Source organism: Clostridium psychrophilum (assembly GCF_018861705.1).
In the GTDB taxonomy this organism is placed as follows: Bacteria; Bacillota; Clostridia; order Clostridiales; family Clostridiaceae; genus Clostridium_AD; species Clostridium_AD psychrophilum.
Window position 1 is genome coordinate 1 of the sequence record NZ_JAHLEC010000020.1, and the last position, 50067, is coordinate 50067.

Genomic DNA, 50067 nt, shown 5'->3' on the forward strand with positions numbered 1-50067 from the left:
TTGTTCTATGCCCAGAATGTGATGCAAATATGATAATCAAAGGACGATGAGATTATCATATTTGCTTGGCATAAGGGTTTTTACTCGACCGTAGGGAGATTTTGTTCTTAAATATATTGAAAAAGAATTTGAGTCTGGGATGTTTTTTTGATTATGTAAGAAAATATATGACTCACTATAACAAAATAAAACATATTTGCATTTAATTATTAAATATGGTAATAATATATAGTAACAAGTGTTATAGTAGATTAAAAGAAGGAGGGGTGGATGTTATGGGGTTACCCGCAATTATAGGTTTATTAATTGTTATAGGAAGTTTAGTATGTATATTTTATGCTGTGCCAGAAGAAAAATAACTCGTATGAATATGTTAGAATATATAAAAATCATAAGAATATATCATTTATAAAAAAAGAGTCAACGTAAAAATAAAATTTTACGTTGGCTCTTCTTAGGTTATTGTAATAGGCTCATTATGGAAGCACATTGCCAGCAACCGTGTATAGAAATGTGGTTTGAAAGGCAGATGTATTATGTTATTACTAATAATGTTTATAGCTAACTAAATTATTAATTGTAGTGCTAATTTAGTTTTATCTTCTAGTAACCAAGAGTTAACTAATCAGTTATTCTTCATCATTTGTATCTTTGTATACAAAGTTACAAGGGCTTCCTTCACAATTTAGGACCTCTTCATCATTTTCACCAGTATAAATTTTATTATTATCTACATCTTCTAATTTAGTTTTATCTTCAATCTTATTATTTATTGTTTCAGCTTTTGACATAAAATCACTCCTTAAATGTATTTATTATATAATACGTTATTTTATTGGAAATGATACTAGAAATTGAAAATAAGAATAGTATGTTAATATATTTTTAAAAAAGTAAAAATCGTTTTGAATTCATTATTATAAATTTCCTATACTTGGCATAATTCCTCTTGGACCCAGAATATATTAGAAATATATATAAATTAAATTGTAGAAATTGTTTGACAATTGTGCGAATTTAGAATACTATGTGTAATAAGAATTAAATTTATAAAGCTATGAAGGAGACAAAAATATCACATTTAAGACAACAGAGAGTCAACGTTTGCTGAGAGTTGGTGTTGATATGGATATGTAATAATCACTCCTGAGCTGCTTAGTTGAAATTGAGCTAGTGTGAAAAAACACAGTTTTGCAATGAGTAAACTAAGACGGATGCCTCCGATATAGGGCTATGGTTAAGGAAATGCATTTAATTATTTCTTATGACCAAAAATAATGAGGTAATTTATAATAGTAAATTACGAACTAGGGTGGTACCGCGAATCTTTCGTCCCTATAAGCATAGATATCTATGCTTATAGGGACGAAAGATTTTTTTATTTTCTAAAAAAAGGAGGAATTGTAATGTATAAAACTATAAGTGCAAAGGTGGAACATGGTATAGAGGCTTTAGTGAGAGTTACAAATACCTTAAGAAGAAAAGAATTTAAAATAACAGGACTTGTTATGGAAGAGTGTGAAATCGGTGGGTATTCTGATTTAAAAATAACAATAGAAGAATGTTCCAATTTAGGTATAGAACAAGCGATGATGCAGCTTAGAAAGATTATAAATGTATATGAAATAAAAGAATTTAAGGATGAAAATCAAATAAAAGAAGTGGAACCGTCATTAGATTTAGTTGCTTCGGTATCAGCTTGTAAATAGAAAAAAATGTATGAACGATATAAATGTTAATAAAAAATATATTAGAAGAGGGTGAGACAATGATGCTAAGTGGAGCTCAAATATTACTTAAGTGCCTAAAAGAGCAGGAAGCGAATATTGTTTTTGGATATCCAGGTGGAGCTGTAATTCCATTATATGATGCACTTTATGATGAATTGGACTATTTCACTCATATTAGAACAGCTCATGAACAAGCGGCAGTTCATGCGGCAGATGGTTATGCGAGGGCAACAGGAAAGGTTGGAGTTTGTTTTGTAACTTCAGGACCAGGAGCTACGAATACCGTTACGGGAATTGCAACTGCATATATGGATTCAATTCCAATGGTTGTAATTACAGGTCAGGTAGCGCGGTCTTTGCTTGGACGTGATTCTTTTCAGGAAATAGACATAATGGGAATTACTTTATCTGTAACAAAGCATAGTTGTATTATAAAGGATGAAAAGGATTTGGCAGGTGAAATAAGAAAAGCTTTCGAAATAGCACGTAGTGGTAGACCAGGGCCGGTACTTATAGACATTCCAAAGGATATTTTTTTAAGTAAAACAGAATATACAAGGGTAAAAAGAGAAGATAAAAAACACGATAGCACTTCTATGATAGATTTAGGAAAAATGCAAGAAGCAGTTAAAATGATTCAGTCTGCGAAAAAGCCTATAATCTATGCTGGTGGTGGAATAAAAACAGCCAATGCTTCAATGAAATTATGTAAGTTTGCACAAATAGGGGATATCCCAGTGGCAAATACATTGATGGGACTTGGCACTATACCAAGAGATAATAATTTATCACTTGGTATGGTAGGAATGCATGGTTTTCGCGAAACAAATTTAGCAGTTACTAATAGTGATTTAGTTATAGCTATTGGTGCTCGATTTAGTGATAGAGTAATTGGGAATGCAGATGAATTTGCGCCAAAGGCAAAAATCATTCAAATAGATATTGACGAAACTGAGATAGATAAAAATAAAAAAGTAGATTTATCTTTAGTTGGAGATATGAATGCTATTTTAGAAATGTTACTTTCTTATATGAAGCAGAAAAGCAGAAAATCTTGGCATAAGGAAATAGAGAGCTGGAAGGTAGCACCGCATGTAGATGTTAAGAATGAGTGTAAGAGCCCTAATAATTTAACTCATAATAATGTGCTTAAGTGTTTAAATGAAGCGCTAGAAGAAGATACAATTGTCACGACAGATGTAGGACAACACCAGATGTGGACAGCTCAACAATGGAAATTTAATAAGCCAAGAACATTTGTTACGTCAGGAGGCCTTGGAACCATGGGATTTGGACTTGGTGCTGCAATTGGAGCTCAAATGGGAAAACTAGATAAAAGGGTGCTTTTGGTAACTGGTGATGGAAGCTTTAGAATGAGTTGTAATGAACTTCAGACAATTTCGAAGTATAAGCTTCCTATAGTTACAGTTATTATGGATAACCACACTTTGGGAATGGTAAGACAGTGGCAGAGAATGTTTAGTAATGAAAGATATTCTGAAACTGATATAGGTAATGAAGTAAATTATGTAATGCTAGCTCAAGCTTATGGTATTGAAGCATACAAGGTCACTAGTGTTTTGGAATTAATAAGTGTTCTTGAAACTGTAAAAAAAGCAAGAAAGCCTATTCTTATAGATTGTCTAATAGATAAGGATGAAGGAGTATATCCAATTGTACCACCAGGAAAATCAATTCAAGAATTAGTTTTAGAATAAAATACAAAAACAAAAACAAATAAAAGTTGAGAAATAATGAAAAAAGCCTGAGAGAAAAGATCATCTCACAGGTTTTTTCAATTATTTTGCTTTAACAAAAGTATATTTAATCGCAGCTATAAATTCCTTCCCAAAATTTCTAAAACTATAGTTTTTTATACCACAAATCATATAATGCATAAATATGCCTTTTCGACCTCTTACATTTCTGCCTAGAGATACACCAACACTTGTAATATAAATGGGTATAATCCAGCCTAAGTCAACAGGTGTAAATGATTCCATTTCTTTGCCTTCTATATGAAGGGCTATATTTTTACCTGCATTTTTCCCGGATAATTCGGCGAAATTAACAGCACGTCGAAGCATATGATCATTCTTATCTTTTATGGCGGCTGCATCGCCAGCAACATAAACCTGAGGATATTTAGGAATCGATAAAAATTTATTTACGATTATTCGTCCATCAGAAAGAGTATCATAAAGACCAACTGGTTTCAAAGAAGTCTTAACTCCACTACACCAGCAAAAGAAAACATCTTTAATAACTTCACCGTTTTTAAGAACTATGTTTTTACCATCAAAAATTTTAATCTCATTTTCTAAACTTATATTAAATTTTAACTTATCAAATTTTTTCAATACATGAGTTCGTGATTTTTCAGAAAGCATAGGTAATAGTTTTTTACCTAGTTCAACTATGGTAACATTTATTTTCTTGCCTCTCTTTTTACATAATTCATATAAATTACAAGCAAGTTCAATTCCAGTAAAACCTGCTCCGGATATTACTAAATTGACTTCTTCTTTTTCTTTTACATGGTCTAAAAATCTTTTTCTTACGTTTTCAGCAGAGGCTAAGGAATCTAAAACATTGACTTTCTCTAAATTTTGGTTAAAATTTAAGAAATTGGTTCTAGAACCTAAAGCTAGAACTAAGTAATCATACATATATTTATTATCTTTTGTATGAATTATTTTCTCATCTAGATCCACTGATGTTATGTCTTCTTTTAGAAACTTTACTGATGGTGGTATTAAATTAGTTATATTTTCTGTTATATCATTTTCGGTAAGCCTATCACTAACTATTTCAGGTAAATTAGGTAACATAGTAGTATATCCATGTTTATTAATTAAAAATATTTCATGCGAGTTAGAAAGCCTTTTTGAAAGTTCCTTAGCTGCGTTTATTCCTGCAAATCCACCACCAACAATAAAAATCTTCATACATAATCATCCTCTCATATTTTATTACTCCCTAAATTAATTGTTTATATATTCAAAGATCGTTTTTGAATATTTCATAAATCATAGTATTAAAAGTATTTTTATAAGTAGAAGCAAATACATTCTATATGTCCCTGATATGTAAGTTTCTTATTTCATAATATATCTTGTAATTATTTTATGCTTTAGGTTTTTCGCTTTATGACTATTACTGTTTATAATTAAAAATATTTTACCATTATTATAAGTATTATTAAATCTATATATAATAAGAGACATTTAATTAATAAATTAATATTAGAGTATTATAATTATCCGTGAAAATTTCACATTTATCGCCGGGAAAAATTATGTTGCTAGTAATTGTTTTAAATATAGGCATGAGTCGTAAGAAAATAAATTCCTGATTATATTTAACTATACATATAATTGTAAGGAGTGTTTTTTTCGTATTTATTGTATTATCAAACAAAAGCCCTATTATTTAATAAAATAATAGGGCTTTTGTTTGATAGATTTTATTGTTATTTAATAGTATTTATTTTAATATTGTGTTTTAATCCTTTTGTTTTAGTTAGTGATTCAATTGGATAACCTAATGCAATACCGGAAATAGGTGTAAAACCTTCAGGTAAATCGAGCTTTTTTAATAATTCTTTATCAGCAGAAAATGATGATATGAAAGCCCATAGGTAAACACTACCTATATTGATATCAGTAGCTGCGAGAGCCATGTTTTCAATAATGCAACCTGTGTTAGCTACCTCAATATTAGGAGCTTTTTCGTTTGCTTTACCTGAAACAATTATTAATGTAGGTGCACCATAAAATGGTTTCATTTTTGGATTGCCAAATGTATTTGCAGTAACTTTTGTGATTTTGTCTAATAAATCGGAATTCTGAATGACTGTTATATGTACTGAATCATATGCACCCATGCCTACGGGTGCAGCACAACCAGCATTAAGGATTACATTTAAGGACTCATCCTTAATTTGTTCAGTTTTATAACCTCGAGTGGATTTACGCATTTCTATTGTTTTTATCATTTCCATAGTTTAGATCTCCTTTTAATAATATTTTTAAAGCTATTACTTATATTATATACTTTATAAGTTAGTTACTATAACGATAGCAATTAATAAAGTGTTTAACAACATTTTGGAAGCTTCAAGTCTGCCATCTTCTATAAGTGGCAGTTGTCTAGCCTAGGAAAATTACTTTGGTGGCAGTCTAAATCTGCTTCCAAAGTTGTTAATATTGCAGCTCCGCAGGAGATGATTTAATACTATTATTATTTTTATTTTAAATGCATTTATGTATCAGGAACAAAGGTTTTACTGAACTAAATTAGGGATAATGATATAAAAGATATTGGGAATATACAACAATATGCTGTATAATTTATACAGATGCTAAGTTTATAAATGAAGGTATTAATTTAATAACCAAATGGAGGGTTTAATATGGACATAATTGATAAAACATTAGCGCAAAGTATGCTTGACGAACATAATAAGTTTTTTCATACAGATGAAACAAGAAACATGGATTATAGAATTTCTGCGCTTAAAAAGTTGAAGAGTGTAATTAAAAAATATGAAAAAGAGATAATAAATGCTTTGTACAGGGATTTAGGTAAAAGTGAATTTGAAGCTTACGGTACAGAGATTGGCTTTGTTTTAGACAGCATAGGTAATTTTATTAAGCATTTAAAGAATTGGGCTAAGACTAAAAAGGTGACAACACCGTTGCATCAATTTTCGTCTAAGGGATATATTATGTATGAGCCATATGGAACTGTACTTATTATAGGTCCTTTTAATTACCCATTTCAGCTTTTAATTGAACCTTTGGTAGGGGCTATCGCTGCTGGTAATTGTGCTATATTAAAACCTTCTGAAAGTACACCGACTGTTTCAAGTTTAGTAAAAAAAATTATTGAAGAAACATTTGAAAAAAAATATATACAAGTTGTTGAAGGGGAAAGAGAGACCACATCGGTTTTTATTAACCTAGATTTTGATTATATATTTTTCACAGGTAGTGTACCAGTTGGAAAAATAATTATGAAGGCAGCAGCCGAAAACCTAGTACCTGTAACTCTTGAACTTGGTGGAAAGAGCCCAGTAATAGTGGATAAAACTGCAAACTTAGAAATAGCTGCTAAAAGAATATTATGGGGTAAACTTGTAAATGCAGGACAAACCTGTATAGCTCCTGATTATATACTCGTGCACAAAGATGTAAAAGAAGATTTTATAGAAAAATTAAAAAGCACAGTGGTAAGCTTTTATGGTGAAGATGCTTCTAAGAGTATTGATTATGGAAGAATCGTTAATAGCAGGCAATTTGAAAGATTATCTGCAATACTTGATAAGGATGAAAACAAAATTATTTATGGTGGACATTCAAATGCAGGTGCTTTGTACATTGAACCAACAATTATTGATAAAGTAAATTGGAAGGATGCAGTTATGCAAGATGAGATATTCGGGCCAATTATGCCAATACTTGAATATGAAGATTTAGAAAAAGTTATTGCAATGGTAAATGATAGACCAAAGCCTTTATCACTATATGTTTTTACTGAAGATAAAAATGTTGAAGCGGCAGTTCTTAATAGGGTTTCTTTTGGGGGAGGTTGCGTTAATGATACTATATTCCATGTAGCAAGTTCCAACATGCCATTTGGTGGAGTTGGAAATTCTGGTATGGGCTCTTATCATGGTAAAGATAGTTTTGAAACATTCTCTCACAGAAAAAGTATATTAAAGAAAAATACTTCTATAGATATAAAACTTATTTTTCCGCCTTATGGAAATAGAGCTAAACTTATTAGAAAAATACTAAAATAAAATTGTTTTTAATAATATTGGTATTAGTTGAACATATAATTAATAATAGCAGCAAAGTTACAACAAAGAGGGCAATTTTAGTTAAATGCCTTCTTTTGTTATATTCATTCTATTGTAAAACAGCAGTGAATGTAACACAATTATAATTGTCTTATAAAATATATTATTAAAGTTTGGGGGAGTGATTTACTCTGGGTTATTTAAAAGGATATGCTCATAAGTATGGTTTGAAATTTTGCATAGCAGTATTTTTTGTAATATTTGAAGCCTTTTGTGATTTAATGCAACCGACCATAATGTCCAAAATAGTGGATGTGGGTGTTGCAAATAAAAATTTAAATTATGTAATTCAAATGGGAGTAATTATGCTCATAATTGCTGGAGTAGGAGCAATATCTGCATGTATTCGTAATGTTATTTCAAGTAATGTTTCACAAAAGTTAGGAACAGATTTAAGATATGATTTATTTAAAAAGATTCAAGAATTTTCTTTTGAGAATATTGATAAATTTGAAGGGGCCACTTTAGTTACAAGACTTACAAATGATGTAACGCAGGTTCAAAATTTTGTTAATGGACTTATGAGGATATTTGTTAAAGCACCAATTGTAGGTATTGGTAGTATTATAATGGCTGCAAGACTAAACTTGCATCTATCCATAATTTTATTTGCGATTGTACCAGTAGTAGCTATTCTTATATATTTCAATATGAAGATCGGATTCCCATATTTTATTAAGGTACAGAAGTCACTTGATAGTGTAAATGGAGTTATGAGGGAGTATTTATCAGGAGTAAGGGTAGTTAAAGCTTTTAATCGATTTAAATATGAAACTGAAAGGTTTGAAAATAAGAACACTTTGCTTACACATAATTCGGCTACAGCTATGAAAATAACATCTATTTTTACTCCAATAATTGGATTTATAGTTAATATTGGTATTATTTTAGTGATATGGATAGGTGGGATATATGTAAACATAGGTAGTATGCATGTAGGACAAATAATTGCATTTACAAATTATATGACACAAATATTGTTCTCACTTATGATGGTAACTAATGTTTTTACAATGTTTGTACGTGCGAGAGCATCTTCAGAGCGTATTAGTGAAGTGTTTTCAGAAAAAAATAGCATGATCAATGGAAATAGAATTGTAGATAATTCTAAATATAGAGGAAGAGTAGATTTTAAACACGTGTCTTTTTCATATAATAAGGATAAGGAGCCAATATTAAAGGATATATCATTTACTTGCAAGCCAGGAGAAACTGTTGGAATAATAGGCTCTACAGGTTCAGGTAAAAGTACTCTTGTGAATTTAATTCCTAGGTTCTATGATGTCTTGAGTGGAGAAATAAAAGTTAATGGTGTAAATATTAAAGAGCTAGATATAAAGTCATTAAGAGAGAAGATTGCAATAGTGCCACAAAAGGCTCTGTTATTTTCTGGAACTATATTAGAAAATATGAAATGGGGAAGTGATAAAGCAAGTTTTAAGGAAATTAAAGAAGCTTTAAAAGTAGCTGAGGCGAGTGATTTTATTGATAAACTCCCAGAAGGTTATAATGAAAAGATTGGACAAGGTGGTGTTAATTTCTCAGGCGGACAAAAGCAACGTATATCTATAGCAAGAGCATTAGTAAAAAAAGCTGAAATTCTAATAATTGACGATGCAACCAGTGCAGTCGACACAGATACAGAAGTTAAAATAAGGGCAAGCTTAAAAAAATATGCTAAGGATTTAACTTGCATATTAATATCACATAGAATAACCTCTGTAATGAGAGCTGATAAAATAATAGTAATAGATAATGGGGAAATAAAAGGTATTGGAAGTCATACAGAACTTTTAAAGAGTTGTGAAATATACAATGATATCTTCCTTTCTCAAATTGGAAAGGAAATGATGTAGATGTCTGATAATAAATATAAAGATGACAATAAAAGCGTCAATATGCTTTTTAATGGTAGAAGGGGTGGGAGAAGAAGTAATGCACCTGTAGTGAAACCGAAAAATTTTAAAAAGACTTTAAGAAGATTATGGGGTTATTTTGGAGCTGAAAGGAAAACATTAATAACAATATTTATATTTATAATAATTGATTCCGCCGTAGTGCTTTTAGGGCCATATCTTATAGGATTAGCTGTCAATGCTATGTCATCTAATAATGGAAAAGTGGATTTTAATCTTCTAAGTATAATAGTAATTGTATTATTAATATCCTATTTATCAGATGCAGCGATAACCTTATTTCAAGGGTTTGCCATGGCAAGCTCTAGTCAAAGAATAGTTATGACTATGAGAAATAATTTGTTCTTAAAACTACAAAAACTTCCGATGTCTTTTTTTGATTCAAACAGCCATGGAGATATTATGAGTAGACTATCAAATGATATTGATAATGTTAGTTCGACGATATCACAATCTGCAATTGCACTTATGGCGGGAGTTATAACTATAATAGGATCATTTATTATGATGATAATTCTAAGCCCTATATTAACTTTGGCAAGCTTAATTACAGTACCTTTAGTATTTCTATTAACTAAAGCTATTACAAAAAGGACCGGCAAGCTTTTTAAATCTCAACAAATGGAACTTGGGAAACTAAATGGACAAATAGAAGAAACTATATCTGGAATTTATATAGTAAAAGCTTTTAATCATGAAGATAAAACTGTTAAGGAATTTGATGAAATAAATCAAAGATTGTGCAAGGTTGGACTAAAGGCTCAAATATATTCTGGATTCTTAATGCCAATTATGAATGTTATAAATAATATTGGATTTGCAGCAGTGGCTGGGGTGGGCGGAGTTCTAGCAGTAGAAGGCATGATCACAGTAGGTGTAATTGCCAGCTTTTTAAGTTATTCAAGGCAATTTGTAAGACCACTTAATAACTTAGCAAACATATTTAATACACTTCAATCCGCGGTAGCTGGAGCTGAAAGGGTGTTTGAAATACTTGATGCAGGAGAAGAAACAGAAGATGTAAAAGATTCAAAGGAGCTGAATGAATCCAAGGGACATGTTCAATTTAATAATGTGTATTTTGGGTATAGAGAAGATGTAAATATTCTTAAAAATATTAATTTTGAGGCCAAAAGCGGTGAAAGCATAGCACTTGTAGGACCAACAGGGGCAGGGAAGACTACAATTGTAAACTTACTTACTAGATTTTACGATGTTACAAGTGGTGAAATATATATTGATGGTGTTGACGTAAGAAAATATACAAGAGATAGTCTTAGAAGATGTTTTGGTATAGTCCTTCAAGATACCTATCTTTTTAGCGAAAGTATAAAAGAAAATATAAAATATGGAAATCTACAGGCAACAGATTTAGAAGTACAAAATGCAGCTAAAATGGCAAATGCACATGAATTTATAAAAAGACTTCCAAGTGGCTATGAAACATTACTTTCGGAGAGTGGAAGTAATCTTAGTCAAGGACAAAGACAACTTTTAGCTATTGCCAGGGCAATATTAACAAATCCATCTATATTAATATTAGATGAAGCTACTAGTAGTGTTGATACTAGAACTGAACTTAGAATACAGGAAGCTATGCTTAAATTAATGAAGGGGAGAACTAGCTTTATTATAGCTCACAGGCTAAGCACTATAAGAGATGCAAATAAAATAATGGTTATTGATGATGGTAAAATTATAGAGATGGGAAACCATGCGGAACTTATAAATAAAAAAGGCAAATACTATAACATGTATTTTAATCAATATAATAATAGTGAAGAGGAATAAGCTAATTAGTGCAAACAAAGAATCTAATTCTTAGTAATTTTCTTTATGAATATTACTGAGAATTATAAATATGGGGTTATTTTAGTTTATTATTTAAACTTAGAAGGAAAATGATAGAAGATGTAGAAAGATTGTAAGTATTATAAATAGATATAAGTTGCCTTAATAGTAATTTTGCATAATGTATAATATGATGATTTAGTTTTTTTAAGGAGGATGTATTTATGAAACGAGAATATTTAGAATTAAAAACATGTCGCACTGAAAAAGCTGAATTTACAAAAGGAAAAGAATATATTGTACTTGATACAACAACTGAGTATACATACGAATATGATTTCAATGTATTGCCTTGTTATAGGGTTGTAAATGAGAAAGGTGGTGTTGAAATAGTTGAGCCTGATCAAATTTTCTTCCCAACACATAGATTACTACAATCCATAAAAGACGTAGTATATTTAGGCATTTTTAATTTAGACAGTTTAAAGGAGGGCGAAACATATTCTGTTTTTAAAATGGGTGAAGAAAAAGGGCAACTTGTTTATACAATATTTGATGATTCAAATAAACTAATAATATATCCCACATCTTTGTTTGCGTCGCAGGATCAATATGTTAAAATGACTAAAGAAGAACTTTTCGATTTTAAGAATGTAAAAAAAGAAGAAATATTAAAATTTGAAGATTTAAGAAAAAAAGAAACTCAAAGGGCCTTATATGAAAAATTAGAATTTGAAAATACTAAAAAAAAGGAAGTTCAAAAATCTTTAGATGAAAAAGTGAGACAACAAAACATAAAGAATTTAAATAATCTAGAAATAGAAAAATTTAAACAATTTATAAAAATTTTAAGACCAAATATAGTAAAAAATAGCACTAATCCATTGACTAATAAAATGCATAAAATCACCAATTTAATAAGTAATCTTTCAATATTTTTTATTGTTGGGTGTCTTGCTACAATTATTTCTTTATTATTTGGTAAGGTCTTAATAAGTTTAATAATTAATATAATATGTTTAGGCTCAGGTTTATTAGTTTTCATATATTCAAAAAATAAATTATCTGGAAGTTTAATTAAAGATATTCCTACAAGTAAAAAAATTGATAAAGAATCACTAAATTTAATGGTTTCATTTAGTGATGATATATTGTTAAAATTAAAAAAAATTGAATTGAATTTATTAATATTAGAAAATGGAACTACTATAAGTAGTGGAAATGTTTCATTAATCAGAGAATCTGTCTCTTTTTGTTTAGATAGTTATAAAACCAAAGATGCTAATTTACTAAAAGATATATATGTATTTTTAGATAAAACACTTGAATATATATATAGCTTGATAGATGGTGATAATTCAGCAGAATTATATATAGAAAAGCAGGTTTATGAAAATGTATCTTCCATTATAAAAAGAAATACCGATGTTTTCGACTTTATGATTTCGGATAATAAGGAAATTAAAGAAATATTAAAGAAAGTGGATTAATTTTATATAGTAAACAATTATTATAAATGTGTATTTTATAAAGGTATATAAAATTAATAAGGTTTATAAGCCAATTCATAAATGAAGTGGCTTATATTTTTTGATTTAAACTGCAGATTTTTATCAAAGTAGATTCCAATTTTAACTTCATTAATAATTAGATATAATAGAAAATTATGTCTATAAAAAAACTTTATGGTGATAATAAATAATAAGTTATTATTTGTGAAGGAGTAGTATGATATGAAAAAAAAAGTGATTATTGTAGGTGCTGGAGTTGGTGGGTTGGCCACAGCGTTAAGACTTTTAAGCAATGGATATGAGGTTGAAATTTATGAAAAAGAAGAAACCATAGGTGGAACAGTTAACTTTATTCAAACTGAAGGATTTCGTTTTGATTTATCAGCTTCTATTTTGATGATGCCTAATTCTTATAAAGAAATATTTTCATATGTTAATAAAAACTATGCTGATTATTTAGAATTTATAGAAATAGATCCTATTTATAGGCTTTTTTCTTCGGATGGAACTGCTATTGATTTTAATACCGATATGTCTTCTTTAACAAAAACATTAGAGGGCATTTCAAAAGAAGATTCATTAGGATATTTTAAATTTATATCTGATGTTTATGAAAAGTATTTAATTGCCAATAAATATTTTTTACAAAAATCTCAAGATACGCCAAAAGATTCTTTTAATTTAAAATCTATACAAGAAGCTTTCAAAGTTCATACTCTTTCAAATGCTTATGAGTATATATCTAAATATATAAAAGACGAGAAACTACGCAATTTTTTAGCATTTCAATGTATGTATATTGGTATATCCCCATTCAATGGGCCTAATATCTATACTCTTATACCAGTTGTTTCTCAGCTATATGGATTGTGGTACATAAAAGGGGGCATGTATTCATTTATTAATGCCTTATCAAAGTTAATATATGAATTTGGTGGAATCATAAAGACTGGAGTAACTGTGGAGGAAATTTTATTTTTAAAGGACAAAGCTATTGGTGTAAAAACATCTCAAAAAACAGAAAAAGCAGATTTAGTTGTATGTAACGCAGACTTTTCTTATGCTATGAAGAACTTAGTAAAGGATGAGTATTACAAAGATAAATACAATGATAAAAAATTATCTGAAATGAAATACTCTTGTTCTACCTTCATTATTCATTTGGGACTTAGAAAAGAATATCCAAAGTTAGCAGTTCATAATATATACTTGGGTAAGAACTTCAAAGAAAACATTGAGTCAGCATTCAAAGGTATGTTGCCTAATAACCCTTCTCTATATATTTATTGTCCAAGTAGAATAGATAAAAGCATGGCTAAAATGAAAGGCGATTGCTTAAATATTATGCTTCGTGTACCTAACCTCTTTTTTAAAGAAGTTAAATGGGATAAACAAACCAGTAAGTTATTGACTAATATAATTCTAAATGAATTGAAAAACATTAAAGGACTTGAGGATATAGAAGAAAATATTCAATACGAAGATTGTTTCACTCCGCTAGATATGGAAAGTAAATTTAACACTTATGGTGGTACATCTTTTGGCCTTAGTCCAACTCTAAAACAAATGAACTATTTTAGACCACATTTTAAATCAAGTAAAGTTAATAATTTATTTTTCGTCGGTAGTTCACTGCATCCTGGTCCTGGAATATCTTTAGTTTTAAATTCAAGTACTTTAGTAACAGAAGAAATCTTAAAAATGGATATATATGAGTGAAGTTATTATAAGATAGGGAGATAATAAAAAACATATATGAAAGAAACGTATTTGAAATGTAACGTAAAATACCGTAAAATTCAGAAGTCCTGAATTTTACGGTATTTTATTAAATAATTAGTTGGTGCATTAATAGTTAGTTTATTGAAAACTCCGAACATTAATTACCAGAAGATCCAAAACCACTATCATTGCGGATAGTATCATTTAATTTTTTTGCTTTTGCAATATTAACTCGCATTACAGGACTGATTACCATCTGTGCTATTTTCATTCCTTCTGTTATCTCAAAGACATTTTGACCATGGTTAATTAGAATTACTCCAACCTCACCTCTATAGCCTTCATCAATTGTCCCAGGGGTATTTAAAACAGTTATTTGATGTTTTAATGCCAATCCACTCCTAGGGCGGACTTGCGCCTCTGTATTTTCTGGCAATTCTATACTAATACCTGTATTTATTAATTTGCTTTCACCTGGTTTTAGTATTACTTTTTCAATTGAAAATATATCCAAACCAGCATCACCAGGATGTGCATATTCAGGTAGTCTAGAGTTGTCATAAAGCAATTTTACTTTTAAAATTTTCATAAATAACCTCCATTCAAGTTTCTTATTCAAAAAAACCGATTATATTATTAAAAAAAGCAAGCACAAATGAAATAGTAGTTATAATAATAATTTCATATTCATAGATTGTGCAAGTACAATATTAACTTTAACTAATATAAAGTATAATATCACATTTACTAAAATTATAGCAAAATATTTAACGACATTTCGATATATTCTTTAATTTATAATTATTCTGGATCTAACTCATATCCAAATTTTAAAGTCCATTTTCCACATAAGCATATACTAAACAAAACTAACATAGAATATTGTCGTATGGAATTTTAGAATTTTAATTAGAGTCTGCCTTATGTTTTCTCTGAATATTTGTTTGGGGAAACTTTTTTCATAAGTGGGGGGGTGGATTAACATTTATGTAATGCATCTAATATAGATATGGTTGAAAGTTATAAATAGGGGGAAAATAGAATGTATTGCTCAGAGTGTGGAAACAAAAATATAGAAGGAGCTAAATATTGTTTCAAATGTGGAATTATATTAGAAAATAAGAAAGCAGTAAATGATGAGAATGATAATGTAGGAGTGGAAGAAGTAGTTGCGAACTTTAAAGCAACAAATAGTAGCAATAAGAAAATTGGGGCAAAGGGTTTGAAACACAAGCCCATAATTTCACAAAAAAAACAAATTACAATTAGTATATTTGTTTTTTCAATAATTGTAGTTATAATTGCATCTGTTGTAGGAGTTTTTATATATGAAAATACACATTAAATATATATCAAAAACAGTAAGTGTAAATAATAAGGGTATAAATAGTTAAAGTATAACAGTTATTGATTATAATTTTGCGTGTTCTATGGCAAACGCAAGATTGGCGGTTTTAAGAAACTTGATAGAGAAGACACCTATCAAATTTATAAACTGGCGAATCGTTAACAAGTCACAATAATTGATTTTATGATTAGAAGACTTTACATAGAATTATTCTAGCCGTATAATCAATGCAATGATAATTAAATAAAATAAGCAAGGGGAGCTCGTACTAATGAGCTGAGAAAGAGATGTTGTCTCTGACCCTCATAACCTGATTTGGGTAATTCCAACGTAGGGAGTTTTTCTAACAACGTTTTTTGTTGCAAGCTCTTTTGGAGCTTGCATTTTTTGTTCCCGATAACATTTATAGGGTGAAAATATTTGAAATATCTTATGATAGAACTGCTTAAGAGGGTAAACAGGTAAACATATAAATCAATATTTAAGGGAGGTTTTATAAATGATTTTTCTTATAACTAATAGAAAGCTTGCTTGCGATAAAAATTTTTATGAGGTCATTCAAGAAGCTATAAAAGCGGGTATTTATGCAGTTATTTTAAGAGAAAAGAATTTATCATATGAACTACTGTTACCTATAGCGGTTAGGATTAAAAAAATTATAGGTAATACAGGTGTAAAACTTATAATAAATAATAATATAGAGGTGGCTAAAGCCGTAGAGGCGGATGGTTATCACACTAATTTTGAGAGCTTTATTAATGAAAACCTCCCTTTTGATGGAACTAGAGGTGTATCTGTCCATAGCCTTGAAGAGGCAGTAGAGGTTGAAAAACATGGTGCAAATTATATATTATTAGGACACATTTTTAAAACAGATTGTAAGAAAGGGGTTCCTCCTAGAGGCACAGAACTTATTAGAACAATAAAAAAACATATTAACATTCCAATTATATCATTAGGAGGTATCCATCCATCTAATACACATTTAGTTATGGATGCTGGGAGTAATGGGATAGCTGTTATGTCATCTATTATGAAAGCTAAAGACCCATATTCTTTAACATGCGAATATATTTTAAGCATAAGCAAGTTCAAGCATTAATGCATAAACAAAAAAATCTACGAAGTGTGTTTATAGTAGAGCATAGGAATAGTTGAAGCTTTTCTGTGGAGGGGTTCAATTAATGTTTGATATTGAAGAAGAAACAATAAAATTATTAAAATGGTTAGGGGGGTTCGGAAAAGATTCTGCGGGTGGAGTTACAAGATTACTATACACTCAGCAGTGGATAGAAGCTCAAGATGCACTTAAAAAAACAATGGAAGATGAAGGATTTTCAGCTTACTATGATGAAGTAGGAAATCTTTTTGGAACGTTAAAAGGGAAATCATTTAAAGATGAAACCATTATGACAGGATCTCATGTTGATACTGTAAAAAATGGTGGTATATATGATGGACAATTCGGTATAGTTGCAGGAATAGTTGCTGTAAAGTATTTAAAAGAAAAATATGGAAAACCACTTCGAAATATTGAAATAGTTTCAATCGCAGAGGAAGAAGGAAGCCGATTTCCGTATACTTTCTGGGGATCAAAAAACATTTTCGGTATTGCAAAAACAGAGGATGTTGAAAATATAAAAGATGAAAATGGTATTTCCTTTGTGGATGATATGAGAAAATGTGGGTTTGATTTTAAAAATGAACATAACAAAATCCGAGATGACTTAAAAGTATTCCTCGAAGTACATATTGAACAAGGCGGAGTTCTAGAAATAGAAAAAAAGTCTGTAGGTATTGTAACAAATATTGTAGGGCAAAGAAGATTTAACATTAATATTAAAGGGCAGGCAAACCATGCTGGAACAACCCCAATGAGATACAGAAAAGATGCATTAGTTATATCAAGTTCAATTATAAATTTAATTATGGATTTAGCTAAAAAATATGGAGATCCACTTGTTGCAACAGTAGGGAAAATAGAAGTGATGCCAAACATTGTGAATGTTGTTCCAGGCAACTCTCTATTTACATTGGATATAAGGCATACGGATAAGAATATTTTAGTTAAGTTTACTGATGACATAATTTTAAAAATTAAAAAAATAGCTTCGAAAGAGAAAGTAGAAATTAATATTGATATGTGGATGGATGTAGATCCAGTGCCGATGAATAAAGACATTGTTAAAGTAGTGAAAAATCAATGTGATAAGTTTGGAGTGAATTACAAAATTATGTATAGTGGGGCAGGACATGATTCTCAAATAGTAGCTAAATTTGTTCCAACAGCAATGTTGTTTGTGCCTAGTCATAATGGAATTAGTCATTCACCAGAAGAATATACATTAGCAAAGGATTTAGCAGAGGGTGTTAAGATACTAATTCATTCGATTTATGAATTAGCTTATAAATAAAATTTAATATTGTGCACAGGGGAGTTGGATATACCAGCTGAGAGTAAAGATAGATTTCTTTTGACCCTAAACTTGATCTGGGTAATGCCAGCGTAGGAAGTTGCTTGTTTAAATGCCATTATAAACACAAGTCTACGGATTTGTGCTTTTATTTTTTTGTATATACCTTTTGTTTTTCTAGGCGCACAAAAGTGTTACCAATAAATGCACTTGCATTGCGTATCTAAAGATAAATATTTTACAAAATAAACATAATGGAGGAATATAAGTGAAAAAAGTTATGAGCATATTTACTAATGAATTAATTAATCCAAGCAGAAATTTATATAATAAAGATTTAGCTCCTGCAAAAGAACGTAAATGGGGAACATATAGTATTGTTGCAATGTGGATGTCTGATGTTCATAGTGTTGGGGGTTATACATTTGCAGCCGGATTGTTCTTTATGGGACTAAAAGCATGGCAGGTTTTATTAGCTGAACTTATTGGGGTATATATTGTAATGTGTCTTGCTAACCTTACTAGTAAAGTTGGTACGAAGCTGGGGGTACCATATCCGGTAATAAGTCGTATATCATTTGGTGTATTTGGTGGTAATATACCTGCACTTATAAGAGGAGTTGTTGCCGTATTTTGGTATGGAATACAAACTTATTTGGCATCTTTATCTATAGTAGGAATTATATTAATCTTTAATCCAGCTGCTAAATCTCTTATGACAGGCTCTTTTCTAGGTCTTAATTACCTTAATTGGATTGGATTTTTGATTATGTGGGTTATTGAATTGATAATAATTGTATTTGGTATGGAGATAGTTAGAAAATTTGATAACTTTGCGGGGCCATTAGTCTATATTTTAATGTCCTTTCTAATTATATATGTTATACAGGCATCTGGTGGCCATATTAATTTAAATGTTGGATTAGCAGATAAAAAAGTAGTTGGTCTAAATGCTGTTTATACATTTATGGTAGCTATTGCATTGGTAGTAGCATATTTTAGCACAATTATCCTTAATGTTTGTGACTTTACTAGATTTTCACCTAATAATAAAGTGGTTAGGCGAGCTAATTTTTGGGGATTACCTGTTAACTTTACTCTATTTTCTATAGCTAGTGTAATTACTACCGCAGGAACTATAGTTATTTTTGGATCGGCAATCTATGATCCTATACTACTTGTACAAAAGATTCCGAGTAATTCAGTTCAAGTTATTGGAGCTTTGGGATTTATGGTAGCAACACTTGGGATAAATGTTGTTGCAAACTTGGTTTCACCAGCTTATGACCTTTCTAACTTATTTCCGAGGCATATTGATTTTAAACGTGGTGCAATAATTGCTGCCATAGTTTCTATAATAATATTACCTTGGAAAATATTTGAGAGCCCAGATGTTATAAATTATTTTTTAGGTGGATTGGCCGCTTTCTTAGGTCCAATTTTCTCAATAATTGTAGTTGATTACTATCTAATTAAAAAAGAAAAAGTAGCTGTACAAATGTTGTTTCAATTAAATGGTCCATATTGGTATCAAAATGGGTTTAACAAAAATGCTATATGGGCGTTACTCATTGGTATATTTATATCAGTACCAGTAGCCATGATATCTGAATTTAAAGTTTTAGCTCCATTCTCTTGGTTTGTAGGAGTAATTGTAAGTGGAATTACTTATTGGTTATTAATGAAGGAAAATATAATTCCAGAAAACAATAATAATATAAAGAAAGGAATAGGGTTATGAGTAAGTATGATGTAATCATAAGAAATGGAAATATTGTATTTGAACATTCTATTAAAAAAGGTGATATTGGAATATTAAACGGTAAAATAGTTGAAGTAAGTTCAAAAATAGATGAATTAGCAACTGCAAGTGAAGTTATAAATGCAGAGAAACTTTATGTTTTACCTGGATTAATAGATATACATGTTCATTTTAATGAACCTGGTAGAACTGAATGGGAGGGGCTTTATACAGGTAGTCGTAGCCTAGCGGCAGGTGGAGTTACAACATTTTTCGATATGCCTTTAAACAGTGATCCGCCTTTAATTTATCCTAGTTTATTTAAAGTTAAAAAGAATTTAGCACTGGAAAAATCCATGATAGATTTTGGTATTTTAGGAGGGGTAGTCCCAGAGAACCTTAATTATTTAGAAGAACTTAAAAAGTGTGGAGTTATAGGCTTCAAAGGATTCATGTCAAACAGTGGTATTAAAGAGTTTAATTACTTAGATGATGACAGTTTATTTGAGGGGTTAAAAATAATATCGAGGCTTGACTCGGTTGCAATGATTCATGCTGAAAGCGAAGTTATAACTAAACATTTATCAACAGATGCAATATTAGATAAAAGGCTTACAGCTAAGGATTATGTTGAATCAAGACCTATTGTTTCAGAGATTGAAGCAGTGGACAGAGCTATTTGCATGGCAGAGGCTACAAATTGTAAAATTCATATAGTACATGCGAGTAATAGTGAGGTAGTTGAAAGAGTTAAAATTGGAAAGCGTAGAGGTGTTGATGTCACTGTTGAGACATGTCCTCATTATCTAAGTTTAACTGTTGAAAATTTAAAAAAGCAGGGTGCAATTGCTAAGTGTTCTCCTCCACTTAGAAAAAAAGAGGATGTAGATAAATTATGGAAATCATTAGTTGATGGGGATATAGATATTATATCTTCTGACCATTCGCCTTGTTTGCCTGAGTTAAAGGATAGAAGCGAGAAAAAAAATATTTTTGATGTATGGGGAGGCATATCTTCAGCTCAAAGCACATTAAATGTTTTGCTAGAAGAAGGATATTGGAAAAGGGGAGTTAAATTAGAGTTAATATCTAAACTAACCTCTGCAAATCCAGCTAAAAGATTTGGAATTTACCCATCAAAAGGTAAAATTTCACTAGGAAGTGATGCAGATTTGGCAATAATTGATATAAACAAATCGTTTATCCTTAAAAAGGAAGACTTGTTATATAAGCATCAAGTTAGCCCGTTTGTTGGTAGAAAATTTAGAGGAAAAGTGATTTATACTATTGCGGGAGGTCATAAAATTTTTGAAAATGGAAATATTGTGGATGAGGGTTATCGTGGTAAATTAGTAAGAAAAAAAGTATAGCAAGCATTCCAATACATATGATTATCCTTACACTTATATCATGGATTTTAGTATTTGCAGTTATATCAGCTGGGTTAAAAGAAATTTCATCATTAAAAAATACTTAGTAAAAGAAAAATAAATGAAAAGTAGAAAAGCACCTAAGAATTTAGGTGCTTTTCTACTTTGTTGTGGATTATGAACATTAGGATTATTGATATAAGATATTTATATATTAAATTTAATTATCAAACATCCAAATCTACTTTAGATGGTTTTATATCGCTGTGTGCGTCCTTATCATCATGATTCATGAAAGCATTAAGGAGTACTGCAACTACTGAAGCGGAAACTATTCCACTACTAAATATAGATTTGAAAATTGTTGGCGTTTGATTAAATATTGTAGGTACAGCAGTAATCCCGAGACCTATACCAATAGAACAAGCAACAACTAGCATATTAGAATTTCTATTGAAATCTACTTTTGCAAGCATTTGTATACCGGCTACTGCAACCATTGCAAACATTATAGTTGTAGCTCCACCAATAACTGGTTGAGGGACAATTGTAGCGAGTGCTGCGAATTTAGGAATTAATCCAAGTGCAATAAGAATGATTCCTTATGCGATAACAACAAAACGGCTTACAACTTTGCTAAGTGCTAATAGTCCTAGATTTTGATTAAATGTAGTATAAGGAAAAGAATTAAATATGCCACCTATAAGTGTTGCAATTCCTTCTGCACGAAGTCCACGTACAATATCTTTTTGTGTAATATCTTTACCACAGACTTTACCTATGCCAAGGTATGTTCCAGTTGATTCAATCATTACAGTTAACATAACAAAAGTCATCATAATTATTGAACCTAAATCAAATTTTGGCATACCGAAGTTAAAGGGACGAACTAAACTTATCCAATTTGCATTTGTGACTTGAGAAAAATCAACCATTCCCATAAATGATGCAACTATAGTTCCTAAAACTATGCCATTTAAAACAGAGATTGCTTGAAAAAATCCTTTAAAGTACTTATTGGAAAGTAGAACTATGATCATTACAAAGGCAGCGAGTAGAAGATTATGTACACTTCCAAAATCTTTTGCTCCTGCACCTCCTCCAATGCTAGTTACACCAACATTTATTAAAGAGAGACCGATCATTGTTACTACAGTACCTGTTACTATAGTGGGAAAAAATCTTAATATTTTACCATACAATGGTGCAATAAGTATAACAATAATTGCTGAAACCATAATTGAACCATAAGCTGTTTGCATTCCTAAACTTTTACCGATGATAATTATCGGGCCAACTGCTGCAAAGGTGCATCCTAAAATTGCGGGCAACTTAATTCCAACATGAGAACCTATCCCGACTGCTTGTATTAAAGTGGCAATTCCGCAAGTAAATAAGTCGGCAGCTACTAATAGTGATAGTTGGGCTGGCGACAAACCAACAGCAGCACCAATAATTAGAGGTACAGCAACTGCACCTGCATACATTGCCAGGACATGTTGAAGTCCTAAAGTCGCAAGTTGAGCAATTGGAAGCATTTCATTTACTTTATCTACTTTTTGTTCTTTTAACATGATAATAACCTCCTAATAAAATATTACTTTTTAATTTAATAAGCCAATATTTTAAAGTAATTAGGTTTATTCTATTATAGAAAAGTGACAGAGTCAATAGTGAAATATTATCAAATATTTAAAAATTCTGCATTATTAGTTATGCTAAACTCATAATTTCTTAATTTAATGCAAGATGCTATGAAGCAATATGCATTTAAATATATATACAATTAGTGAAAAATAAATTTCGATTAAATCTACCAAGGTTAATAACATTAAAAAAATCTCTGAAAATAAACTCAGAGATTTATTAAGGCTAGTGTGAAGAGTATTAATTTTATTATCTTAGGTATCTAAATTAATGTATTTAAATTTGTAATTATACATTCAAATTTGTTTCAGAAACTTTTATATCTGTGTGAGCATTTTTATCATCGTGATTCATGAAAGCATTAAGTAGGACTGCAACTACGGAGGCAGAAACTATGCCACTACTAAATATAGATCTGAAAATTATAGGTGTTTTATCAAATAATGTAGGCACAGCAGTTATTCCAAGTCCTACGCCAATAGAACAGGCAACGACTAACATATTTGAGTTTCTATTAAAATCTACTTTCGCAAGCATTTGTATACCGGCGACTGCAACCATTGCAAACATTATAGTTGTGGCTCCACCAATAACAGGTTGGGGAACAATTGTAGCGAGCGCTGCAAATTTTGGAACCAATCCAAGCGCAATAAGAATGATACCAGAAGCAATAACAACAAAACGACTCACTACTTTGCTAAGTGCCAAAAGTCCTAGATTTTGATTGAATGTAGTATAGGGAAAGGAATTAAATATGCCACCTAAAAATGTTGCAATTCCTTCTGCACGAAGTCCACGTACAATATCCTTTTGTGTAATATCTTTGCCACAGACTTTACCAATGCCAAGGTATGTTCCTGTTGATTCAATCATTACCACAAGCATTACAAAAGTCATCATAATTATTGAACCTAAATCAAATTTTGGCATACCAAAGTTAAAAGGATGTACAAAACTGATCCACTTTGCGTTTGTGACTTGTGAAAAATCAACCATTCCCATAAATGATGCAGCTACAGTTCCTAAAACTATTCCATTTAAGACGGAAATTGCCTGAAAAAAACCCTTAAAAAATTTATTGGAAAGTAGTACTATGATCATTACAAAGCCTCCAAGTAGAAGGTTACGTATACTTCCAAAATCTTTTGCTCCAGAACCTCCACCGATGCTAGTTACACCAACATTGATTAAGGAAAGACCAATCATAGTAACAACAGTACCTGTTACTATAGTAGGAAAAAATTTTAATATTTTGCCGTATAACGGTGCAACAAGTACAACTATAATTGCGGCAACCATTATTGAACCATATGCAGTCTGCATTCCGAAGCTTTTTCCAATGATGATTAGCGGACCAACAGCTGCAAAGGTGCATCCTAAAATAGCTGGAAGTTTAATACCTACATAAGATCCTATACCAATTGCTTGTATCAAAGTTGCAATACCACAAGTAAATAAGTCAGCGGCTATTAAAAGTGAAAGTTGTGCTGGGGTTAAACCCACAGCACCACCAATAATTAAAGGTACAGCAACCGCACCTGCATACATTGCCAATACATGTTGAAGGCCTAAAGTAGCAAGTTGACCAATTGGAAGCATTTCATTTACTTTGTCTGTTTTTACAATGTCTACATTTTTTGATCTTGACATGGATATAACCTCCTAGTAAGATATGAATTAACTACAAGACAATAACAAAAACGTTTACATATTTACTTTTATTATAATTATTTAAACTAAAATTATTATGATAAAGGGACATAATAAGTCTGAATATTCTGTGCTATCTAAACGCCAAATTACAATTTATTGTACAAACTAAGTTTAAAAATTAAAATTGAACATGACAAGGTTAATAAGTTCTTAAAAGCGAATGCTAATTTAGAAAATGATAATACAAGTTTTTATTTTAAAATGAGTTGTTTAAGAATATTTTAATATAGAATGTTAGATAAATTGGATACCATAATTTGAATCATTATGGCGTGTAGAAATTATGATACTAGGGACAAAAGTGAGAGTTACAAAAATTAGTATACTTTGTCCCTAGATTCACAAATGTTAATATTAAGCCTTTTTGTTATAAGTTTATATTAAGTCAATTAGATAACTAATTGTAGGTTAATTAAATCCCATTGCTTTCAAGAAAGTCGCGAAGTAAATTCATGCATACAGTTTTTCTGTATTCAGCAGAAATCCTGCCTCTGATAGGAACAATTTCATGATCATACTTTTTAAGATAATCTTCTTTTATAATCTTAGCTTCTTCAATTGTTTTGCCAATAAGCATAACATCAATATCAGCTCTTCTTATTATAACGTCACTAACAGCACCAAATGCAGTAGAGCAGTTAGCAATCTTACCGTCTTCTACATTAAAAAACCCGGCAAAGGATACTCTTGCAATTGCTAAAGCGTTTCTTGCACCAACTTTTTTATAATAGTAATTATTTAGACCTGTTTTACAAATGAGAATTTCAACTAATAGTTCATTAGATTGGAGGCAAGTCTTTTTTCTACCAAGGTAGAATTCAGTAATAGGAATTACCCGTTCTCCATTTTTACTTACAATACGCAATTTAGCATTCGCCGCGAAAAAAATTAGTGCACTGTCAGCCTTAGCAGACCCATTACAGATATTACCACCAACAGTGCCTAAGTTACGGATTGCTGGTGCTGCAATCTCTGATGATGCTTCCTTTAGAATGCTAGGTATAAGTTTGTTTTCAATAACATCAGTAAAGCTGCAGGCAGCACCAATACGAATATACTTATCATCTTCTACGATATTTTTCATTTCGGTTACTTTATTAAGAAACAAATATGTTGCATCTTTATCTGGCTTAATCATTAAATCTGTACCTCCAGCGTAAGGAGTTACTACCTCAGTTGCAAGGATCTCCAATGCTTTTGAAAGAGATGTTGGTAGATATCTGTTTACCATAATCCTTTCCCCTCCTTTGAAGCAATAGCAATTGCATTAACTATTGCATTATATCCGGTGCATCTACAAAGATTTCCAGAAATTCCATCACGGATATCTGCTTCAGTCGGATTTGGATTTTTAACAAGTATACATTCAGAAGCAAGTATCATACCAGGAATACAAAATCCGCATTGAACTGCACTAACAGAGGAATATGCGCTACTAAGAACATTAAACCGCTTTGTTTCTCGATAACCTTCAATGGTAACAATAGTACCTCCTTGTATGCTACCCATAGCTACCATACAAGAGTTAACCAATTTGCCATCAAGAATGACAGAGCAAGCACCACATTCGCCTTCTTTACAACCGCATTTTACTCCAGTTATGTGAAATTCACTACGAAGCACATCTAGTAATCTTTGATTTGCATTGGCAACGGATGTAACATCTTTACCGTTTAGAATAAATTTCATCATTATTTAATCCCCCTTTGCAATACTTTCATTGCATCCTCAGTTGTAAATGGAGCTTTATATAAGTTTTCACAAAGCGCGTTCTCCATTGCTTCAACGTAAGCTGGAGGTACGCCAACTAGAGGAAGTTCTCCTGCACCCTTTGCTCCATATGGACCGTGGGTATATGGATTATTAATTATTTTAGTAACAAGATTTGGAACATCAACGGCTGTTGGTATTGAATAATCACTAAAGTTGTTATTACGAATTATACCTTTCTCGTTGTAATCCATCTGTTCCATAGAGGAATAACCAATACCTTGAAGAAATCCACCTTGCATTTGTCCAAGTATTATATTCATATCTATAGGAACACCAACATCGAATATTCCCCATGCTCCAAGAATTTTTGTGGTTGCTGTAAGTGTGTCTACTTCAACTTCAATAGCATTAACAGACCATGAGTAGGTTGGATAAGCATCTCCATTAAATTTTTCCATGCTAAAAGGAATTACAAAATCAGGTTCAATAAAATGTTCTTCTATAATTTGTTCTTGCCCAGTTTTCCATTCTTTGCGAAGTTTTTCAGAGGCTCTCTTAAGCAAATCACCAACTATCATAAGTGAACGACTTGCAACAGTAGGACCTGAATCTGGTACAAGATCTGTATCTGGATTAATGTTTAATATCCTATCATAAGATATGCCAAGAGTATCTGAAACAATTTTACAGAAGGTAGTTTTTAGTCCTTGACCGATATCCGCATTACTAGCGAGAATGTCTACCGTATCATCTTTATTTTTTCTGATTTTTACAACAGCCTTAATTAAATCTCTCTCTCCACTTCCGGTAAAACCACAGCCATGATATATTAACGATAGGCCAATTCCTTTTCGGTATCTACCAGTCTGATTTTTGTATAATAGCCGTTTTGCACGATAATCAGTAAGTTCATCAATTTGCTGGATCATTTCAGGGAGAGGCACATGAAAGTGAAACTTGCCACTTGTAGATGTAGCATCATCTTGTTTGACCATATATTTTTCTTTGAGCTCTAATGAATCAATTCCCATTTTTTTTGCAATATGATCCATAATCATTTCAACTGCAAAGAAAGTCTGAGGTGCCCCGAAACCGCGGTACGCTCCACAAGGCACAGTATTTGTTTTGACTGCTCGTCCATTAACACGTAGATTATCAGTGCGATATACACCATTTGCACAAATCATTCCACGCTGCAGCACTACTGCTGAAAGTGTTGTGAATGCTCCACCATTAAAAATAACATCAACATCCATACCAGTAATTTCATTGTCTTTAATGGCTACCTTATATGTGCTAATAGATGGATGACGTTTTGAGGTGAATTCCATATCTTCTCGTCTATCAAAAATTATTTTAACGGGTTTGTTTGCTTTTATTGCTGCTACTGCGACCTGACAAGCTAGAATAGATGGAAAATCTTCTTTGCCACCGAATCCACCACCAGTAACATCTTGAATAATTTGGACATCTTTGTCTTCATATCCCAATGCTTTGGAAACTGCACCTTTTATATAGTATGGACACTGCATAGAACCACGTATAGTAATTCGCCCATCATGCGGATAAGCAATCATACCTTGAGGCTCAAGGTATGCCTGCTCCTGGTAACCAGTTTGAAAAGTTTCTATAAAAACCTGATCAGCTTCTTCTAATGTTTTATCTATATCGCCTTTTTCAAAGTTGTAATTAAAAAAAACAGTATCGGATTTAAGCATGTCAAGAATAGGTACTAGTTCTTCATATACAACAATAATTTCATTTAAAATTCTCTCGACTTCTTTAAAATCTGGACCAACAACCATTAAAATTGGATCACCAACATACTCTACTGTGTCATTGGCAAAAACAGGAGTATCATCAAGAACAATATGAACAAGGTTTATACCTGTTACGTCGCTTTTGTCAACAACACAATATCCTTTTGGCAATTTAGGAAGAATTATATTCGTGATACGTGCTTTTGCTTTTTCAGAGTGTAATAGTTTGCCATAATTCATATCCTTCATAACTTGATCATCTACATAAAGTGCATGACCGCTTATTTTTGAATCGTGGTCTTTTTTCTTTACAGAATTACTAATAGTTTCCATTTAGTTCCTCCTATACATTTAATTAAGAGGCATTTGTATAAATGCCTCAAATTTAATAATTACTCTTACCTTTCATGTAGTTTACCATCTTATCATAATCGGCTTTTGTGTCTGCATCGATTGTGCAACCATAATCATCAACAGAAACAGTTTCTATTTGATTTTCAAAATGCTTCCATACCTCCCGCAGACCACCTTCATTCTCAAACTGAAGGATATAATTTATACACTTATATGAAATTAATGGTGGATGCTGACGGTGTCCATCAATAGTAGGAAATACTACCATAGCATTACTTTTTAACATGGCTTCTTTCACGTCAAGAAAAGTTTTAATATCAATGGCTGGCATATCTCCTGGAAGAAGATAAAATGCATCACATGTATTAAGAGCCGTGATTCCGATTTTTGCAGATACTAACATATCTGTTTCTGAATATTTTAGGTTATGTGTAAATACTAATTGAGAGTTATCATATTTGTTTCTAAGTAGAACTTCAACTTCTTCTCCTCGATATCCCAATACTATAATAACTTCATTTACACCGGCATGAAGCATACTATCAACGCTGTTCTCAATCATAGTTTTACCATTCAATTTTAAAAGTGGTTTAAATTCTCCCATACGACTAGACAAGCCAGCAACTAGTATTATACCATGAGTTTCCAATTTAACACCTCACTTTCTAAATAGACAAGTACTATGGTAATTCTTATATCATATTACTTATTTTTTGATTTTTTATAAAATGTATCTTTTAATGGTAGTTGTGTACGAAATTTGCCATCTAATCTGTAATAAGCATGTGAACAAGCTGGAGCTGTTGGAATCAAACATAATTCTCCAACGCCTTTTGCTCCGTAAGCTTCAGAAATTTTTCCTTTAGCTTGTACAAGAATAGTTTCAAGCTTTGGAGCAGCATTTGCTCTCATAAGTCCTAAGGTACCTAATTTAGTTTTTGGGTAACCTCCTTCAACCTTAAAATCTTCAGTCAGTGCGTAGCCAAGTCCCATAATAATACCACCTTCAATCTGTCCTTCAACAGACTGTATATTAATAGGAGTTCCAACATCATAGGCTGCGACTACTTCCTCAATTTTTCCTTTTTTGTTAAGAACAACAACTTGAGCTCCATAACTATAACTTACATGACTTACTGGATTTTTTTTGGCATCTCCTAGAGGATCAGTTTTTACAGAAAATTCTCCATAAAATTCACGACCTTCTAAATCAGCAAGAGTTAATCCCTTATCTAATTCAACTTTCAATTTTTGAGATACTCTTCTTATAGCTTCACCAGTTACTACGGTTTGCCTGGAAGCTGTACTAGTTCCTGAATCAGGTGTACGAACAGTATCTGGTTTTTCATGAACAATACAATCTGGATTTAAACCTGTTGTCTCACATAATATAGTAGCACACATTATTCCAATTCCTTGACCCATGCATGCTGCAGAAGTTCTAATATGCACTTTCCTATCCTCAATGGATAAAATGCAACGTCCAATATCCTTCTTTCCCATACCAGTTCCACTATTTTTGAATGCAATAGCAATACCTGCATATGGATTTGACTCATACACATCCTTAACAGCATTTAAGCATTCTACCATGGCAACGCTTTCATCTGCTATTTGACCATTAGGCAATATTTGACCAGGACGAATTGCGTTGCGATATCGTATTTCCCAAGGCGTTATGCCAACCATTTCTGAGAGTAGGTTAATGTTATTTTCAGTAGCAAAGCAACTTTGTGTTACCCCAAAACCTCTAAAGGCTCCACCAACAACATTATTGGTGTAAACTGACATTCCAAAAATATCAATGTTGTTATAATTATAAGGTCCTGCTGCATGAGTACATGCTCTGTGAAGTACTGGCCCACCAAGTGATGCATATGCGCCTGTATCAGCAATAATAATGCCTTTCATACCTGTTAAATAGCCATTTTCATCACAAGCTGTTGTAAATTCTAATTCCATTGCATGACGTTTAGTATGATAATTTAAACTTTCTTGTCTTGAGAATTTTACTTTGACTGGTTTCTTTGTATACCAAGCCATTAACGCTGCAAGATGTTGAACACTCATATCTTCCTTACCACCAAATCCACCGCCCACAAGCTGTGATTGGCAATGTACTTTATCTATTGGAATACATAACATTGTGGAGATTTCACGCTGTTCATCATAGATGGATTGAGAACCAGAATATAAAAATATACCATCTTTTCCTTCAGGTTTTGCTATTGCACATTCAGGTTCCATAAATCCATGTTCCTGAAAAGGAGTTTTATATTTTCTTGTTACACTGTATTTAGAATTTTTAATTGCCTCATCTGCATTACCACGTTTAAGCATAGCACGACTCATAACATTTCCATCTTCATGTAATAATGGTGCATCACCTTTTAAAGCATCTGTTGGACAAGTAATAGGCTCAAGCTCTGTGTATTCTACCTCAACTAAGCTACATACTTCATCAAGTTTGTCTTTATGATAAGTTGCTACAAGTGCTAAAGAATCTCCTACATATCTAGTGGTTCCACCCTCTGCAATCATTACATCCCAATCTTTTTTTATATGACCAACAAGATTATTTGGAACATCCTTTGCAAGTAGAATTCTAACACAGTCTGGATGAGCTAGAGCTTTGCTTATATCAATTTTATCAACAATAGCTCTAGGATATTTTGAACGAACTGTTTTTGAATAAATCATTCCTGGCAATACAATATCATCTACGAAAATGCCTGTTCCGTTTACTTTTTCTATTGCATCAAATCTTTTAGATCTTTGTGCAACACCTAGCTTGCTAGGGGAAACTGGAATTTGAAGATTTTCTCTTATATATTCTGCAGCCATTAAAATAGCTTCTTCAATTTTTTTATAACCTGTGCAACGACAAATATTACCGTTAATTGCTTTTTTTACATCAGTTCTTGTTGGATTTAAATTAACATCAAGTAACGCTTTCGCGCAAATTATCATTCCTGGAATGCAAAAGCCACACTGAACTGCACCAGCCTCTGCAAAACAATGTTCATAAACTTCTTTTTCCCTATTACTTAATCCTTCAACAGTTAGAATATGTTTTCCTACAAATCTCGAAACCTTTTGTATACATGCTTTTACGGCTTTCCCATCTATTAAAATAGTACATGTTCCACAGACTCCTTCACTGCATCCATCTTTTGCAGAAGTAATTCTCAAATCATCTCTTAAATAAGACAATAAAGGTTTGTCCGTATTGGAAACTGAATTTTTACCATTGACATTTAAGGTAAACATAAATGACCTCCCATTTACAATAAATTACTAATTTATTCTTAGATTTATTATAAAGCAGAGGCCATTTTTTATCAAATTGTTTGTCAAAAGAACTTGGTTTTTATAAAATTCTGAAATCTAGAATAATCTGATAAATTCATCTTTTGCGTACTCACGTACATTGTGTTCAAATTGTTGATATTTTTTTAAAAATTCACTACCTTCTTTTGTTAAATAGGTTTTTCCACCATTCTTACCACCATGTTTTCTTTCAACCACGGTATAACCTAATTCATGTTCAAGTTCGTTTAGCATATTCCATGCTTTACTATATGACAATGCAATATGGTTGCAGGCACTTCGTACAGATTGTGTATCTTCTATTAAAATCAAGAGCAATTTTGTTTTAGAATTAAAAAACATAGATTCTTTTTCAATACTTACTCTAACAAAAGGATGCAGAATATGTTGATTATGTTTTTCTAAAAGTTGATTTGATCGATCAATATCATCCCCATCATTAAGAACACCTTCATCTTCTATATCTATCCATTGCCTTTTTACTCCAATATCACGAATGGCTCCTCGCATTCCCATATTTCCATTGTATTCTAAAACTTTTGGAATTAATTCAGAAGATATTAAAAGAGGATGGCCAGTTTTTCCATGAAAAGATGGTGAAAGCAATTTTTTACCAGACTCCATCATCTTTTGAATTGTATTTGGTGAAAACATAAGAATGTTTACTGGATTGAATATTACTTGATCACATTTATTTAGTAAATAAGATAGCCCTATTTTTGCAGAATCAAACATTTGCGAGTTTTCATACTGCTCATTATGCAAAAATATAACACCATAATCAGCTAGATCATGTTCAATTTTATCAGCCTCATATCCAATAATAACTACAATTGGAGAAATCCCGACCTGTTGAAAGGTGAGAACAATTCTTTTTACTGCAGTAATTGAACCCATTTTTAATAATGGATGTGGCTTATTTTCTCCTGACGTCCAACCTGTTGCAACAATTATGCCGCCTGTTGTTTTCAGTTTTTGTTTTTCATGTTCATTATGCTGTATATGCATTGTCAAAATCGGCACCTCCTTATTTTAAATTTCAATACAAATCTTTCAATATTTCTATAAAAACATTTAATTTTAGTTATAATCTAAGTCAGCAATATTTTTATATTGTACTAGAGTTTTTTCTTTGTCATTTCATTTTACAACATATTATTTATAGTTGAAAGGAAAAACAATTATACTTTAGTAGATGGCAAAATAAAAGATAGTTAAGGCTACATCAAAAATCTGAAAGTTCTTAAAAAGCCATTAAAGGATTAATAACCGTAAAAGTAGTGATTAAGTTTGATTAGCACAAAAATTCATAATATATAGTCAATTGAATATTGACAAGGGGGTATTGTTATAATAAAATTAGATCAACTAGTCAGTTAGTTTTAAATTACTTTTATTTATTAATAATAAGGAGTGGATATTTATGGTAGACATTAAAAAATTAATGCAAAGTTTAGAAAAATTAAATTATCAAAGCATGTACAATAATGATTTTTTATTGACTTGGGAAAAAACAGATGATGAGATTAAAGCAGTATTTACGGTGGCTGATATACTACGAGAAATGAGGGAAGAAAACATATCATCAAGAATTTTTGATAGTGGATTAGGAATTTCATTATTTCGTGATAATTCTACCCGTACAAGATTTAGTTTTGCTTCGGCTTGTAATCTTCTTGGTCTTGAAGTTCAAGATCTTGATGAAGGAAAATCTCAAGTTGCTCACGGGGAAACTGTAAGAGAAACTGCTAATATGATTTCTTTTATGGCTGATGTTATAGGTATCCGTGATGATATGTATATTGGAAAAGGTAATGCGTATATGCGTGAAGTGTCAAAGGCTGTACAACAAGGTCATAAAGATGGAATTTTAGAACAACGCCCAACACTTGTTAGTTTACAATGTGATATAGATCATCCTACTCAATGCATGGCTGATGCTCTTCATATTATTAATAAATTTGGTGGTATTGAAAATTTGAAAGGCAAAAAAATAGCTATGTCTTGGGCATATTCTCCATCTTATGGTAAGCCACTCTCAGTTCCTCAAGGAGTAATCGGCTTATTAACTCGGTTTGGTATGAATGTTGTTCTTGCACATCCAGAAGGTTATGAAGTTATGAGTGAAGTCGAAGAAATTGCAATGAAAAATGCGGCAAAATCTGGTGGCTCATTTACAAAGACAAATTCTATGGAAGAAGCATTTAAAGATGCTGACATAGTTTATCCTAAGAGCTGGGCTCCGTTTATAGCTATGGAAAAGCGTACAGATTTATACGCGAAGGGTGATAATGTGGGTATAGATTTACTTGAAAAAGAACTTCTTGCGCAAAATGCTAAGCACAGTGATTGGCAATGTACGGAGGAGCTTATGAGCACAACAAAAGATGGGGAAGCACTTTATCTTCACTGTCTACCAGCAGATATCTCTGGAGTTAGTTGTGAGGTTGGAGAGGTTGATGCTTCCGTGTTTGATCGTTACCGCACACCACTTTATAAAGAGGCTAGTTATAAACCTTATATAATAGCTGCTATGATATTTTTAAGCAAGGTTAAAAATCCACAAAAAACATTAGACACACTTATTAATTCAAAAAATGGAAGATTCTTAGGGTAAAATAAATAATTAATAAGATTAATTTATTTTAAGTAGTCAGATTTATAAGAGATGACTACAGCTCTATAAGAGATGACTACAGCTCTATAAGAGATGACTAATAAATGTATACGAGGGGGTGCTTTTATGAGTGATAAGATGAGATTAATTCCTTTTGAAAAGATGCTAATTTGGCTTACCAAAGAGTTAAATACAAAGGAATCTATTTTTGGTGTGCATAAAGATAAATTTTATTATAACAAAACTGAAAATTCAATTACCTTATTTAATGAAAAACTTACCTCACCACTTGGCCCTGCAGCAGGCCCAAATTCCCAATTAGCACAAAATATTGTATGTGCTTATTTAACTGGAAGTCGTTTTATAGAATTAAAAACGGTACAGGTTATTGATGGAGAAGATATAACCGTCACTAAACCATGCATAAATGTTAAGGATGAGGGTTACAACGTAGAGTGGTCAACAGAACTCAAAGTAACAGAAGCATATAATGAATATGTAAAAGCGTGGTTTTTACTTCATGTTTTGATGAAAGAACTTAAATTTTCAAGCGAAAGAGACTTTATGTTCAACATGAGTGTAGGATATAATTTGAGTGGTATAAAATCGCCTAAAATAGATGCTTATATTGAAGGAATGCGTGATGCATCGTCTACAAAAATTTGGAAAGAATGCGAAGAAACACTTCTTTCTCATATGGACATGTTCTCTGAATTTAAAAAAGAAGATTTGGAGAAAATTTCACCAATTATATGTAAATCGATTTCAATATCTACAATGCATGGATGCCCTGCGAGTGAAATTGAAGGAATTGCTAGTTATTTTCTTGAAGAAAAAGGTTTGCATACTTATATAAAAATGAATCCAACACTTCTTGGTGAAAAGTTTGTTCGTGAGACCTTAAATACTATGGGTTATGGTTATATATCTCTTAAGGGAGAACACTTTACAAATGATTTACAGTATTTAGATAGCGTTACAATGTTAAGACGTTTGAAAACGCTCGCAAAGAAACTAAATTTAGAAATAGGAGTTAAACTAACAAACACACTTCCGGCTGATATTAATAATAATGAATTACCAGGGGAAGAAATGTATATGTCAGGGCGTGCATTATTTCCATTAGCTATTTCTTTAGCAAGTAAATTGGCTAGAGAGTTTGATGGCGATTTGCAAATTTCTTATTCAGGTGGAGCAGATTTTTTTAATGTTGATAAAATTTTATCTACAGGGATTAGGCCAATAACATTTGCAACTACAATTTTGAAACCAGGTGGTTATGAGAAAATAACGCAAATGGCTAAAAAAGTAGAAAATTACTTTGATGGTGAAGTTTGTGGAATTAATATAAAAAGGCTTGATGATTTAGCTGAGCAAGCTATTAACGATAAATATTATTGTAAAAAAATACAAGCTATCAATGGTAAAAAAGAGGCGAGCAAATGTTTGGCTTGTAACAATATTTGTGAATTGTGCGTAGGCGTTTGTCCTAACAGAGCAAATATGGTTATTAAGGTCGAAGATGATTCGGTTTATAAACATGAGGTTATACATTTAGATGGTATGTGTAATGAGTGTGGTAATTGTAGCATATTTTGTCCTAATAAAAGAAAACCATATAAGGATAAAATAACAGTTTTCTCCAGCAAAGAAGACTTTGAAAATAGTGATAACAAAGGTTTCTTTATTGAAAACATCGAAAAAGGTATTTGCCTAGTTAGAACTAAAGAAGACAATATTATAAGCTACACTATAGGACAGGAAACATCTATTTCTAAAGAAATGGCAAGTATTATTAAAACTTGTATAAATAACTATGAGTATATACTTTAGTATTAGATTTTATACATTAGGGGTGGGAAAGCATGTTATTAATTGGAAATGGAAAGGTTATAACAAGGGATAATGCTAGACCAATTATTGATGATGGTTGTATTGCTGTTGATGAAAATAAAATTGTAGAGATTGGTTTAACTAAGGATTTTAAAAGCAAATATAGTAATGCAAAGTTTATTGATGCCAAGGGTAAAATTATTATGCCGGGGTTTATAAACACTCATATGCATTATTACAGTACTTTTGCTAGGGGAATGGCAAATGACAGTCCTCCAGCAACAAAATTATCTGAGATACTTAAAGGTTTATGGTGGAGACTTGATAAAACATTGACTTTAGAGGATGTTTATTATAGTGCACTTGTACCTATGATTGATCAAGTTAGAAATGGAGTTACCACTGTTTTTGACCATCATGCAAGTCCGAATGCAGTTACTGGAAGTCTATTTAAAATTGCAGACGCAGCAAAAGAGATAGGAATTCGAAGCAATTTATGTTATGAAACCTCAGATAGGGATGGAGAAAAAAAATGTGATGAAGGTATTTCAGAAAATGTAGAGTTCATTAAATATTGTAACAATAAAAAGGATGATATGCTAAAAGGCATGTTTGGACTTCATGCCTCAATGACTATATCAGACAAAACTTTATATAAATGTTTAGATGCAATAGCAAATTTAAATACTGGCTTTCATGTTCATACTGGAGAAGGTGCTGAAGATGCACAAGATGCCATGAAAAAATATGGCAAAGGGATTGTAGAGAGATGGTATGATGCTGGTGTTCTTTGTGATAAGACAATAGCAGTACATTGTATTCACATTAAAGAAAAAGAAATGGATTTGTTAAAAGAAACAAATACAATAGTTGTTCATAATCCAGAATCTAACATGGGAAATGCAGTTGGTGTTGCTCCAATTCTTGAAATGTATAAGAAGGGAATATTATTAGGGCTTGGGACAGATGGTTATACAGCAGATATGATGGAATCTTATAAAGTAGCGAATATTATTCACAAGCACGTAAATGGTGACTCTACAGTTGCCTTTAGCGAAATCCCGGATATGTTATTTAATAATAATAGAATAATTACTGAGAGGTTTATTGATGGTAAAGTTGGTATTTTAAAAGAAGGAGCATTGGCCGATATCATAGTAGTAGATTACAATTCCCCAACACCAATTAATGAAAATAATATTAACAGTCATTTGTTGTTTGGTATTAATGGACGCTTCGTAGATACAACAATAATTAACGGCAGGGTAGTTATGGAAAATAGAAAACTAGTTAATATCGATGAAGATAGAATTATGGCAAGAAGCAGAGAACTTGCAAGTGATGTTTGGAAGCGTTTTTAAAGGATACTATATAATTATTAACAATATTAACATTTTGTGATATTTTGTTTAGAAAAATCATTAAAAAATTGATTTTATATGTTACAAATATTAAAATATGGGAGGGCAAAATGGGAATAAATATAAATAAAGCAGAAATTTTAAAGGTATCAGAAAGAAACAAACTAGACATGTTTAAGTTTTTAAGAGATATGATAGCAATTCCAAGTGAAAGCTGCAATGAAAAAAAAGTAATTGAAAGAATAAAAGAAGAAATGGTAAAGGTTGGATTTGACAAGGTGGATATAGATCCTATGGGAAATATATTAGGTTATATAGGACATGGGGAACATATTATTGCTATGGATGCACATATTGATACAGTTGCAATAGGCGATATAAATTTATGGAAAGAGGATCCTTATAAAGGATATGAAGACGATGAAGTAATATATGGCAGAGGTGGATCTGACCAAGAAGGTGGAATGGCCTCCATGGTTTATGCAGGTAAAATTATTAAGGAACTCCATCTTGAAGATGATTATACATTAATTGTTACGGGAACTGTTCAAGAGGAAGATTGCGACGGACTCTCATGGCAGTATATAATAAATGAGAGTAAAATAAAACCTGAATTCGTAGTAATTACTGAGCCAACTTCTTCTAATATATATAGAGGTCATAGAGGAAGAATGGAAATAAAAGTTACAACTCATGGTATAAGTTGTCATGGATCTGCACCTGAGAGGGGCGATAATGCTATATTTAAAATGGCACCAATACTCAATGAATTAAAAGATCTAAACGAGAGACTAATTGATAATGATTTCCTTGGAAAAGGAACGTTAACCGTATCAGAAATTTTCTTTTCATCGCCTTCAAGATGTGCTGTGGCAGATGGATGTTCAATATCAATTGATAGAAGACTTACTGATAAAGAAACTTGGAAATATGCAATCAAGCAGATAGAGGGTTTGCCTTCTGTAATAAAGGCAAAGGCAGAAGTAGAAATGTACACTTACGAGCGTCCATCATATACTGGGCTCAAATATCCAACGGAGTGTTATTTCCCAACATGGGTTTTGCCAGAAGAGCATATAGCTTGTCAAACACTTGTAGAATGTTATAAGGGTCTTTTTAATAAGAAGCCATTAGTTGATAAATGGACGTTTTCTACAAATGCAGTTTCTATAATGGGTAGATACAATATACCATGTATTGGTTTTGGTCCAGGACATGAAGATCAGGCTCATGCTCCAAATGAAAAAACTTGGAAAGATGAATTGGTTAATTGCGCAGCAATGTATGCATTAATACCGTTAACCTATATAAACAATATTATTAAAAAATAATTTTTGGAGGAATATAAAATGGAACCAACTCTATTAGTTGTTGCTTTAGGTGGAAATGCACTTCAAAAAGTAGGAACCCCTGCAACGTCCGAGGCTCAGTTAAAAGTAATTAAGAAAACTTGTGAATATATAGCTCAGTTAAAATGCAGAGGGTATAAACTTGTAATAGTTCATGGAAATGGACCTCAAGTGGGAAGAATAGTAATGGCACTTGAATCATCCGCAAATGTCACACCACCTATGCCTCTTGATGTTTGTGGTGCCATGAGTCAGAGTTATATAGGATACCATATTCAACAATCATTAAGAAATGCTTTATTAAAAGTAAACAAGCAAATACCTGTGGTAACTATAGTAACTCAGGTAATTGTTGATAAGGACGACATAGCTTTTAATAATCCAACAAAGCCAATAGGTCCTTTTTATACAAAAGAAGAGGCAGAAAATTTTGAGATTGAAAAAGGGTATATAATGAAGGAGGATTCAGGCAGAGGTTTTAGAAGAGTGGTAGCATCTCCTGTTCCAAAGAAAATAGTTGAATTTTCAACAATAGAAAGGTTACTCGACACAACTATTTGTATAACTGCAGGGGGAGGCGGTATTCCTGTAACACTTGCAAAAGATGGCTCACTTAAGGGCATTGAGGCAGTTATTGACAAGGATCTCGCAGCTGAAAAGCTTGCTGAGGATATAAATGCAAATATTTTATTAATACTTACAGAAGTTGAAAAGGTCTCAATCAACTATAACAAATCTAATCAAGAAGATCTTAATCACATTACTGTACTTGAGGCGCAGAAGTATATGAAAGAAGGTCACTTTGCACCAGGTTCAATGCTTCCAAAGATAATAGCAGCTATCTCGTTTGCAAAATCAAATCCATCACATAAAGCGATAATTACCTCGCTTTATAGTGCAATTGATGCATTGGACGGCAAAACAGGAACAGTTATAACATTAAATAAATAGTAAAAGAAGTTATATTGTTAGCTATAATTACAATCACTATATTAAGAAGGGAGTCTTATCTTTGGGTATTTTACTTAAAGGAGGTAAAGTCGTAACTGCAGTTGATAATTATTATGCAGATGTGCGTTTAGAAGGAGAAAAAATTGTTTCAATTGGTACTAACATAGGTGAAACAGATGATGATATAATAGATGTTCATGATTGTTTTATTATACCTGGTGGGATAGATACTCATACACATTTTGATTTGAAAGTGGGAGCCACGACAACAGCAGATGATTTTGAAAGTGGAACAAAAGCAGCTATTGTTGGTGGAACTACTACAATACTTGATCATCCAACTCAAAACAAGGGGGAATCTTTAAAGGAAACTTTGCGAGCGGAGCATAAAAGATCTGATGGTGTTAGCTACTGTGATTACGGATTTCATATGGGCATTACTGATTGGAGTGATGAAACTTCAAATGAGATGAAAGATATGATTAAAGAGGGAATAACTTCGTTTAAAATGTATATGGCTTATAAAGGAAATCTTCAAGTAGATGATGGCGTAATATTTAAAGCATTGAAAAGAAGCAAAAAACTTAATGCCTTGATTTGTTTTCATTGTGAAAATGGAGATCTAATTGACGAACTTATAGCAGAAGCAGAATTTAGTGGAAATAAATCTCCATACTATCATGCTATGGCTAGACCGGTTGAAGTTGAGAAGGAAGCTATTACTAGGTTACTTATTATTGCAGAAATTGCGGATGCCCCAGTATATATTGTGCATTTAAGTTCAAAAGAAGGATTAATAAGTATCCTAGATGCTAAAAAAAGAGGAGTAAAAGTGTTCGTTGAAACTTGTCCTCAATATTTATTGCTAGATGATTCATATTATGGAGAAAAAGAAAGCAAAAGTTTTGAGGGAGCAAAATATGTGATTTCACCTCCGCTTCGGAAGAAATATGATCAGGATGCATTATGGGAAGGGATAAGTTCGGGTGAAATAACTACTATTGGATCAGACCATTGTTCTTTTAATTACAAAGGGCAAAAGGAGATTGGATTTTATGATTTCACCAAAATTCCGAATGGAGCACCAGGTGTGGAAAACAGAATGGGATTAATTTATACTTATGGAGTAGTAAGTGGTAAGATAAGCTTAAATGAAATGGTTGCAATAACGTCAACTAATGCAGCAAAAACATTTGGAATTTTTCCGAAAAAGGGAACGATAGCTGTTGGAAGCGATGCGGATATTGTAGTTTGGGATCCTAATTTTAAATCTTACATTATTGCAAAAGAGCAAACTCAAAACGTAGATTATAATCCTTTTGAAGGATTTGAACAGCAAGGCAGAGTCAAATATGAATTTTTAAGGGGGAATAAAGTTATATCAAATGCAGAACTGATTGAAAAAAAACCTATTGGAAAGTATGTATTTAGAAAGATAAATAAGTAGGTAGGTATTACATGGTTATAAATAAATTTTAAGTGCAATACGAAATTAATGTAATAGTTAAAGTAGGGGGCTTTTAACGACATTTCATAAGGAAAGTCTCCCTCTTTAATAAATGGGGGGATAACAATTAATAATTGTTATCTACTCCAGAGGACTACAAAGGCGTCATACCCTAACAAATAGAAAGCTTCAGCGGGAGTATAAATTTCCTTCTGAAGTCGTTAATATTGCAGCGACCCAGGAGATGATTTGATGCGTATTGATTATGCAGTTAAAGGAAATATAATTTTTACTAAAGAATTTGGTAAGTATGAAGTAATTAAAGATGGATATATAGTAGTTCAAGGTAAGCTTGTCAAAGGTGTCTATAAAAAACTTAGTGGTGAATTTATTAATTTGAAAGTAATAGATTATGGAAATGCAATGATAATACCTGGATTTGTTGATATACATTTGCATGCATCACAATTTGCAAATTTAGGACTGGGACTTGACAAGGAACTTATGCCATGGCTTGAGGAGTATACTTTTCCTGAGGAAGCTAAATATGCAGATGTTAGTTATGCTAAAAAAGTATACTCGTCATTAATAAGAGAACTATGGAAATTTGGAATTACAAGATCATGCGTTTTTGCTACAATTCATAAGGGTTCGACTAAATTATTAATGGATATGTTTGCAAAATCAGGTTTATCAGCATATGTAGGAAAGGTTAATATGGACAGGAACTCTCCTGATGATTTAACAGAGAAAACAGAGGATTCAATTCGTGATACAGAGGAAATACTTAAAGAATACTCTAATAAATATGAGTTAGTTAAGCCTATTGTTACACCGAGATTTGTTCCAAGTTGTAGCACTGATCTTTTAAAAAATCTTGGAAGGCTCGCAAAACAATATAATGTTCCTGTACAGTCACATTTGTGTGAAAACTATGGGGAAATTAATTTTGTTAAAAAACTACATCCAGATTGCAAAAATTATACTAGTGTTTATAGTAAGGCAGGATTACTTGGAGAAGTACCTACCATAATGGCTCATTGTGTTTTGGTGGACGAAGATGAAATAGAACTATTAGTAGAGAAAAAGGTTTTTGTAGCGCATTGTCCTAGTTCAAATTGTAATTTGGCAAGTGGTAATGCGCCTATTAGAAAATTGATTACTAAAGGTGTTAAAGTAGGCCTTGCAAGTGATATTTCAGCAGGAAATACATTGTCAATGATGGATATAATTGTAAATGCTGCTCAGGTTTCAAATATAAAATGGATTGAAAGCGGTAGAGTAGATAAACCCTTAAAGCTTACAGAATTGTTTTATCTTGCAACAAAAGGTGGAGGAGAATTTTTTGGAAAAGTGGGTAGTTTTGAAGAAAAATACGAATTTGATGCTCTAGTTATTGATGACAGTAGTATGCCAGCTTTTAAAACATTTTCAATAGAAGAAAGACTTCAAAGGTTTATTTATACTGGGGATGATAGAAATATTAAAGTAAGATATGTAGCTGGTAAAAAAATAGAAGAACCAAAAAGTTATTTTTAAAAATAGATAATAGTTATAAATCTAAGGAGACATTTTATGAAAATACAGGAAATAAAAGAAATAAAGGAAAAGCCTTCATTTTTGGAATCTTATTTTCATTTGAAAGAAAACAATTCAAATGTAAAGACAGAAATACTTGCAGGAATCACGACTTTTGTTACAATGGCATACATTATATTTGTTAATCCAAATATACTAAAACTAGCTGGTATGAATTCAGCAAATGCGGTAGGTGATGCGGCAACAAAGTTTAGCGTAGGTACTGATCCAATAGTATCATCTGTTTTTGTTGCTACTTGTCTTGCGGCGGCTATTGGTACATTTATAATGGGGTTTTATGCCAACCTACCTTTTGCTCAGGCACCAGGAATGGGTCTTAATGCATTTTTCACGTATACAGTATGTTTAACATTAGGATTTACTTGGCATCAAGCTCTATCATGTGTGTTAATGTCAGGAATATTATTTATAATAATTACAGTAACTTCGATACGAGAAAAGATAGTTGATGCAATACCTCAAAATCTAAAGTATGCAATTTCCGGAGGTATTGGACTCTATATTGCTCTTATTGGACTTAAATCTGGTGGCGTAATAGTTGCAAATCAAGCAACCCTTGTTGGGTTTGGAAACTTTGCAAAGCCAGGGACGCTACTTACTATATTGGGAATTACAATAACTGGTGTCTTGATGGCTAGAGGCGTTAAGGGGTCGATTCTTATTGGAATAATATCTACCACAATAATAGGTATTCCATTAGGAATAACATCTCTTTCAAATATACATGTGTTCAGTGCCCCTCCATCACTTGCTCCTACATTTGCTGCATTTGATTTTAGTGGTCTCTTATCAAAAGGAGGTACTTCAGTAGGCGGTGCCGTCCTTAGTGTTTTTATGGTTGTTATAACAATTTGTTTAGTTGATCTTTTTGATACTATCGGAACACTTGTTGGGACTGCAACAAAAGCCGGAATGCTTGATAAAAATGGCAAGGTTCTAAGAATGAGAAAAGCACTTTTGTGTGATGCAATAGCAACAACTGCGGGTTCATTTTTAGGAACAAGTACGGTATCAACATATGTTGAATCTACAGCTGGTGTTTCAGAAGGTGGAAGAACTGGACTTACTTCGGTTACAGTAGGGATATTGTTTGTTTTATCACTATTTTTCTCAGATCTTGTTGGATTAGTTCCTGGGCAGGCAACAGCACCAGCACTTGTAATAGTAGGTGTTTTGATGATGTCAACAATTAAAAATATAGATTTCGACGATTTTACCGAAGCACTTCCAGCATTTTTTACTATAGCGTTAATGCCATTTACTTATAGTATAGCTAATGGAATTGCAGCAGCTATGATTTTCTATCCTATAATGAAAATAGCCACAGGGAGGCAAAAGGAACTTAGTCCAATTGTATATATACTTGCTGTATTGTTCCTTCTAAGATATATTTTACTTCCTTTTGTATAAAATCATAAAATCGTACATTAGCGGGGGAAATTATTAAATGTTTAAAATAAAAGATAATATTAATGTTGCCATGGAAAGGCAAAAGGCAGACATTGTCTTAAAAAATGCTTCAATAATTAATGTATTTACTCAAGAAATTGAAAAAAATGATATTGCTGTTAATAATGACATTCTCTAAAGACTCATTGGCGCCTGAGCGTTCATGGTCCGTACTAATACCAGAGCATATGTATGTATTAAGCTCTTTAGTACCAACATTAGGACAGTGCCCATCAATATTTTTATGACTCTTACTGACATCCAGAGGTTTATTTGACTGTAGCAGTTTTAGATTTATAGACTTATTTACCATATAAAATAAAACAATGGAGAGAGATGAAATTATTTTATGTCTAATGATGTTAAACAAAAGATACTTGATGCTGCAATGGAAATAGTGTCAAAAGAGAAAATAAGTGGTACACGTATGCGTATGATAGCAGAGCAAGCTAATATGAGTCAATCAAATTTACATTATCATTTCACATCAAAAAATGATTTATTGATTTCTCTTTTAGATAAAATGCAAGAAGAATTTTCTAATGATAGAAAAAAATATATCAGTCTTGAAAATAAAACTGTGGCTCAAAATATCAGAGGTTTTTTTGATCAGAAAAAAAATGATATTATTAACAAAAAAAAATTCGATTACACACAAATTGATTATTGGGTTCAAGGAACAGTGAATGAAGAGATAAGATTAAAGTTTCAAAATACATTTGAAATTTGGCGTGAGAGTATTCGTGAAGTTTTAAGCAAAGGCGAGCAAATAGAAGAAAAAGATCAGAAGTATTTGGATATGCTTCCATATTTAACTGTGTCTTTAATGCTGGGGGCCTCTTTGCAATACCTCATTGATGAAGGTAAATTTGATCTAGATGAATATTTTAATTTAGCAGAGAAAATGATATTTGGTAAAAATATAAAAAAATAAAACATTATACAGGAGATGTTAGTGTGAGAGATATAGAGGCAATAAAATATATTACTAATGAAGATGCGAGAAAAGTAGATTCGATAAAATCATCTGTAGAATTTATTGATAAAAAAGTTGTTAAAAAGGTTAGAAATTTTCATAAAAGTTTTGCAGAATATAAGGTAACACCACTTCATAGTTTAAATGAACTTTCTAAAGAACTAGGGGTTGGTAAAATATGGGTAAAAGATGAATCTTATAGGTTTGGATTAAATGCTTTTAAGGTTCTAGGTGGTTCATATGCTGTTGGAAAATACTTGGCAGACAAATTAAATATGGATATATCGGAGCTTTCTTTTGAAAAATTAAGATCTAAAGAAATCAAAGAAAAACTTGGAGATATTACGTTTGTTACGGCAACTGATGGTAATCATGGAAGAGGAATTGCTTGGGCTTCAAAACAACTAGGACAAAAATCAGTAGTATTTATGCCAAAAGGATCGTCGGAGGTAAGATTAAATAATATAAGAAAAGAGGGGGCAGAGGCTTCTATAACAGACTTGAATTATGATGATGCTGTGAGGCTTGCGAATAAGTATGCCAATGAGCATAATGGAGTAATGGTGCAAGATAGTGCATGGGAAGGTTATACGGATATTCCAACTTGGATTATGCAGGGATATGCTACACTTATTGATGAAGCTATAGAACAAATAAAGGAAGAGGGAGAAGAAATCCCTACGCATGTATTTCTTCAAGCAGGTGTTGGTTCTTTTGCTGGAAGTATACAAGGATATTTAGCATCTGAATACGGCGCGAACAGACCAATAACCACTATAGTTGAACCAAATGAAGCAGCATGTATATTTAATTCTGTTAATCAAAAAGATGGAAAACCTCATGCAGTAACTGGATATATGCCAACCATAATGGCTGGACTTGCTTGTGGAGAACCTAATATTGTTAGCTGGGGTATTTTAAGAGATTATGCTGATATGTATATATCTTGTCCTGATTATGTAACAGCAAGAGGAATGAGAATACTTGGAAATCCATTGAAGGGTGATCCAAAAGTTATTTCTGGAGAATCTGGTGCAGTATGTTTAGGAATGATGAGTTTAATTTTACAAGATAATAATTTAAAGGAAATATCTCAAAAATTAAATATAAATAAGAATTCAAAAATACTTATTATAAGTACAGAGGGAGATACTGATCCTGTTAGTTATAGAAAAATAGTATGGGATGGAGCATATGCAAGTATATAACTATAAAATAAATATAATAAATTGCAACACTTATTTTTGAAAATATGATACTATTTAGTATGTTAGAATATTTTTACCATCAGAGAAATCTGATGGATTTTAACTTTGAACAATAAAAATTTTTATGGCTTTGCAAGAGTATGTCATAGAATATATAGGAGGAGAACAAATATGAAGACAGTTTCGGTTTATGATTCTGTAGGCATGGTTTTAGTACATGATATGACACAGATTATTCCTGGGAAATATAAGGGAAGCCGATTTAAAAAAGGATATGTGGTTCAAGAAAAAGATATTCCGGTACTACTTGAAATGGGCAAAGAGAATTTGTTCGTTGTTAACTTAGAAGATGGTGGGGTACATGAAGATGATGCGGCAATTAGAATAGCAAAAGCAGCGGCAGGTATAGGCATTGAACTTAAAGTTAAAGGTGAGGGTAAAATCGAGCTAGTAGCATTGTATGATGGTCTGCTTCAAATTGATGTGGACAAGCTTATGGAACTTATTGATCAAGAGGAGGTTGTGTTTGCAACACTTCACAAAAATCAAATGGTAAAACAAGGTCAGGTAGTGGCAGGTACAAGGGTTATACCATTGTTTGTGTCAGAAAAAATTGTAAGGAGAGCAGAAACTGTATGTATGGATAATACAATTATTAAAGTTACATCATTAAAATCATTTAAAGTGGGGCTCGTAACTACAGGAAGCGAAATTTATCATGGAAGAATAAAAGACGCTTTCGGTCCTATTTTAAATAAAAAGTTTAGCTTATTGGGAAGCAAAGTTGTACATCAAATAATATCTGATGATAACGATGATATGATTTCAAATTCAATTAAACAGTTACTGGATGAAGGAGTAGACATGGTAGCAGTTACAGGGGGTATGTCTGTTGATCCTGATGATAGAACGCCATCTGGTATTCGCAAAGCAGGAGGAAAAATTGTAACCTATGGTGCATCTGTTCTTCCAGGTGCTATGTTTTTGCTTGCATATATTGGTGATATTCCTGTTGTTGGTTTGCCAGGATGTGTTATGTATCATAAAATTAGTATATTTGATTTGATTATACCAAGAATTATGGCAGGGGATAAGCCGACCCGAACTGATATTAAGAAATTGTCTCATGGGGGTCTATGTAGAAATTGTGAAGTCTGCACATATCCAAACTGTGGTTTTGGAAAAGCATTCTAAAATCTAAAATCTAAAATCTAAAGAAAAATAGAGATTTAAAATTAATATAGTTAATAAATAAAATTAATTTAATACTTAGCAGAATTTTAGTAAACATACGTTTAACTTTAGAATATATTTACAAACCTTATAAAGGAACTGTCTCAAAATAGATAGAAGTGTATATTTTGAGATAATTCCTTTATTATTGTCTAGAGTGATTGTGTTAATGATTTCCATCTGTGATAGAGTTATTGTCAAGTGTAACAGCACCATTTCGTGCTAGCAACTGACCTCTCACATTTGCACCAGTATTTACTGTGATGGATGTCAATGCAAAGATACGTCCTACAAAATGAGAATATGTTTCTAATGTTGCAGAGCTTCCAACTTTCCAAATTACATTATTTGGATTTGCTCCATTAATAAGCTTAACATTACTTCCTGTTGCCGTAATGAGCGTGGATGCAGTTTTAAATATAAAGTGAGCATTTGGATTTCCTTTAGCATCAAGTGTAAGAGTGCCTGTTATTCCAAATGTTCCAGAGCCTGAATCATAATTGCCATGAGTTAAAGTTTTTCCACCGAGCTGTGTAGGTATACGAGTTATAGGCATAACTGTGTTATCACTGTCATATGAACGTGTAAGGTCTGACTTAGCTACATTTGCAACAGAATCAGAAAGATGTGTATCTCCATTTAATGATAAACTCGCCTGTCCAGTGAGTGCAGTACCAGGGAATAATCCAACATCTCCGTTAATTACGGTATTTCCTGTATTAGTTATTGTTGTTCCTGCTAAAACTGCAAATCTATGGTTGGCAATTGCATTTGGCTGACTAGCAAAGCATGCATTGGGTACTGCTGATATTGCTAATATTAATAGTGTTGTTTGTAATGATATAAATCTCTTCTTATTAAGTATTTTCATAAATAAACCAATCCTTTCTTATTAAGTATTTTGATAAATTTAATCAATCGTCTTTATTCAAAGTTATATCTTAATTCTATTATTAATAAATGCAACCACCTCTTTTCGTTAATCATTGTATATTTCAAGGATTTTGAACTTTAATTAAGAAAATAGACTATATTATGGTAAAATTAGATTATATCGTAAAATAAAATTTATCTAACACTTAATCATATAAATATTTGTATGAATGTATAACGTTAGTGTAGAGTGGAAACGATATTATTTAGGTAGGTATTTTTATAAGCAAGGCTAAATATTTTTTCGTATGAGAGTTTAAATTGAAGATACAAATATATATGAAATTAGTACTTGTAACTTATAACCTTATACTACATCTTTTATTAGAATATTGCAACAAATGATTGTTAAGATTGTTGCATGTATGTAAAAATTCATTTAACATTGATTGGAGCTGAATAATGAAGTTTTTAACTAGTTCAGAAAAACTCAAAGCTACAAGAAAATATTTGAAAATGAAGCAAAAAGATTTAGTAGATGAAAATCTAACTAGAGGGCTCATTAGCATGATTGAAATAGGAAAAAGAGAAATAAGTAACAATGTTGCTATAAAAATTTACGCAAAATTTGAACAAAAGGCAAAAGAGCTTAATATTGAATTAAAGATAGATAGCGCTTATTTATTACGTTCTCCAAGTGAAGATGCAGAGTTATATTGTTTAAAAAAACTTAAGAAAATAAATAAGGATAAAGAAATTAAAGAAATTATTGAAATTGCTGATAAGTTTAATTTATTAAAGACCAAGGCTATGGGATATGGTAAATTGGGTGAGTATTATTTTAAAAAAAAGCAATATAATGAAGCTTTTATTAATTATAATTATGCTATAGAATTATTTGAAAGCATCAAATAAAATAAACTAAATAATAGTTAAATCATCTCCTGGGTCGCTGCAATATTAACAACTTTGGAAGCAAATTTAGACTGCTACCAAAGCAATTCTTCTAGGCTAGACAACTGGCATTTATAGAAGATGGCAGACTCGAAGCTTCCAAAATGTTGTTAAAAGTTCTAAGGGATACCTTGGAGCTTTTTTTAGTCTAAGAAAGAAAAAACAGATGCACAATAAACGTATAATATGATTAAGCCACAAAAAGCTATATTTTCTCCGGTAGGAGTTAAGCTATTTCAAATTTTAGGCTATGCCTCTTGAAAATATTGTAAATTAATATGAAAATTTCAA

The 50067-nt window shown here is 31.7% G+C and carries 36 protein-coding genes, 2 pseudogenes, 2 riboswitches and 1 other annotated feature; of the genes and pseudogenes, 25 read left to right on the forward strand and 13 right to left on the reverse strand.

The window, feature by feature from the left end:
- Positions 1-629 precede the first annotated feature (629 nt).
- Entirely contained in the window at positions 630-791 is a 162-nt protein-coding gene (locus tag KPL38_RS06570; RefSeq protein WP_216288352.1) for a hypothetical protein, read from the reverse strand.
- A gap of 257 nt (positions 792-1048) precedes the next feature.
- Positions 1049-1340, forward strand: a binding site (T-box leader).
- 66 nt (positions 1341-1406) lie between these two features.
- On the opposite strand from KPL38_RS06570, the gene KPL38_RS06575 reads away from it, so the two are divergent.
- On the forward strand, positions 1407-1709 hold the full coding sequence (locus tag KPL38_RS06575) for an ACT domain-containing protein (protein WP_216288353.1): 303 nt from the start codon (positions 1407-1409) through the stop codon (positions 1707-1709).
- Positions 1710-1732: 23 nt separating this feature from the next.
- Complete coding sequence (ilvB, locus tag KPL38_RS06580) at positions 1733-3448, forward strand: biosynthetic-type acetolactate synthase large subunit (protein ID WP_246577844.1); 1716 nt, start codon at positions 1733-1735, stop codon at positions 3446-3448.
- An 81-nt stretch (positions 3449-3529) separates the two neighbouring features.
- Here ilvB and KPL38_RS06585 read toward each other — a convergent pair whose 3' ends face one another.
- Entirely contained in the window at positions 3530-4678 is a 1149-nt protein-coding gene (locus KPL38_RS06585) for an NAD(P)/FAD-dependent oxidoreductase (RefSeq protein WP_216288354.1), read from the reverse strand.
- Between the two features lie 524 nt (positions 4679-5202).
- Positions 5203-5733 (reverse strand): nitroreductase family protein, encoded by a 531-nt coding sequence (locus KPL38_RS06590; RefSeq protein WP_216288355.1) that lies wholly within the window; start codon positions 5731-5733, stop codon positions 5203-5205.
- 411 nt (positions 5734-6144) lie between these two features.
- Between KPL38_RS06590 and KPL38_RS06595 the strand changes: the two genes are divergently transcribed.
- The 5 genes from KPL38_RS06595 to KPL38_RS06615 all read left to right on the forward strand — a co-directional run bounded on the left by KPL38_RS06595 (position 6145) and on the right by KPL38_RS06615 (position 14533).
- Positions 6145-7536 (forward strand): aldehyde dehydrogenase, encoded by a 1392-nt coding sequence (locus KPL38_RS06595; RefSeq protein ID WP_216288356.1) that lies wholly within the window; start codon positions 6145-6147, stop codon positions 7534-7536.
- A 227-nt stretch (positions 7537-7763) separates the two neighbouring features.
- On the forward strand, positions 7764-9452 hold the full coding sequence (locus KPL38_RS06600) for an ABC transporter ATP-binding protein (protein ID WP_281419329.1): 1689 nt from the start codon (positions 7764-7766) through the stop codon (positions 9450-9452).
- Entirely contained in the window at positions 9453-11303 is a 1851-nt protein-coding gene (locus KPL38_RS06605; RefSeq protein ID WP_216288357.1) for an ABC transporter ATP-binding protein, read from the forward strand. It begins immediately after the preceding gene.
- A gap of 224 nt (positions 11304-11527) precedes the next feature.
- Positions 11528-12793: a hypothetical protein gene (locus KPL38_RS06610; protein WP_216288358.1), complete on the forward strand. Its 1266-nt coding sequence runs from the start codon at positions 11528-11530 to the stop codon at positions 12791-12793.
- A gap of 243 nt (positions 12794-13036) precedes the next feature.
- Positions 13037-14533, forward strand: coding sequence for a phytoene desaturase family protein (locus KPL38_RS06615; protein WP_216288359.1), 1497 nt, complete (start codon positions 13037-13039; stop codon positions 14531-14533).
- Positions 14534-14693: 160 nt separating this feature from the next.
- Here KPL38_RS06615 and dut read toward each other — a convergent pair whose 3' ends face one another.
- Positions 14694-15125, reverse strand: a complete 432-nt coding sequence (gene dut / locus KPL38_RS06620; protein WP_216288360.1) for a dUTP diphosphatase — start codon at positions 15123-15125, stop codon at positions 14694-14696.
- Positions 15126-15578: 453 nt separating this feature from the next.
- Here dut and KPL38_RS06625 point away from each other — a divergent pair, with 453 nt between their 5' ends.
- From KPL38_RS06625 to allB, 5 genes are all read left to right on the forward strand, one after another.
- Complete coding sequence (locus KPL38_RS06625) at positions 15579-15881, forward strand: zinc-ribbon domain-containing protein (RefSeq protein ID WP_216288361.1); 303 nt, start codon at positions 15579-15581, stop codon at positions 15879-15881.
- A gap of 248 nt (positions 15882-16129) precedes the next feature.
- A riboswitch (TPP riboswitch) is annotated at positions 16130-16239 on the forward strand.
- 144 nt (positions 16240-16383) lie between these two features.
- Positions 16384-16986, forward strand: coding sequence for a thiamine phosphate synthase (locus KPL38_RS06630; RefSeq protein ID WP_216288362.1), 603 nt, complete (start codon positions 16384-16386; stop codon positions 16984-16986).
- A gap of 82 nt (positions 16987-17068) precedes the next feature.
- Complete coding sequence (gene allC / locus KPL38_RS06635) at positions 17069-18298, forward strand: allantoate deiminase (protein WP_216288363.1); 1230 nt, start codon at positions 17069-17071, stop codon at positions 18296-18298.
- A 7-nt stretch (positions 18299-18305) separates the two neighbouring features.
- A riboswitch (TPP riboswitch) is annotated at positions 18306-18415 on the forward strand.
- Between the two features lie 151 nt (positions 18416-18566).
- Positions 18567-20039: an NCS1 family nucleobase:cation symporter-1 gene (locus tag KPL38_RS06640; protein WP_216288364.1), complete on the forward strand. Its 1473-nt coding sequence runs from the start codon at positions 18567-18569 to the stop codon at positions 20037-20039.
- A complete protein-coding gene (gene allB, locus KPL38_RS06645) occupies positions 20036-21409 on the forward strand; it encodes an allantoinase AllB (protein WP_216288365.1) in 1374 nt (457 codons plus the stop codon). The genes KPL38_RS06640 and allB overlap by 4 nt, the downstream gene beginning before the upstream one ends.
- A 227-nt stretch (positions 21410-21636) precedes the next feature.
- Here allB and KPL38_RS06650 read toward each other — a convergent pair.
- The 8 genes and pseudogenes from KPL38_RS06650 to KPL38_RS06685 all read right to left on the reverse strand — a co-directional run bounded on the left by KPL38_RS06650 (position 21637) and on the right by KPL38_RS06685 (position 32934).
- Positions 21637-22983: pseudogene (locus KPL38_RS06650) on the reverse strand (nucleobase:cation symporter-2 family protein).
- A 361-nt stretch (positions 22984-23344) separates the two neighbouring features.
- On the reverse strand, positions 23345-24706 hold the full coding sequence (locus KPL38_RS06655; RefSeq protein WP_216288366.1) for a nucleobase:cation symporter-2 family protein: 1362 nt from the start codon (positions 24704-24706) through the stop codon (positions 23345-23347).
- A gap of 475 nt (positions 24707-25181) precedes the next feature.
- Positions 25182-26000 (reverse strand): FAD binding domain-containing protein, encoded by an 819-nt coding sequence (locus KPL38_RS06660; protein WP_216288367.1) that lies wholly within the window; start codon positions 25998-26000, stop codon positions 25182-25184.
- On the reverse strand, positions 25994-26461 hold the full coding sequence (locus tag KPL38_RS06665) for a (2Fe-2S)-binding protein (RefSeq protein ID WP_216288368.1): 468 nt from the start codon (positions 26459-26461) through the stop codon (positions 25994-25996). The genes KPL38_RS06660 and KPL38_RS06665 overlap by 7 nt, the downstream gene beginning before the upstream one ends.
- Complete coding sequence (locus KPL38_RS06670) at positions 26461-28575, reverse strand: xanthine dehydrogenase family protein molybdopterin-binding subunit (RefSeq protein ID WP_216288369.1); 2115 nt, start codon at positions 28573-28575, stop codon at positions 26461-26463. The genes KPL38_RS06665 and KPL38_RS06670 overlap by 1 nt, the downstream gene beginning before the upstream one ends.
- A gap of 52 nt (positions 28576-28627) precedes the next feature.
- Entirely contained in the window at positions 28628-29245 is a 618-nt protein-coding gene (locus tag KPL38_RS06675) for a nucleotidyltransferase family protein (protein WP_216288370.1), read from the reverse strand.
- Between the two features lie 53 nt (positions 29246-29298).
- On the reverse strand, positions 29299-31866 hold the full coding sequence (gene xdh, locus KPL38_RS06680) for a selenium-dependent xanthine dehydrogenase (protein WP_216288371.1): 2568 nt from the start codon (positions 31864-31866) through the stop codon (positions 29299-29301).
- Positions 31867-31983: 117 nt separating this feature from the next.
- Positions 31984-32934, reverse strand: coding sequence for an NTP transferase domain-containing protein (locus tag KPL38_RS06685; protein WP_216288387.1), 951 nt, complete (start codon positions 32932-32934; stop codon positions 31984-31986).
- A 415-nt stretch (positions 32935-33349) separates the two neighbouring features.
- Between KPL38_RS06685 and ygeW the strand changes: the two genes are divergently transcribed.
- From ygeW to KPL38_RS06745, 12 genes and pseudogenes are all read left to right on the forward strand, one after another.
- A complete protein-coding gene (gene ygeW / locus KPL38_RS06690; protein ID WP_216288372.1) occupies positions 33350-34543 on the forward strand; it encodes a knotted carbamoyltransferase YgeW in 1194 nt (397 codons plus the stop codon).
- A 126-nt stretch (positions 34544-34669) separates the two neighbouring features.
- Positions 34670-35974: pseudogene (locus tag KPL38_RS06695) on the forward strand (putative selenate reductase subunit YgfK); the annotation flags it as partial.
- A gap of 434 nt (positions 35975-36408) precedes the next feature.
- Positions 36409-37737, forward strand: a complete 1329-nt coding sequence (ssnA, locus tag KPL38_RS06700) for a putative aminohydrolase SsnA (RefSeq protein ID WP_216288374.1) — start codon at positions 36409-36411, stop codon at positions 37735-37737.
- A gap of 110 nt (positions 37738-37847) precedes the next feature.
- Positions 37848-39068 carry a YgeY family selenium metabolism-linked hydrolase gene (locus KPL38_RS06705; protein ID WP_216288375.1) on the forward strand — a complete coding sequence of 407 codons (1221 nt, stop codon included), beginning with the start codon at positions 37848-37850 and terminating at the stop codon, positions 39066-39068.
- An 18-nt stretch (positions 39069-39086) separates the two neighbouring features.
- Positions 39087-40037 (forward strand): carbamate kinase, encoded by a 951-nt coding sequence (arcC, locus tag KPL38_RS06710; protein WP_216288376.1) that lies wholly within the window; start codon positions 39087-39089, stop codon positions 40035-40037.
- A gap of 61 nt (positions 40038-40098) precedes the next feature.
- Complete coding sequence (gene hydA, locus KPL38_RS06715; RefSeq protein WP_216288377.1) at positions 40099-41484, forward strand: dihydropyrimidinase; 1386 nt, start codon at positions 40099-40101, stop codon at positions 41482-41484.
- 252 nt (positions 41485-41736) lie between these two features.
- Positions 41737-43023, forward strand: coding sequence for a guanine deaminase (guaD, locus tag KPL38_RS06720; RefSeq protein ID WP_216288378.1), 1287 nt, complete (start codon positions 41737-41739; stop codon positions 43021-43023).
- A 36-nt stretch (positions 43024-43059) separates the two neighbouring features.
- Positions 43060-44493 carry an NCS2 family permease gene (locus KPL38_RS06725; protein ID WP_216288379.1) on the forward strand — a complete coding sequence of 478 codons (1434 nt, stop codon included), beginning with the start codon at positions 43060-43062 and terminating at the stop codon, positions 44491-44493.
- A 37-nt stretch (positions 44494-44530) separates the two neighbouring features.
- On the forward strand, positions 44531-44671 hold the full coding sequence (locus KPL38_RS06730) for a hypothetical protein (protein ID WP_216288380.1): 141 nt from the start codon (positions 44531-44533) through the stop codon (positions 44669-44671).
- Positions 44672-44881: 210 nt separating this feature from the next.
- Positions 44882-45466: a TetR/AcrR family transcriptional regulator gene (locus tag KPL38_RS06735; protein ID WP_216288381.1), complete on the forward strand. Its 585-nt coding sequence runs from the start codon at positions 44882-44884 to the stop codon at positions 45464-45466.
- Between the two features lie 23 nt (positions 45467-45489).
- Positions 45490-46716 (forward strand): diaminopropionate ammonia-lyase, encoded by a 1227-nt coding sequence (dpaL, locus tag KPL38_RS06740; RefSeq protein ID WP_376769023.1) that lies wholly within the window; start codon positions 45490-45492, stop codon positions 46714-46716.
- A 171-nt stretch (positions 46717-46887) separates the two neighbouring features.
- The gene (locus tag KPL38_RS06745) at positions 46888-47910 is read left to right on the forward strand and encodes a molybdopterin-binding protein (RefSeq protein WP_216288382.1); all 1023 of its coding nucleotides are present in this window, start codon (positions 46888-46890) and stop codon (positions 47908-47910) included.
- 205 nt (positions 47911-48115) lie between these two features.
- Here the strand turns inward: KPL38_RS06745 and KPL38_RS06750 are convergent, their stop codons facing one another.
- Positions 48116-48820 (reverse strand): ice-binding family protein, encoded by a 705-nt coding sequence (locus KPL38_RS06750; RefSeq protein ID WP_216288383.1) that lies wholly within the window; start codon positions 48818-48820, stop codon positions 48116-48118.
- A 464-nt stretch (positions 48821-49284) separates the two neighbouring features.
- On the opposite strand from KPL38_RS06750, the gene KPL38_RS06755 reads away from it, so the two are divergent.
- Positions 49285-49737 (forward strand): helix-turn-helix domain-containing protein, encoded by a 453-nt coding sequence (locus KPL38_RS06755; protein ID WP_216288384.1) that lies wholly within the window; start codon positions 49285-49287, stop codon positions 49735-49737.
- Positions 49738-50067 lie beyond the last annotated feature (330 nt).

What these genes read in the sequence shown, in the direction of transcription:
- KPL38_RS06750 (WP_216288383.1), bottom strand. Translation starts at nt 48,820, where the DNA reads ATGAAAATACTTAATAAGAAGAGATTTATATCATTACAAACAACACTA.
- KPL38_RS06605 (WP_216288357.1), top strand. Translation starts at nt 9,453, where the DNA reads ATGTCTGATAATAAATATAAAGATGACAATAAAAGCGTCAATATGCTT.
- ilvB (WP_246577844.1), top strand. Translation starts at nt 1,733, where the DNA reads ATGTTAATAAAAAATATATTAGAAGAGGGTGAGACAATGATGCTAAGT.
- allC (WP_216288363.1), top strand. Translation starts at nt 17,069, where the DNA reads ATGTTTGATATTGAAGAAGAAACAATAAAATTATTAAAATGGTTAGGG.
- KPL38_RS06570 (WP_216288352.1), bottom strand. Translation starts at nt 791, where the DNA reads ATGTCAAAAGCTGAAACAATAAATAATAAGATTGAAGATAAAACTAAA.
- KPL38_RS06610 (WP_216288358.1), top strand. Translation starts at nt 11,528, where the DNA reads ATGAAACGAGAATATTTAGAATTAAAAACATGTCGCACTGAAAAAGCT.
- xdh (WP_216288371.1), bottom strand. Translation starts at nt 31,866, where the DNA reads ATGTTTACCTTAAATGTCAATGGTAAAAATTCAGTTTCCAATACGGAC.
- ssnA (WP_216288374.1), top strand. Translation starts at nt 36,409, where the DNA reads ATGTTATTAATTGGAAATGGAAAGGTTATAACAAGGGATAATGCTAGA.
- KPL38_RS06685 (WP_216288387.1), bottom strand. Translation starts at nt 32,934, where the DNA reads ATGCATATACAGCATAATGAACATGAAAAACAAAAACTGAAAACAACA.
- KPL38_RS06625 (WP_216288361.1), top strand. Translation starts at nt 15,579, where the DNA reads ATGTATTGCTCAGAGTGTGGAAACAAAAATATAGAAGGAGCTAAATAT.
- KPL38_RS06585 (WP_216288354.1), bottom strand. Translation starts at nt 4,678, where the DNA reads ATGAAGATTTTTATTGTTGGTGGTGGATTTGCAGGAATAAACGCAGCT.
- ygeW (WP_216288372.1), top strand. Translation starts at nt 33,350, where the DNA reads ATGGTAGACATTAAAAAATTAATGCAAAGTTTAGAAAAATTAAATTAT.
- KPL38_RS06615 (WP_216288359.1), top strand. Translation starts at nt 13,037, where the DNA reads ATGAAAAAAAAAGTGATTATTGTAGGTGCTGGAGTTGGTGGGTTGGCC.
- allB (WP_216288365.1), top strand. Translation starts at nt 20,036, where the DNA reads ATGAGTAAGTATGATGTAATCATAAGAAATGGAAATATTGTATTTGAA.
- KPL38_RS06670 (WP_216288369.1), bottom strand. Translation starts at nt 28,575, where the DNA reads ATGGAAACTATTAGTAATTCTGTAAAGAAAAAAGACCACGATTCAAAA.
- KPL38_RS06655 (WP_216288366.1), bottom strand. Translation starts at nt 24,706, where the DNA reads ATGTCAAGATCAAAAAATGTAGACATTGTAAAAACAGACAAAGTAAAT.
- KPL38_RS06730 (WP_216288380.1), top strand. Translation starts at nt 44,531, where the DNA reads ATGTTTAAAATAAAAGATAATATTAATGTTGCCATGGAAAGGCAAAAG.
- KPL38_RS06665 (WP_216288368.1), bottom strand. Translation starts at nt 26,461, where the DNA reads ATGATGAAATTTATTCTAAACGGTAAAGATGTTACATCCGTTGCCAAT.
- KPL38_RS06755 (WP_216288384.1), top strand. Translation starts at nt 49,285, where the DNA reads ATGAAGTTTTTAACTAGTTCAGAAAAACTCAAAGCTACAAGAAAATAT.
- guaD (WP_216288378.1), top strand. Translation starts at nt 41,737, where the DNA reads ATGCGTATTGATTATGCAGTTAAAGGAAATATAATTTTTACTAAAGAA.
- KPL38_RS06575 (WP_216288353.1), top strand. Translation starts at nt 1,407, where the DNA reads ATGTATAAAACTATAAGTGCAAAGGTGGAACATGGTATAGAGGCTTTA.
- KPL38_RS06705 (WP_216288375.1), top strand. Translation starts at nt 37,848, where the DNA reads ATGGGAATAAATATAAATAAAGCAGAAATTTTAAAGGTATCAGAAAGA.
- KPL38_RS06630 (WP_216288362.1), top strand. Translation starts at nt 16,384, where the DNA reads ATGATTTTTCTTATAACTAATAGAAAGCTTGCTTGCGATAAAAATTTT.
- KPL38_RS06745 (WP_216288382.1), top strand. Translation starts at nt 46,888, where the DNA reads ATGAAGACAGTTTCGGTTTATGATTCTGTAGGCATGGTTTTAGTACAT.
- KPL38_RS06725 (WP_216288379.1), top strand. Translation starts at nt 43,060, where the DNA reads ATGAAAATACAGGAAATAAAAGAAATAAAGGAAAAGCCTTCATTTTTG.
- KPL38_RS06595 (WP_216288356.1), top strand. Translation starts at nt 6,145, where the DNA reads ATGGACATAATTGATAAAACATTAGCGCAAAGTATGCTTGACGAACAT.
- arcC (WP_216288376.1), top strand. Translation starts at nt 39,087, where the DNA reads ATGGAACCAACTCTATTAGTTGTTGCTTTAGGTGGAAATGCACTTCAA.
- KPL38_RS06660 (WP_216288367.1), bottom strand. Translation starts at nt 26,000, where the DNA reads ATGGTAAACAGATATCTACCAACATCTCTTTCAAAAGCATTGGAGATC.
- KPL38_RS06735 (WP_216288381.1), top strand. Translation starts at nt 44,882, where the DNA reads ATGTCTAATGATGTTAAACAAAAGATACTTGATGCTGCAATGGAAATA.
- dut (WP_216288360.1), bottom strand. Translation starts at nt 15,125, where the DNA reads ATGAAAATTTTAAAAGTAAAATTGCTTTATGACAACTCTAGACTACCT.
- KPL38_RS06590 (WP_216288355.1), bottom strand. Translation starts at nt 5,733, where the DNA reads ATGGAAATGATAAAAACAATAGAAATGCGTAAATCCACTCGAGGTTAT.